The sequence below is a fragment of the Halosimplex litoreum genome (assembly GCF_016065055.1).
Taxonomy (GTDB): Archaea; Halobacteriota; Halobacteria; order Halobacteriales; family Haloarculaceae; genus Halosimplex; species Halosimplex litoreum.
Window position 1 is genome coordinate 2,792,824 of record NZ_CP065856.1, and the last position, 52,707, is coordinate 2,845,530.

At 69.2% G+C, this 52,707-nt stretch carries 66 protein-coding genes (1 of these 66 only partly in view); 29 read left to right on the forward strand and 37 right to left on the reverse strand.

Annotated features, from left to right (window positions below; translation table 11 throughout):
• Both I7X12_RS13800 and coxB read right to left on the reverse strand, forming a co-directional pair.
• Positions 1 to 885, reverse strand: the start of a protein-coding gene (locus I7X12_RS13800) for a cbb3-type cytochrome c oxidase subunit I (RefSeq protein WP_198060645.1). 1,725 nt of this gene lie to the left of the window's left edge; only the first 885 of its 2,610 coding nucleotides appear in the window; its start codon is at positions 883 to 885; its stop codon lies off the left edge, out of view.
• Positions 882 to 1,700: a cytochrome c oxidase subunit II gene (gene coxB / locus I7X12_RS13805; protein WP_232342850.1), complete on the reverse strand. Its 819-nt coding sequence runs from the start codon at positions 1,698 to 1,700 to the stop codon at positions 882 to 884. Before coxB ends, I7X12_RS13800 begins: the two co-directional genes overlap by 4 nt.
• 135 nt (positions 1,701 to 1,835) lie before the next feature.
• Between coxB and I7X12_RS13810 the strand changes: the two genes are divergently transcribed.
• From I7X12_RS13810 to I7X12_RS13820, 3 genes are all read left to right on the forward strand, one after another.
• On the forward strand, positions 1,836 to 2,369 hold the full coding sequence (locus tag I7X12_RS13810; RefSeq protein WP_198060646.1) for a DUF6789 family protein: 534 nt from the start codon (positions 1,836 to 1,838) through the stop codon (positions 2,367 to 2,369).
• A gap of 85 nt (positions 2,370 to 2,454) precedes the next feature.
• Positions 2,455 to 2,661: a hypothetical protein gene (locus I7X12_RS13815; protein WP_198060647.1), complete on the forward strand. Its 207-nt coding sequence runs from the start codon at positions 2,455 to 2,457 to the stop codon at positions 2,659 to 2,661.
• 426 nt (positions 2,662 to 3,087) lie between these two features.
• Positions 3,088 to 3,666, forward strand: coding sequence for a DUF7090 family protein (locus I7X12_RS13820; protein WP_198060648.1), 579 nt, complete (start codon positions 3,088 to 3,090; stop codon positions 3,664 to 3,666).
• 60 nt (positions 3,667 to 3,726) lie between these two features.
• Here the strand turns inward: I7X12_RS13820 and I7X12_RS13825 are convergent, their stop codons facing one another.
• A complete protein-coding gene (locus I7X12_RS13825) occupies positions 3,727 to 5,184 on the reverse strand; it encodes an arylsulfotransferase family protein (RefSeq protein ID WP_198060649.1) in 1,458 nt (485 codons plus the stop codon).
• A gap of 311 nt (positions 5,185 to 5,495) precedes the next feature.
• On the opposite strand from I7X12_RS13825, the gene I7X12_RS13830 reads away from it, so the two are divergent.
• The gene (locus I7X12_RS13830) at positions 5,496 to 5,654 is read left to right on the forward strand and encodes a DUF7563 family protein (protein WP_006883194.1); all 159 of its coding nucleotides are present in this window, start codon (positions 5,496 to 5,498) and stop codon (positions 5,652 to 5,654) included.
• Between the two features lie 136 nt (positions 5,655 to 5,790).
• Here the strand turns inward: I7X12_RS13830 and glmM are convergent, their stop codons facing one another.
• Complete coding sequence (glmM, locus tag I7X12_RS13835; protein WP_198060650.1) at positions 5,791 to 7,101, reverse strand: phosphoglucosamine mutase; 1,311 nt, start codon at positions 7,099 to 7,101, stop codon at positions 5,791 to 5,793.
• A 162-nt stretch (positions 7,102 to 7,263) separates the two neighbouring features.
• Positions 7,264 to 7,392: a hypothetical protein gene (locus I7X12_RS20710; protein ID WP_269750318.1), complete on the reverse strand. Its 129-nt coding sequence runs from the start codon at positions 7,390 to 7,392 to the stop codon at positions 7,264 to 7,266.
• 243 nt (positions 7,393 to 7,635) lie between these two features.
• On the opposite strand from I7X12_RS20710, the gene I7X12_RS13840 reads away from it, so the two are divergent.
• Positions 7,636 to 7,812, forward strand: a complete 177-nt coding sequence (locus tag I7X12_RS13840) for a DUF7501 family protein (protein ID WP_179909753.1) — start codon at positions 7,636 to 7,638, stop codon at positions 7,810 to 7,812.
• Between the two features lie 103 nt (positions 7,813 to 7,915).
• Positions 7,916 to 8,596, forward strand: a complete 681-nt coding sequence (gene rpiA, locus I7X12_RS13845) for a ribose-5-phosphate isomerase RpiA (protein ID WP_198060651.1) — start codon at positions 7,916 to 7,918, stop codon at positions 8,594 to 8,596.
• A gap of 36 nt (positions 8,597 to 8,632) precedes the next feature.
• Here rpiA and I7X12_RS13850 read toward each other — a convergent pair whose 3' ends face one another.
• Positions 8,633 to 8,800: a DUF1931 family protein gene (locus I7X12_RS13850; protein ID WP_198060652.1), complete on the reverse strand. Its 168-nt coding sequence runs from the start codon at positions 8,798 to 8,800 to the stop codon at positions 8,633 to 8,635.
• A gap of 319 nt (positions 8,801 to 9,119) precedes the next feature.
• On the opposite strand from I7X12_RS13850, the gene larB reads away from it, so the two are divergent.
• From larB to I7X12_RS13870, 4 genes are all read left to right on the forward strand, one after another.
• A complete protein-coding gene (larB, locus tag I7X12_RS13855; RefSeq protein ID WP_198060653.1) occupies positions 9,120 to 9,890 on the forward strand; it encodes a nickel pincer cofactor biosynthesis protein LarB in 771 nt (256 codons plus the stop codon).
• Between the two features lie 124 nt (positions 9,891 to 10,014).
• Positions 10,015 to 10,164 carry a DUF7563 family protein gene (locus I7X12_RS13860; RefSeq protein WP_006883201.1) on the forward strand — a complete coding sequence of 50 codons (150 nt, stop codon included), beginning with the start codon at positions 10,015 to 10,017 and terminating at the stop codon, positions 10,162 to 10,164.
• A 15-nt stretch (positions 10,165 to 10,179) separates the two neighbouring features.
• A complete protein-coding gene (locus I7X12_RS13865; RefSeq protein WP_198060654.1) occupies positions 10,180 to 10,503 on the forward strand; it encodes a GIY-YIG nuclease family protein in 324 nt (107 codons plus the stop codon).
• A gap of 96 nt (positions 10,504 to 10,599) precedes the next feature.
• Positions 10,600 to 12,036 carry a phosphoglucomutase/phosphomannomutase family protein gene (locus I7X12_RS13870; protein ID WP_198060655.1) on the forward strand — a complete coding sequence of 479 codons (1,437 nt, stop codon included), beginning with the start codon at positions 10,600 to 10,602 and terminating at the stop codon, positions 12,034 to 12,036.
• Positions 12,037 to 12,055: 19 nt separating this feature from the next.
• Here I7X12_RS13870 and I7X12_RS13875 read toward each other — a convergent pair whose 3' ends face one another.
• The 4 genes from I7X12_RS13875 to I7X12_RS13890 form a co-directional block, all read right to left on the reverse strand.
• Positions 12,056 to 12,739: a rhomboid family intramembrane serine protease gene (locus I7X12_RS13875; RefSeq protein ID WP_198060656.1), complete on the reverse strand. Its 684-nt coding sequence runs from the start codon at positions 12,737 to 12,739 to the stop codon at positions 12,056 to 12,058.
• Positions 12,736 to 13,305, reverse strand: coding sequence for a TetR/AcrR family transcriptional regulator (locus I7X12_RS13880; RefSeq protein ID WP_198060657.1), 570 nt, complete (start codon positions 13,303 to 13,305; stop codon positions 12,736 to 12,738). The genes I7X12_RS13875 and I7X12_RS13880 overlap by 4 nt, the downstream gene beginning before the upstream one ends.
• 61 nt (positions 13,306 to 13,366) lie before the next feature.
• Positions 13,367 to 13,801 (reverse strand): GNAT family N-acetyltransferase, encoded by a 435-nt coding sequence (locus I7X12_RS13885; protein ID WP_332309540.1) that lies wholly within the window; start codon positions 13,799 to 13,801, stop codon positions 13,367 to 13,369.
• 25 nt (positions 13,802 to 13,826) lie between these two features.
• A complete protein-coding gene (locus tag I7X12_RS13890; protein WP_198060658.1) occupies positions 13,827 to 14,321 on the reverse strand; it encodes a redoxin domain-containing protein in 495 nt (164 codons plus the stop codon).
• A 301-nt stretch (positions 14,322 to 14,622) separates the two neighbouring features.
• Here I7X12_RS13890 and I7X12_RS13895 point away from each other — a divergent pair, with 301 nt between their 5' ends.
• Positions 14,623 to 15,462, forward strand: coding sequence for a GIDE domain-containing protein (locus tag I7X12_RS13895; protein ID WP_198060659.1), 840 nt, complete (start codon positions 14,623 to 14,625; stop codon positions 15,460 to 15,462).
• A 78-nt stretch (positions 15,463 to 15,540) separates the two neighbouring features.
• Here I7X12_RS13895 and samp2 read toward each other — a convergent pair whose 3' ends face one another.
• Entirely contained in the window at positions 15,541 to 15,741 is a 201-nt protein-coding gene (samp2, locus tag I7X12_RS13900; protein WP_198060660.1) for a ubiquitin-like small modifier protein SAMP2, read from the reverse strand.
• Between the two features lie 79 nt (positions 15,742 to 15,820).
• A complete protein-coding gene (locus tag I7X12_RS13905) occupies positions 15,821 to 16,897 on the reverse strand; it encodes a bactofilin family protein (RefSeq protein ID WP_198060661.1) in 1,077 nt (358 codons plus the stop codon).
• A 124-nt stretch (positions 16,898 to 17,021) separates the two neighbouring features.
• On the opposite strand from I7X12_RS13905, the gene I7X12_RS13910 reads away from it, so the two are divergent.
• Positions 17,022 to 18,005 carry a replication factor C small subunit gene (locus I7X12_RS13910; protein WP_198060662.1) on the forward strand — a complete coding sequence of 328 codons (984 nt, stop codon included), beginning with the start codon at positions 17,022 to 17,024 and terminating at the stop codon, positions 18,003 to 18,005.
• A gap of 28 nt (positions 18,006 to 18,033) precedes the next feature.
• On the opposite strand, the gene I7X12_RS13915 is transcribed toward I7X12_RS13910, so the two are convergent.
• Positions 18,034 to 18,231: a heavy-metal-associated domain-containing protein gene (locus I7X12_RS13915; RefSeq protein ID WP_198060663.1), complete on the reverse strand. Its 198-nt coding sequence runs from the start codon at positions 18,229 to 18,231 to the stop codon at positions 18,034 to 18,036.
• Positions 18,232 to 18,458: 227 nt separating this feature from the next.
• On the opposite strand from I7X12_RS13915, the gene I7X12_RS13920 reads away from it, so the two are divergent.
• The 3 genes from I7X12_RS13920 to I7X12_RS13930 all read left to right on the forward strand — a co-directional run bounded on the left by I7X12_RS13920 (position 18,459) and on the right by I7X12_RS13930 (position 21,004).
• Positions 18,459 to 19,388, forward strand: a complete 930-nt coding sequence (locus I7X12_RS13920) for a hypothetical protein (protein ID WP_198060664.1) — start codon at positions 18,459 to 18,461, stop codon at positions 19,386 to 19,388.
• Between the two features lie 69 nt (positions 19,389 to 19,457).
• A complete protein-coding gene (locus I7X12_RS13925; RefSeq protein WP_198060665.1) occupies positions 19,458 to 20,129 on the forward strand; it encodes a potassium channel family protein in 672 nt (223 codons plus the stop codon).
• 404 nt (positions 20,130 to 20,533) lie between these two features.
• Positions 20,534 to 21,004: a DUF7384 family protein gene (locus I7X12_RS13930; protein WP_198060666.1), complete on the forward strand. Its 471-nt coding sequence runs from the start codon at positions 20,534 to 20,536 to the stop codon at positions 21,002 to 21,004.
• Between the two features lie 44 nt (positions 21,005 to 21,048).
• Here the strand turns inward: I7X12_RS13930 and I7X12_RS13935 are convergent, their stop codons facing one another.
• The 6 genes from I7X12_RS13935 to I7X12_RS13960 form a co-directional block, all read right to left on the reverse strand.
• Positions 21,049 to 21,723, reverse strand: coding sequence for a non-canonical purine NTP pyrophosphatase (locus I7X12_RS13935; protein WP_198060667.1), 675 nt, complete (start codon positions 21,721 to 21,723; stop codon positions 21,049 to 21,051).
• 90 nt (positions 21,724 to 21,813) lie between these two features.
• Positions 21,814 to 22,095, reverse strand: a complete 282-nt coding sequence (locus I7X12_RS13940) for a DUF5808 domain-containing protein (protein ID WP_198060668.1) — start codon at positions 22,093 to 22,095, stop codon at positions 21,814 to 21,816.
• A gap of 137 nt (positions 22,096 to 22,232) precedes the next feature.
• Entirely contained in the window at positions 22,233 to 23,804 is a 1,572-nt protein-coding gene (locus I7X12_RS13945) for a beta-alanine-activating enzyme beta-propeller domain-containing protein (protein WP_198060669.1), read from the reverse strand.
• Positions 23,805 to 23,865: 61 nt separating this feature from the next.
• On the reverse strand, positions 23,866 to 24,318 hold the full coding sequence (locus tag I7X12_RS13950; protein ID WP_198060670.1) for a universal stress protein: 453 nt from the start codon (positions 24,316 to 24,318) through the stop codon (positions 23,866 to 23,868).
• Between the two features lie 87 nt (positions 24,319 to 24,405).
• Positions 24,406 to 26,100, reverse strand: coding sequence for a bifunctional N(6)-L-threonylcarbamoyladenine synthase/serine/threonine protein kinase (locus tag I7X12_RS13955; protein WP_198060671.1), 1,695 nt, complete (start codon positions 26,098 to 26,100; stop codon positions 24,406 to 24,408).
• Positions 26,101 to 26,221: 121 nt separating this feature from the next.
• Positions 26,222 to 26,980, reverse strand: a complete 759-nt coding sequence (locus I7X12_RS13960; RefSeq protein WP_198060672.1) for a glucose 1-dehydrogenase — start codon at positions 26,978 to 26,980, stop codon at positions 26,222 to 26,224.
• Positions 26,981 to 27,125: 145 nt separating this feature from the next.
• Between I7X12_RS13960 and I7X12_RS13965 the strand changes: the two genes are divergently transcribed.
• Both I7X12_RS13965 and I7X12_RS13970 read left to right on the forward strand, forming a co-directional pair.
• Entirely contained in the window at positions 27,126 to 28,277 is a 1,152-nt protein-coding gene (locus I7X12_RS13965) for a Gfo/Idh/MocA family protein (RefSeq protein ID WP_198060673.1), read from the forward strand.
• The gene (locus I7X12_RS13970; RefSeq protein WP_198060674.1) at positions 28,274 to 29,140 is read left to right on the forward strand and encodes a sugar phosphate isomerase/epimerase family protein; all 867 of its coding nucleotides are present in this window, start codon (positions 28,274 to 28,276) and stop codon (positions 29,138 to 29,140) included. The genes I7X12_RS13965 and I7X12_RS13970 overlap by 4 nt, the downstream gene beginning before the upstream one ends.
• A 41-nt stretch (positions 29,141 to 29,181) precedes the next feature.
• Here the strand turns inward: I7X12_RS13970 and I7X12_RS13975 are convergent, their stop codons facing one another.
• From I7X12_RS13975 to I7X12_RS13985, 3 genes are all read right to left on the reverse strand, one after another.
• Positions 29,182 to 29,775: a twin-arginine translocase subunit TatC gene (locus tag I7X12_RS13975; protein WP_198060675.1), complete on the reverse strand. Its 594-nt coding sequence runs from the start codon at positions 29,773 to 29,775 to the stop codon at positions 29,182 to 29,184.
• Positions 29,776 to 29,884: 109 nt separating this feature from the next.
• The gene (locus I7X12_RS13980; protein WP_198060676.1) at positions 29,885 to 30,019 is read right to left on the reverse strand and encodes a 30S ribosomal protein S27ae; all 135 of its coding nucleotides are present in this window, start codon (positions 30,017 to 30,019) and stop codon (positions 29,885 to 29,887) included.
• On the reverse strand, positions 30,020 to 30,331 hold the full coding sequence (locus tag I7X12_RS13985; RefSeq protein ID WP_198060677.1) for a 30S ribosomal protein S24e: 312 nt from the start codon (positions 30,329 to 30,331) through the stop codon (positions 30,020 to 30,022).
• A gap of 127 nt (positions 30,332 to 30,458) precedes the next feature.
• On the opposite strand from I7X12_RS13985, the gene I7X12_RS13990 reads away from it, so the two are divergent.
• The 4 genes from I7X12_RS13990 to I7X12_RS14005 all read left to right on the forward strand — a co-directional run bounded on the left by I7X12_RS13990 (position 30,459) and on the right by I7X12_RS14005 (position 34,475).
• Positions 30,459 to 30,851, forward strand: a complete 393-nt coding sequence (locus I7X12_RS13990) for a hypothetical protein (RefSeq protein WP_198060678.1) — start codon at positions 30,459 to 30,461, stop codon at positions 30,849 to 30,851.
• An 83-nt stretch (positions 30,852 to 30,934) separates the two neighbouring features.
• Entirely contained in the window at positions 30,935 to 31,312 is a 378-nt protein-coding gene (locus I7X12_RS13995; RefSeq protein ID WP_198060679.1) for a hypothetical protein, read from the forward strand.
• A gap of 92 nt (positions 31,313 to 31,404) precedes the next feature.
• The gene (locus tag I7X12_RS14000; RefSeq protein WP_198060680.1) at positions 31,405 to 32,868 is read left to right on the forward strand and encodes an ATPase domain-containing protein; all 1,464 of its coding nucleotides are present in this window, start codon (positions 31,405 to 31,407) and stop codon (positions 32,866 to 32,868) included.
• Complete coding sequence (locus I7X12_RS14005; protein ID WP_198060681.1) at positions 32,868 to 34,475, forward strand: sensor histidine kinase; 1,608 nt, start codon at positions 32,868 to 32,870, stop codon at positions 34,473 to 34,475. Before I7X12_RS14000 ends, I7X12_RS14005 begins: the two co-directional genes overlap by 1 nt.
• Positions 34,476 to 34,512: 37 nt before the next feature.
• Here the strand turns inward: I7X12_RS14005 and I7X12_RS14010 are convergent, their stop codons facing one another.
• Positions 34,513 to 35,562, reverse strand: coding sequence for an AAA family ATPase (locus I7X12_RS14010; RefSeq protein ID WP_198060682.1), 1,050 nt, complete (start codon positions 35,560 to 35,562; stop codon positions 34,513 to 34,515).
• Positions 35,563 to 35,680: 118 nt separating this feature from the next.
• On the opposite strand from I7X12_RS14010, the gene I7X12_RS14015 reads away from it, so the two are divergent.
• Positions 35,681 to 35,917 carry a hypothetical protein gene (locus I7X12_RS14015; protein WP_198060683.1) on the forward strand — a complete coding sequence of 79 codons (237 nt, stop codon included), beginning with the start codon at positions 35,681 to 35,683 and terminating at the stop codon, positions 35,915 to 35,917.
• 50 nt (positions 35,918 to 35,967) lie between these two features.
• Here I7X12_RS14015 and I7X12_RS14020 read toward each other — a convergent pair whose 3' ends face one another.
• Together I7X12_RS14020 and I7X12_RS14025 are read right to left on the reverse strand one after the other, a co-directional pair.
• Positions 35,968 to 36,636, reverse strand: coding sequence for an RNA ligase partner protein (locus I7X12_RS14020; protein ID WP_198060684.1), 669 nt, complete (start codon positions 36,634 to 36,636; stop codon positions 35,968 to 35,970).
• Between the two features lie 562 nt (positions 36,637 to 37,198).
• Positions 37,199 to 37,375, reverse strand: a complete 177-nt coding sequence (locus I7X12_RS14025; protein ID WP_006883231.1) for an HVO_0416 family zinc finger protein — start codon at positions 37,373 to 37,375, stop codon at positions 37,199 to 37,201.
• Positions 37,376 to 37,540: 165 nt separating this feature from the next.
• Here I7X12_RS14025 and I7X12_RS14030 point away from each other — a divergent pair, with 165 nt between their 5' ends.
• Positions 37,541 to 38,851, forward strand: a complete 1,311-nt coding sequence (locus I7X12_RS14030) for an outer membrane protein assembly factor BamB family protein (protein WP_198060685.1) — start codon at positions 37,541 to 37,543, stop codon at positions 38,849 to 38,851.
• A 21-nt stretch (positions 38,852 to 38,872) separates the two neighbouring features.
• On the opposite strand, the gene crcB is transcribed toward I7X12_RS14030, so the two are convergent.
• The gene (gene crcB, locus I7X12_RS14035) at positions 38,873 to 39,229 is read right to left on the reverse strand and encodes a fluoride efflux transporter CrcB (RefSeq protein ID WP_198060686.1); all 357 of its coding nucleotides are present in this window, start codon (positions 39,227 to 39,229) and stop codon (positions 38,873 to 38,875) included.
• Positions 39,217 to 39,642, reverse strand: a complete 426-nt coding sequence (locus tag I7X12_RS14040) for a fluoride efflux transporter FluC (protein WP_198060687.1) — start codon at positions 39,640 to 39,642, stop codon at positions 39,217 to 39,219. The genes crcB and I7X12_RS14040 overlap by 13 nt, the downstream gene beginning before the upstream one ends.
• A 153-nt stretch (positions 39,643 to 39,795) precedes the next feature.
• Between I7X12_RS14040 and I7X12_RS14045 the strand changes: the two genes are divergently transcribed.
• Positions 39,796 to 40,245, forward strand: coding sequence for a DUF7382 domain-containing protein (locus I7X12_RS14045; protein WP_198060688.1), 450 nt, complete (start codon positions 39,796 to 39,798; stop codon positions 40,243 to 40,245).
• A 15-nt stretch (positions 40,246 to 40,260) separates the two neighbouring features.
• Here I7X12_RS14045 and I7X12_RS14050 read toward each other — a convergent pair whose 3' ends face one another.
• Positions 40,261 to 41,007 carry a protein-L-isoaspartate O-methyltransferase family protein gene (locus I7X12_RS14050; protein ID WP_198060689.1) on the reverse strand — a complete coding sequence of 249 codons (747 nt, stop codon included), beginning with the start codon at positions 41,005 to 41,007 and terminating at the stop codon, positions 40,261 to 40,263.
• A gap of 157 nt (positions 41,008 to 41,164) precedes the next feature.
• Positions 41,165 to 41,818, reverse strand: coding sequence for an HVO_0476 family zinc finger protein (locus I7X12_RS14055; RefSeq protein ID WP_198060690.1), 654 nt, complete (start codon positions 41,816 to 41,818; stop codon positions 41,165 to 41,167).
• Between the two features lie 165 nt (positions 41,819 to 41,983).
• On the opposite strand from I7X12_RS14055, the gene I7X12_RS14060 reads away from it, so the two are divergent.
• Complete coding sequence (locus I7X12_RS14060; RefSeq protein ID WP_198060691.1) at positions 41,984 to 42,985, forward strand: CPBP family intramembrane glutamic endopeptidase; 1,002 nt, start codon at positions 41,984 to 41,986, stop codon at positions 42,983 to 42,985.
• A gap of 6 nt (positions 42,986 to 42,991) precedes the next feature.
• Here I7X12_RS14060 and I7X12_RS14065 read toward each other — a convergent pair whose 3' ends face one another.
• The 4 genes from I7X12_RS14065 to I7X12_RS14080 form a co-directional block, all read right to left on the reverse strand.
• On the reverse strand, positions 42,992 to 43,948 hold the full coding sequence (locus I7X12_RS14065) for an aminopeptidase (RefSeq protein ID WP_198060692.1): 957 nt from the start codon (positions 43,946 to 43,948) through the stop codon (positions 42,992 to 42,994).
• Positions 43,949 to 44,225: 277 nt separating this feature from the next.
• On the reverse strand, positions 44,226 to 44,612 hold the full coding sequence (locus I7X12_RS14070) for a methylglyoxal synthase (RefSeq protein ID WP_198060693.1): 387 nt from the start codon (positions 44,610 to 44,612) through the stop codon (positions 44,226 to 44,228).
• 108 nt (positions 44,613 to 44,720) lie between these two features.
• Positions 44,721 to 45,005 (reverse strand): HalOD1 output domain-containing protein, encoded by a 285-nt coding sequence (locus I7X12_RS14075; RefSeq protein WP_198060694.1) that lies wholly within the window; start codon positions 45,003 to 45,005, stop codon positions 44,721 to 44,723.
• A gap of 484 nt (positions 45,006 to 45,489) precedes the next feature.
• Positions 45,490 to 45,978, reverse strand: coding sequence for a deoxyuridine 5'-triphosphate nucleotidohydrolase (locus tag I7X12_RS14080; protein WP_198060695.1), 489 nt, complete (start codon positions 45,976 to 45,978; stop codon positions 45,490 to 45,492).
• A 249-nt stretch (positions 45,979 to 46,227) separates the two neighbouring features.
• Here I7X12_RS14080 and I7X12_RS14085 point away from each other — a divergent pair, with 249 nt between their 5' ends.
• The 4 genes from I7X12_RS14085 to rimI all read left to right on the forward strand — a co-directional run bounded on the left by I7X12_RS14085 (position 46,228) and on the right by rimI (position 49,703).
• Positions 46,228 to 48,204, forward strand: coding sequence for an aconitate hydratase (locus tag I7X12_RS14085; protein ID WP_198060696.1), 1,977 nt, complete (start codon positions 46,228 to 46,230; stop codon positions 48,202 to 48,204).
• A gap of 97 nt (positions 48,205 to 48,301) precedes the next feature.
• Positions 48,302 to 48,583 carry a DUF433 domain-containing protein gene (locus I7X12_RS14090; protein WP_198060697.1) on the forward strand — a complete coding sequence of 94 codons (282 nt, stop codon included), beginning with the start codon at positions 48,302 to 48,304 and terminating at the stop codon, positions 48,581 to 48,583.
• The gene (locus I7X12_RS14095; RefSeq protein ID WP_198060698.1) at positions 48,583 to 48,924 is read left to right on the forward strand and encodes a DUF5615 family PIN-like protein; all 342 of its coding nucleotides are present in this window, start codon (positions 48,583 to 48,585) and stop codon (positions 48,922 to 48,924) included. The genes I7X12_RS14090 and I7X12_RS14095 overlap by 1 nt, the downstream gene beginning before the upstream one ends.
• A gap of 260 nt (positions 48,925 to 49,184) precedes the next feature.
• Positions 49,185 to 49,703, forward strand: coding sequence for a ribosomal protein S18-alanine N-acetyltransferase (gene rimI, locus I7X12_RS14100; RefSeq protein ID WP_198060699.1), 519 nt, complete (start codon positions 49,185 to 49,187; stop codon positions 49,701 to 49,703).
• Between the two features lie 24 nt (positions 49,704 to 49,727).
• On the opposite strand, the gene I7X12_RS14105 is transcribed toward rimI, so the two are convergent.
• The 4 genes from I7X12_RS14105 to I7X12_RS14120 form a co-directional block, all read right to left on the reverse strand.
• Complete coding sequence (locus tag I7X12_RS14105) at positions 49,728 to 50,012, reverse strand: hypothetical protein (RefSeq protein ID WP_198060700.1); 285 nt, start codon at positions 50,010 to 50,012, stop codon at positions 49,728 to 49,730.
• Between the two features lie 556 nt (positions 50,013 to 50,568).
• Positions 50,569 to 51,813 (reverse strand): MFS transporter, encoded by a 1,245-nt coding sequence (locus I7X12_RS14110; protein ID WP_198060701.1) that lies wholly within the window; start codon positions 51,811 to 51,813, stop codon positions 50,569 to 50,571.
• Positions 51,814 to 51,952: 139 nt separating this feature from the next.
• On the reverse strand, positions 51,953 to 52,369 hold the full coding sequence (locus I7X12_RS14115) for a hypothetical protein (protein WP_198060702.1): 417 nt from the start codon (positions 52,367 to 52,369) through the stop codon (positions 51,953 to 51,955).
• A gap of 87 nt (positions 52,370 to 52,456) precedes the next feature.
• A complete protein-coding gene (locus tag I7X12_RS14120; protein ID WP_198060703.1) occupies positions 52,457 to 52,687 on the reverse strand; it encodes a DUF5915 domain-containing protein in 231 nt (76 codons plus the stop codon).
• Between the last annotated feature and the right edge of the window lie 20 nt (positions 52,688 to 52,707).

Here is a 52,707-nt window from a genome sequence, read left to right on the forward strand (position 1 = left end):
GAAGCTCTGGAGCGCCACGAGCACCATCGCGAGGACGAACCACTTGCGACCGACGATGCGCTGGCCGGTGAACGTCTGGAAGCACTCGGCCATGATGCCCAGCGCCGGGAAGAAGACGATGTACACCTCCGGGTGGCCGAAGAACCAGAACAGGTGGGTCCACAGCAGGGTCCCGCCCTCCGCCGAGAAGTAGGTCACGCCGAACAGATGCTCGGCGGCGAGGATCATCAGCGCGGCCAGCAGGGCCGCGAAGGCGAAGAGCATCATCCACACCATCAGCAGGATCGACATCGAGAACATCGGGAGGTCGCGCATCCGCAGGCCCTCGGCGCGCATGCGGTACATCGTCGTCAGGAAGTTGACCGACCCCATCGTCACCGCGGCGATGAACATGATGAGCGCCAGCACGACCGTCGTGCCGCCGATGTTGGGCATGTAGGTCGGGAGATTCAGGGGGGCGTACATCGTCCAGCCGCCGTCGAACGTGCCGCCCTGGAAAAAGGAGGCGATAAACAGGAGTCCCGAAAAGAGGTACGCCCAGTAGCTCATCGCGTTGAGCCGCGGGAAGGCTAGATCGTCGGCGCCGATCTGCAGGGGGACGAGGTAGTTGGCGAACCCGAAGGCGAAGGGTGAGATGAACCAGAAGACCATCAGCAGACCGTGGGCGGAGACGGCCTGGTTGTACGCGCCGGCGCTGAGGACGCTCGCGCCGGGGCTCCACAGCTGGACGCGCATCAGCATCGCCAGCACGCCGCCGAGGACGAGGAAGAAGAGGGCGGTGATCGTGTAGAGGATCCCGATGTCCTTGTGGTTGGTCGTGACGAACCAGCGCTTGACGGAACTCGTCGGCGGGAAGTCGTGGCCGCCGGCTTCGCCGTGGCTCATCGCGCACCTCGCGCGCGTGCGGGAGTCAGCGCACCCATCGTCGCGGTACTCGCGGTTGCGTTGCTCGGGGCGGCGGTCCCGTTACTCGCCGCCGCGCTCGCGTTCGCCGGTTCGGTGGTCGCGTACCACTCTTCGAAAGCGGATTCGTTCATCGCGACCACGTCGGCGGTCATGCCGGAGTGGCCCTCGCCGCATATCTCGTAGCAGTTGGCCTGATAGGTCCCGGGCTCTTCGGCGACGAACCAGGCGTTGGTCGTCTGCCCGGGGATCGCGTCGGCCTTCGCGCGCAACTCGGGTATGCCGAAGTTGTGGAACACGTCCCGCGACGTCACCGAGAGGTCGATCACCGTGTCCGTCGGGACGCGGAGCGTGTCGGCCTGGGCGCCGTTGGGGTAGGTGAACTGCCAGCCGAAGCGGAACCCGTCGACCGCCACCGTCATCACGTCACCCCCGTTCTGCTGGACCTCCGTCGGTTTCCCCTCGACGTACAACAGCGACGCGTACGTCCAGATCACGAGCGAGAGGACGATGAACGCGCTGATCGCGAACGAGAGGAACAGCTTCTTGCCCTTGCCCCCGCCTTCGGGTAGTTCGCCGACTTCGGGACGGTCCACGTCGGGTGCCGGGTCCTCGTCCTCGCGATACCGGTACCTGTAGGCGTTGTACAGCGTGTACGAGATGACGACGACCCCGACCAGCGTCCCCAGTCCGAGGAAGGCGACGAAGATGCTGTTGAACACCTCCGCCGGCGCTCGGATCCCGCTGGTCCCCGCCAGGACGGTGTCGCCGACCACCGCGTCACCAACATCTTCCATATTCGATCACCAACGACTCACCCGCTCTTATTGTTTGGGGACTGTTGACACGCACCGTTTTCAGTCGAACGAACCGGTTCGGGAGCTGCCATCTCAGCCGGGAGCTTTTTGCCCGCGCCAGTGGTATGTGCTATCATGCCTGACACGCGTGAGCTGGACGAACAGGGGATCGAAGGGGAGGAGTTCGAGGACCCGACGGTGGTCGACGACGAGTTCGACCGGTTGTTCGGTATCGTCGCGGACGGCGTCGTCGGCGCGGCCGGGGGGCTCGTCGGAACGGCGCTGATGACGGTCGTCCTGCTCATCGGCGAGGGCTTCGGCGCGTTCACGCGGGCGTCGTTCGCGACCGTCACCGAGATGGTCGGTCTCGAAGGTCTGTTCCCGCCGGTGACGGCCGGCTACGTGCTGTTCGTCCTCGCGGGGATGTTCCCGTGGCCGCTGCTCTTCGCCTCGCTCAAGGACTACCTGCCGGGCGGTCGCGACCCCGTCCACGGGGTCTACTTCGGGACGGCGCTGTGGACCGGGTTCGTCTTCGCGTTCTACGACGGCTACGCCGGTCTCGCGCTCGTCGGCTACCTCGCCGTCACGCTCGTCGCTCACTGGGTCTACGGGATCGGCCTCGGCGCCGTCTTCGAGTACCTCTCGACCCGGCCCGACACGCTCGTTTGAGCTTTCGAGCGTGTGCGGTCGGGATCGATGCGGACGCGCCGGCCGCGAAACCGTCGCTTTTGTCCCCCGGGTCCGTAGTTCTCCCATGGACAGGGATCAGATCCTCGAACTCGTCGCGCACTACCTCGTCATCGTCGTCATCGTCACGGTCGTCCTCGGCGTCGTCCGTGCTGCCGTCGGCGAACTCGGGTTCTGGCTGGAGCTCGCCGTCGTCGTCGTCATCGTCGCGCTGTATCGCCCCGTGGTCAAGGCCATCGGCATGGAACCGAGCGCCTGGCAACGCGACGAGTGACCGAGTCGGTCTGTGCCGGGACCGCTCGCCGCACTCGCGTGGATAGTACCTGCTCAGACTACTGGACTGCGCGTGAGCGCGCATCGCCCGTTCAGTCCACCAGGCCACACCGCAACCGTACCGCCCCCCACAGTACCGCAACCGTACCGCCCCCCACAGTACCGCAACCGTACCGCCCCGCACGGCACCGTACCCGTACTACAACCGTACCGCAACAGCGCCCGTCGCGGACGACTCCGAGTGTCCCCGGTCGATCCGCTCGGTTTCGTCGTTAGCTCTCCGTTCCATCGTCGAAACACCGCTAACAGTGGTTGTACACCCGATTCCGCCTCGGCCACCAGGAAGTGCTTCGTGACGGGGTATCCAGGCGAGGACACGGTGGGGCGGAAGGCCACGCTTAAGACGATTCCAGCCGCTGCCCTGTACATGGATTACGAGCTCGCCATCGAGAACACGCCGGACACGGTACCCGGTGGGACGGGCATCCTCCTGCTGCATCCGAGCACGGGCGAGACGGACCGGATCGACACGGAGTTTCTCAGCACCGACACCGACGAGATGCTGGTCATCTCGACGCGGACGACCGCTCGCGAGGTGCGCCAGAAGCTCGAACACTACGAGGTCGACGAGGAGCGCGCGACGATCCTCGACGCGCTGTCGGTCGAGCGCGGTTACACGCGCCGCCAGTCCGAGAACGTCAAGTACGTCTCTTCGCCCGACGACCTGGACGGGATCGTCGAGGAGACGCGGGTGTTCCTCGACTCGACCGAGGGCAAACGACGGGTCAGCCTCGACTCGGTGACGGAGATGGTGTACTACTCCGACGCCGAGCGGGCCGCCGAGGCCGTCGACGCCATCCTCGACCTGCTCGAAGAACACGACGCGGTCGGGCTGTTCCATCTGGCCAAAGGTGTCCACGACGACGACGAACTGGCGGACTTCCGCGCGCGGTTCGACGGCGTGGTCGACCTCTCCGAGGACGGCTCGGTCGACACCGACTTCTGAGCGGCGACCACCGGCCGGTTGCAGTTCTCGAAAATCGTCCACCCGTAGAGCTACGGCTCGTCAGTCGTCCGAACGGGTCGACCCGCCGCCCGAGGGACGGACGCGGTCGTAGCCGGCGCGGAGGCGGCCGGCGATCCAGCGCCGGTGGTAGACCGCTTCGCCGCCCGCCCAGCCGAGCGTGACGACCGCGGCGCCGAGGAACGCGACGAACGCCCAGGGGTTCATCCAGACGGGACGCACCCAGGGGGCGACGTGCGCCCACCGCTCGGCGAACCAGTCGACCTGACTCGAGATGGGCGTGCCGGCGAACGTGCTGTGGAGCCACGACGCGAAGGTCGCCCGTTCGGTCGCGCCGGGGGTGAGCGCGGCGCTGCCGTTCAGGCCGTAGGCGCCGCTGGCGTTCTGGTCGGCGATCGTGGGGCCGCCGGGCTCGTCGCCCAGATTGACGCGCTCGGCCTCGTAGGTGCCCCACGGGGCGTAGTACTCCCAGACGACTTCGCCTTCGGGGGTGACCTCCATGACGCGGTGGTTGAGCGAGTCGGTGACGAGCGTGTTGCCGTTGGGGAGCCGGTCGGCGTCGCGGGGCCAGTTGAGGTTGCCGTCGGCGCCGAGGTTCCAGGTGCGCTCCCAGGTGGCGTTGCGGCCCTCGCCGCCCGTGTGCTCGTACTCGACGACGCGGTCGTTCTCGCTGTCGGCGACGAGGATCGTCGGGCTCCCGTCCTCGCTCTCGATGTAGTCGGGGTTGTGTTGCTCGTAGACGACGCTGTGGTTGCCGGGCGTGCCCAGCGACAGGTCGACCTCCTTCGTCGAGCGGTTGATGACGACGACCTCGTCCATGTTGCGGGGCGAGGCCATGTACCGGCCGTCGTCGAGTTTGTCGACGTCGTTGACGTGGGTCCAGTCGCCGGTGTAGCTGCCGCTGCCGCCGCTGGCGTCCCCGCGGTCGTAGATGCGCTCGAAGCGGTACTCCCAGACCGTCTCGTCGGTCGTCCGGTTGTAGACGAAGATGCGGTCGTCGTTGGTTCCGGTCGTCTCGTTGTAGTTGCGCATGTTGGCGACGAGCAACTCGTCGCCGTCGATCAGGTCCACGTCGTGGGTGTCGTCGGCGTCGAGGCGTTCGGTCCAGACGCGGCTGTTGGTCGCGGGGTCGTACTTGAACACCGTCGTCCCGTCGCGGGTGACGCCGGTGACCAGCAGGGTGCCGTCGTCGATGGGGTCCACGTCGTAGAACCACGTCACGTCGTCCTGGGGTTGGTAGTTCCACTCCAGGTCGCCCTCGGGACCGACGCCGACGAGCCGCGCGGGCTTCTTGGAGCTGTTCTGGCCGCGCCCCTTGAAGCCCTGGACGGCGATGACCGTGGTGCCGTTGGCGGGTTCGTCGATAGCGCCCCGCTGGAGCTCGACCGGTTCGTGCGTGAGCGCGGAGACGCCCGACGGGATCAGCAGTATCGCGACGAGAGCGACCACACAGAGACGGGCGACCAGCGGGCGCGTGAGTTCGGGTGTGTCCAGATCCATGCGACGACCCCCGGAGATGCCGTCCGGTTGTCGATTCTCACCCGTCTCTCGGTAATAACCGTACCGCTCTGGGACGGCCGAGGGAGCCGACCGCGGCCGGATCTCGATAGGTCCCGCGATGAACGACGTTCTCGATAGACGGAGCGTCGTTCTGTGATGTAGTACCACGTTCTGTGTGTCCGACACAGGGGGCGTACCAGACGCACTGCCGGGATCCGACTTCGACGCCGTCACGCCGGGATTCGTCGGGGTTTGCGTGCTACTACCAAATCACCAACCATTAAGGTCCAGTAATCGAAGGGATATACCGTATGCCGGAATGCCAGAACTGCGGTTCGTTCGTTACCGCAGACTACGCACGGGTGTTCACGCCCAACGGTGTCGAGTCGCCGCGCGTCTGTCCGCAGTGCGAGGACAAGATCCGCGACGGGGCCGACGTCCGCGAGGCGCGCTCGACTCGTCGCGGCTAGGGTCCTGCATCGTCGTGAATTATCGGGGGGAGGCGGCCTGGCGGGTTCGGGGGGACCCGCCCGGGCGCTGCCAGGACGCTTCTCCTGTCTCGGAGTTTCCGTCGAGCGACGGCCAGGAGCGCCCGCCGTGGGTCGGTCAGTCCTCGATGGCGTCGCCCAGCAGGGCCCGCGCCTCGGCGAAGACGGTCTCGGCACGGTCGGCGTCGCGGGCCTCGGCGGTGATCCGGACGAGCGGTTGCGTCCCGCTGGCGCGGAGGAGGAACCATGCGTCGTCCAGACCGACGCGGACGCCGTCCAGCGTGGTCACGTCGTCGTACTCGGCGAGGACGCGCTCGCTGACCCGCTCCATCGCGGCCGCCTTCTCGTCGGTCTCGACCGAATCACGGCGGATCGGGTAGGTCTCGACCGCCGCGAGTCGGTCGGCGAGGGGGCGCTCGGCCGCGAGGGCGGCGACCTTGCACGCCGCGAGCGGGCCGTCGGGACACAGCGTCTCCGCGGGCCAGATCCAGGCGCCGCTGGGTTCGCCGCCGAAGGCGACGCCGGTTTCGCTTGCCCGCTCGGCGACGTAGACGTCCCCTACCCGCGTGCGCTCGACGGACACGTCGATATCGGCGAGGTGGTCGTCGACCGCGAGGCTGGTGTCGACGGGGGCGGCGACGCGGTCGCCGGGGCTCGCGGCCTCGCGGGCCAACAAAGCGAGCGTCACGTCCCCCGAGAGGTAGGTGCCGTCCGCGGCGACACAGCGCATCCGGTCGGCGTCGCCGTCGTGGGCGATCCCCAGGTCCGCGTCGCTCTCGGCGACGAGCGCGGCCAGCGACTCGCAGTTCTCGGCGGTCGGCTCGCTGGGTCGGCCGGGAAACGAGCCGTCGGGCTGGGCGTTGAGCGTCTCGACGGCACAGCCCAGCCGCTGGAGCGCGTCGACGGTGACGCCGCCGGCGCCGTTGCCGAGGTCGACGACGACCGAGAGGGGGTCGTCGACCGCGACGGCGTCGACGAGCGCGTCGACGTGACGCTCGGCGCCGTCGCGGCGGACGCGGTCACCGAGGTCGTCCCACGGGCGGAGGTCGGTGACCTCCGCCCGGACGCGTTCGGTGATCGTGTCCTGGAGGGGGCCGTCGAACGCCTGGCCGGACGGCTGCCAGAGCTTGATGCCGTTGTCCGGCGCGGGGTTGTGCGAGGCGGTGACCGAGACGCCGACGTCGGCGTCTTCCGCGGCTGTGGTCCGGGCGACCGTCGGCGTCGCGGCGAGTCCCAGATCGACCACGTCGACGCCCGACTCCCGGAGGCCGGCGGCCAGCGCGTCCGTCAGGAGCCGGCCGCTCTCGCGGGCGTCCCGACCGACGACGACGCGATCGGCGTCGACCCCGACGGCCCGTCCCACGGAGAGGGCCAGTTCCGCGGTCACTTCGTCGCCGACGGGTCCCCGGATACCGCTCGTTCCGAACATACTCGACCGTCGCGGGGCCGGAGTAAAAAGATCGGCCGTCGGCGCGACCCGCCGGCTGCGGCTGTCACGTCGACGACGCGAAAATGGGGTGGATGCCTGACAGTATCCAGTGGTTCACCGCGCGAGCGGCGGACAGTGTCTCGCTGGTCGTCCCGGGCGGCGTCAGTCGGCGCCGTGACGCGGCGCGTGACCGCAGTCGCTGCACTCCCAGGACTGGTGTTCGAACGTGATCCGACCGTCGCAATCGGGACACCGATACACCCCGACGGCTGTGTGCTGCTGCGTTGCCATTACCGGGATACAGAGGATTCTCCGGTATAAACGTTCCTATTATTCTGAATTGAGAATATAAGGTCGTAGTACCGGTGTCCAGTGCCCCTCTATCACGTGTTCGAGAATCGATCGCGTAGGTAGGTAACTCGGATTCGAGATAATCGTTTCTTCTCGAAAAATAAGTGTGTGTATTATTTTCATACACACTACCTAGATTGTTTGTCGACAATCTTCATGTAGATCGTGTGGGTCGATCCGGACATGGCAGCGACAGACTCCTGGAACGACCCCGAGCGGTGTCCGTTCTGCGGTGAGGCGCTCGCGTCCCCGGGCGCGGGGTTCGTCGACCACACGGCCGAGAACCCGGACTGCGAGGCGAAGTTCGAGACCTGGCGCGACCGGATCGGTGGCGACGTACGCGGCGGCTGGAGCGGGTGAGCGCGGCCGTCGATTCGGCCACAGCGTGTCGCCGGGTACCGGCCGGCCGGCGGTCGACTCGCGGTCGGTAGCGTTTTTGCGGGCCACGGGCGATGGGTCGGGTATGAACCAGAGCGAGCGCGAGGCGGCCAAGCGTCGCGCGGGCGAGCGCGCGGTCGAAGCGGCCGAAGACGGGAGCGTCGTCGGTCTCGGGAGCGGCAGCACGGCGGCCCACGCCATCAGGGCGCTCGGTCGCGAGGTCGACGCGGGGCTCGACGTCGAAGGTGTCCCCACCTCCTTCCAGGCTCGAGAGATCGCCATCGACGTCGGGATCCCGTTGACGACGCTCGACGAGGCCGACGTGACCCTGGCGATCGACGGCGCCGACCAGATCGCCGGTCGCGACCTCCTCAAGGGCGGCGGCGGCGCCCACGCCCGCGAGAAGATCGTCGACGCCGCCGCCGATCGACTCCTCGTCGTCGCCGATCCCACCAAAGAGGTCGACGTACTCGACGGCCCCGTTCCGGTCGAAGTGCTGCCCGACGCGCGGACGCCCGTCGCCGACGCGATCCGTCGACTCGGCGGCCGACCGGAGCTCAGACGAGCCGACCGCAAGAGCGGTCCCGTCGTCTCCGACAACGGGAACCTGATCCTCGACTGTGAGTTCGGCGCGATGCCCGCCCCGACCGGACTGGCGGCGGACCTGTCGGCACTCCCCGGCGTCGTAGAGCACGGGCTGTTCGTCGACTTCGCCGACGAGGTGTGTCTCGGGACGGAGACTGACGTAACGGTCTTCGAGCCCTGACGCTACTTCCCTAAAAAATTCGATGTTCCGTCGACCTTACAGGTCGCGCGGCTGAACCGTCTTCCGGTCGTTGGCCTCGGCGCGTCGCTGCGCTTCGTCGAGGAGGTCCTCTACTTCCTCGTCGAGGGCGTCGTAAAAGTCGCGGGAGACGTTCATGTCTTCGAGCGCTTCCTTGACCGAGTTCTTGACAATGAGGTCTGCCATACAAGTCACGTGAACAAATGGATGGTTTATAAACCTTGTCAATTGTGCGCAGTCTCGCCGGCTTTGTCGGGGGTCTAAGCGCCGCTCCGGCCCGGTCGGGGCCTGCGAGCGACGGGAGTTTAAGTATCTTTTGGGAACGGTGATGGCCGACCGCGCGGAAATCGGCCCGTTCGGGGGTGTGGGCCCGCTCGCGCGCGCTCGGCCGTGGCTGAGAACGCGGTTTCGGCGACGCCCGCGGGGGGAGCGCGGGCACGGCCCAGGCGGGGTAGCCACGACCGAAAAGAGGGACGGTCAAGTGGGTCGAACGCACATGAGGGGTATGCGCGAACTACTCGAAGCGGTCGCGGCGGGCGAAACGTCGCCCGCCGAGGCCGAGGCGGAGCTCGCGGGGTACGCCACCGGCGACGCCGGGCGGTTCGACGCGGCTCGGGCGACCCGCAGCGGCGTCCCCGAGGCGGTGCTTGCGGCGGGCAAGACGCCGTCGGAGGTAGCTGCGCTGGCCTCGACGTCCGTCGAGACGACCGGGCGAGCGGTCGTGACGCGAGCCGACGACGCCGTCGAGGACGCCGTCCGAGACGTGCTGGCAGCAGACCACCCGGAGGCAACCGTCGACGCCGACGGTCGCTCGGGCGTCGTCGTCGCGACGACGCCCGGTTTCGAGCGACCGGACCTGGACGCGGCCGTCGGGGTCGTGACCGCGGGAACTTCCGACGCTGTCCCCGCCGGCGAGGCCGCCGCTATCGCCCGCGAGATGGGCGCGACCGTCGAACGGGTCGACGACGTGGGCGTCGCCTCGCTCGCGCGTGTGGTGGACTCGCTCGAAGTCCTGCGTGACCAAGACGTGCTCGTCGTCGCCGCCGGCCGCGAAGGCGCGCTCCCGACGGTGCTGGCGGGACTGGTCGACGTGCCGATCATCGGGCTCCCCGTCTCGACGGGGTACGGCCACGCGGGCGAGGGCGAAGCCGCGCTCTCGGGGATGATCCAGTCGTGCACCGCCCTCTCTGTCGTCAACGTCGACGCCGGCTTCACGGCGGGCGCGCAGGCCGGTCTGATCGCCCGACGGATCGACGCCGCACGGACCGACCGGTGAACCGAAGACGGCCGTTCTGGCGGCTCTCGACCGGTTACACCGACGACACCAAACAGCGTTGGTACACTCGTTATATCCGGGGCGCGCCAACGTGCTGGTACCGGTTGACAGCCGGGCCAAACGTATGCCAACGTGTAATCACTGCGGTGCGCACGTCTCCGACCAGTTCGCTCGCGTCTTCGCCGACGAGACCGGAGCGGTTCACGCCTGTCCGAGCTGCTCGGCGAACGCGGGCATCGCCGAGGTCGCGAGAGAGCGCGCCCCCGAAGCGTAATCCCCGCATAGCCCCATGACCGACCCGCGGACCATCGACTCCGACCACTTCGTATACCTGCTGCGCTGTGCCGACGATACTTTCTATACCGGCTACACGACCGACGTGGAGCGTCGCGTCCGCGAACACGACGAGGGCACGGGCGCGAAGTACACCCGTGGCCGGACGCCGGTCGAGCTCGTCCACGTCGAGGGGTTCGACTCGAAGTCCGCCGCGATGTCCCGCGAGTACGAGATCAAAGACGGATCGCGGGCCGCCAAAGAGCGGCTCGTCGCCGAGGGCGGCGTGCCCGATTTCGTCGCCCTACCGGTCGCGTTACTGGCCGACGACGCCCGGTGAGTGGCGCCGTCGACGGAGGGACCCACACCCACTGCGACACGCGTGGTAGCACGCCACGCACACACCTTTTTCCGCGAGGGAGCGGTGCCTACGGGCATGAACGCTGACGCAGACGCCGACGCCATCGAGTTCGGCACCGACGGCTGGCGCGCCACGCTCGACGAGTTCACCGAGCCGCGCGTCCGCATGGTCGGCCAGGCGGTCGCGACCTACCTGCGAGAAGAGTCCGACGACGGGGACGCCGAGGGGGGAGCCGGCACCGTCGCCGTCGGCTACGACGCCCGCGAGACCTCGCGGGGGTTCGCCGAGGAACTCGCCCGCGTCCTCGCCGCCAACGGCTTCGACGTGCTCGTCCCGCCGCGTGACCTGCCGACGCCGGCCGTCGCCTGGACCGTCCGCGAACGAAATCTGGCGGGCGGCCTGATGGTCACCGCCTCGCACAACCCGCCGGAGTACAACGGCGTGAAGTTCCTCCCCGCCGGCGGCGCGCCCGCCCTGCCCGAGGTCACCGACGCCCTCGCGGAGAATCTCGCCGAGCCCGACCCGCTGCCCGACGACGAGTGGGGGGCCGTCGAGGAGGTCGACCTCGTCGGGCCGTACACCGACCGCGTGCGCGCCGCCGTCGACGCGGACCTCTCCGACCTCACGGTCGTCTACGACGCGATGCACGGCAGCGGTCGCGGCGTCACCGACGACTTCCTCGAACGCGCGGGCGCCGACGTGGAGCGTATCCGCTGCGACCGCGACCCCGAGTTCGGTGGCGACTCCCCCGAACCGACGGCCGACCACCTCGGCGAGCTGGCCGACCGCGTCGCCGAGTCCGGCGCGGACCTGGGCGTCGCAAACGACGGCGACGCCGACCGGATCGCCGTCGTCACGCCCGACCGTGGGGTCCTCGACCCGAACCTCTTCTTCGCCGCGACCTACGAGGCGCTGCTCGACGGCGGCCTCTGGGCCAGCGACGAGGAGACGAGCGGCGACGTCGTCAGGACGGTCTCGACCAGCAGCATCGTCGACCGCGTCGCCGAGGACCACGGCCAGTCCGTCCACGAGACGGCGGTCGGGTTCAAGTGGGTCGCCCAGGCGATGGCCGACGGCGACGCGCTGCTGGGCGGCGAGGAGAGCGGCGGGTTCGGCATCACGACGCACGTCCGCAACAAGGACGGCGTCGCCGTCGCCGCCGTCGCCGCGGCCGCCGCCGCCGCCGAACCCTACGACGACCGCGTCGACGCCCTGCTCGACCGGCACGGCGATATCGTCCAGGACCGGGTCAGCGTCGACTGTCCCGACGACCGCAAGGAGCCGGTCCTCGCCGATCTGGAAGACGCCCTGCCCGACGAACTCGCCGGCTCGGCGGTCGAAGACGTGTCGACGGTGGACGGCTTCAAGATCTTCCTCGCCGACGGCACCTGGCTGCTCATGCGCCCGAGCGGGACCGAACCCAAGCTCCGGATCTACGCCGAGGGGAGTTCGCAGGAACGGGTCGACGAGCTGCTCGCCGCCGGTCGGGACCTGGTCGAGCCGCTGGTCTGAGCCGGCGGTCGGTCTCAGTTCACCGGACCGGGTCCGGCGTCCAGACGGACTCGAGCGCCGCTCCGACCAGCACGCCGACGAAGTGGTAGGCGTGCCCCACCGGGAAACCGACGGCCGCACGCAACGGGTCTATCGGCGTGTACATCCCGAGGAGGCTCACGACCAGTAGCGTCGCCGTAAACCACCAGAGGGGGACACTCGCCCGGCTCGACGGGAGGATGTAAAACGGAACCGACGGACGCCGTCGCGTCACGTAGCCTATCAGTCCCGCGAGCGCCATGCTCGACCCGCCGCCCGCGGCTCGACAGCCCGTCCCGGTCCGGAACGCCGCCAGCCCGCAGTCGTTGAGCCCGGCCAGAACCGTCCCGAGGACTGCGGTCACGACGCCTGTGACGAGGAACACGGTGACGAGTACGCGGCTCCCGTACGTGCGTTCGAGCCCACCGCCGAAGAGAAACAGAAAGACACCGTTCATCAGGAGGTGAACCGGTGGGCCGTGGATCAGCGTCGCCGTCAGCCACGTCGGGACGAGCCAGAGCCGGTCGGATCGGACCGCGAGCGAGCGGAACGCTACGATGTCGAACTGCGCCTCTGTCGCGACCAAGGCGACGTAGACGGCGAGAAACACGCCAAGTAACGCGACCGTCGCGGGCGTCTCCGACTCGCCGAGCGGACCGTCGGACTCCGTACCGTACCCGGTCATTCACGAATCTCCGAGAGGACGAACCGTTCCAGCGCCGCCTTCAGCGGCTCCACGTCGTCGTCGACGGTCTCACGGAGGAACGCCGACTCGTGGACGGCGAAGACCAGTCGCGTGACCGCCTCGGCGTCAACGTTCGGGTCGAAGACGCCCCCCGCCTGGCCGGCTTCGAGCGTCTCGCGGATCGACCGTCGAGCGACCGCGTCGTACTCGCGAAGTTCCCGTCGCAAGCCATCGTGGCGCTCGGCGGCGCCGTACATCTCCAGGATCGCCGCCATGTTTTCCCGACTCTCGTAGTAGTCGAGATCAACGAGCAGTCCTATCAGTTCCTCTATGCGCTGTTCCGGATCGTCTGACAGCGAGGCGACCCGATCCTCGAATCGTTCGCGTCCGAATTCGAGGTAGGCTTCGACGAGCGCCGCCTTCGTGTCGAAGTGGTAGTGCAGTAACGACTGGCTCCCGTCGAACTCCTCGCTTATCTTCGCCATCGACAGATCCGAATATCCGTGTTTCGCCAGCGCGCGGTTCGTCGCAGCGATGATCTCCGCTTTCGTATCGTCGCTCTCCATCGATGTTGACTGATCGATCGAACAGTCAATATATAATAATTTCGTCGGGCGTGATAGGGGCTCAGTGTTCGATCCACAGGCCGCGACACCGGCCGGCTTCGTCGGCGGCTTCGGTCTCGAACCCCAGCGACTCGTAGAACGGACGCACCCCGTGGTCGAACTCCGCGACGAGTCGACCGTAACGCCGTGCAGCCGCCGCGACCAGCTCCCGGCCGATCCCCTGGCCGCGGCGGCTCCGGCGGACAGCCACGCCATCGATACGCGCGGTCTCGAGGTCGTCGAACCCCTCGCCGGCGCCGACCAGCACGAGCGCGCCGAGGACCGTCCCACCGTCGGTCGACGCCCCGGTTTCACCTCGAACGGCGACGAACGCGTCGCCGCGGTCGACGCTCGCGCGGACGCGGTCGGCCTCGGTTTCGAGTGCACCGGCGTCGAGGACGCCGAGAACGCCGACCACGTCGTCGTCGGTCGCGGGGCGGACGGTCACGTCGCGCATCGCTCACCCTGACCCATCGCCGGTTTCACTCCCGAACGCTGTCCAGTCCTTCGAGGACGGTCGTCATCGAGGGGTGGTCCCACGTGGACCGACCGCGGTAGGTCCAGGCGATCTCGGGCTCGGCGCCGCGCGTGTCGACGACGACAACGGCGGGCAGGCGGCCGAATATCGGGAGTTCCGCGAACATCGGGAGGCGGACGGGCTGGTCGTAGTCGGCTCCGGCGGTCCCGTCGGGGTCGACCAGCAGCGGGTGGGGGAGGTCGAACCGGTCCTGCCAGTCTTCGGCGACCTCGCGGCCGGTCGGGAGGACGGAGACGGCGACGGCGTCGCGGGCGCGCAGGGCGGCGTATCGGTCGCCGGCCTTCTTCGCCTGGGCGCGGCAGTCGTGGCACTCGTCGTCGTGGTGAAAGAGGAGGACAACGAACGACTCGTTTGCCGCCAGCGTCGCCAGCGAACAGGGGTCCGGTCCCGGCCCGACGTTCGGGAGTTCGAACGCCGGCGCGGGCTTCCTGGCACTCATCGCTTCCCCCGTAGACGCTCGCCTGTCAAAATCCCCCCGGGTCCCGAGTCGGCGTTCGTGCTCGGTATCGGACGCGAACCCGCTGCGTCCGGTCGACCGTGCCTCGTGGCTCGCGGCCCGTCCGCGCTGGGAGGAGCGGAGGCGGTCCCCGACGCGCTCGCGTGCGCGCTCACCGTGTGTGACGGCGGGCGGCGGGCGGCGGTCGGTTCGGGTAGGGGATCCCACAGCACAGTGACCGCTCCGGGGTCCTCGTTTCCAGGTGTACCGACACTATTTACAGCCGGAGTCCGCTCGAACCGGTATGCGAATCGACGCCGAGGCCGTCGGGTCCGCGCTGCTCGTCGGACTCACGCTGACGCTGTCGTGTTCGTGGTTCCTCTACAGGGGGTGGCGATTCCGTCGTCGCGCCCGGCGCGTCCGGGAGACGCCGTCGGAGACGCTCGCGACGGCCCGTCCCGGTGACACCGTCGTCGTCACCGGGACCGCGAGCGGTCGCGACGGCGCCGTCACCGGTCCCCTCTCCGGCGAGCGCGGCGTGCTGGCCGCGTGGCTGGTCGAGGAGTGGCACAACGTGTTCTCGCGGTTCTGGTCGTCGAAAGCTCGCGGGATCCGAACCGCGAGCTTCGAGGTCGACGCCGGCGAGCGGACGGTCGCGGTCCGCGCGCGGACCGCGGACGGTCCGGCCGGTCTCTGGGACGGCGTGAACGGTGACGACGCGCTGGTCGGTCTCGCCACCGAGGACGTCCGCGTCGAAGTCGATTCGTTCGGGACGGACACCGAGATCGCGGCCGCGGCCGACCGCCCCGGACGTTTCCGCGACCTGGAACGTGAGGTCGGTCTCGACGACGCCGAGAACGAGGCGGTCTTCGACGTCGGACGGACCGACGGCACGCGTCGCTACCGGGAGTCGGTTCTCGAAACGGGCGAGGAGGTGACCGTCCGCGGCACGCTCGCCGCCCCGGACGACGCAGGCGACCCGCCGGTCGTGACGCCGCCCGACGACGGTCGCTTGCTCGTCTCGACGCTCTCGGCCGCCGCGCTCTCTCGTCGGTATCGACGGTCGTACTGGAAACTGTTCTACGGCCCGCTCGCTCTCGTGGCGAGCTGTACGCTTCTGGTCGGTCTCGTGATGTCCCTCTGAGCGCTCGCCGGCCGCTCGGTCGTCCAGTCGCGGTCGCACGGACGAACTCTCGCAGAGGGGCGCCGACGCGGCCGGTGGTTATCCGCCCTTCACGAGCCGCAGCACCTCCACCTCGTCGGTCTCGACGGGGGCGTCCTCGGGGACGGGCCGACCGTCGACGAGGACGGACACCTGGTGGGCGCTGTAGGGCAGCGGGGCGAGCAGGTCGGCGTACGTCGCGCCCGCCTCGACCTCGACCTCGCGGGTGTCTTCGCCGGCGACGGCGACGGTGACGCGCATACCGGCCGATCCGTCCGCGCGGGCTTGAGCGTGTCGTCCGGCGGACGCGTCGCGGCCGACCGATCACCCCGCCTGGGGGTCAGTCGGCCGGTTCGGCACCGGTGTCGTCGGCCTCGGGCGCGCGCGGTGCCCGCTCGCGTCGGTCGCGTCGGTCGCGGTAGCCGTCGACGAGGACGGCGACCAGCGCGCCGAATCCGAGCAGGAAGACGCCAAAGCGGGTGAGCGCGCCGACGACCGGGACGAGTCGGAGCAGCGCCACGGTGACCACACCGACGAGCAGCGCGGCCCAGCGGTTGTCGACGTCGGCCAGCGAGAGCAGCCACGTCCCGAGGACGAACCGACCGTAGATCGTGCCCAGCCAGACGAGCAGGCCGAACGCGAGGCTCCCCGCCAGCGCCAGCGGGATGCCGACGATGGTGATCGCGACGACCACGAGGACGATCGGGACGGCGACCGCCGTCAGGAGGCCGATCCCGCCGGTCCGGAGCGGATCGCCGGTGGCGCGGTCGGCGACCGCGGCGGCGGTCCCGGGGAACACGAGTAACAAGATCGCACCGACTAGCAGGGCGACGAACACGCCGTAGACGGTGAACACGATACCGGGGATCGCGAAGCCGTCGTTCGCGCCGACGTTCATCCCCTCGTTCTGGGTGACGGCCCCGTCGACGGCGGCACCGTCGGCGCGCGCGAGGTCGCCGTCGTAGACCAGGTCGCCGCCGATCCGCGCGTCGTCGCCGAGTCTGATGCTGTCGGCGCCGAGGCGCGCGTCGCCGCCGACCGTCCCGTCGACGGTGATGCTGCCGGCGCCGGCTTCGAGCGTCCCGTCGATCTGCGCACCCTCACTGATATCGACGGCGCCGCCCGAGGCGGTCACGTCGCCGCCGACGTCGCCCAGGATCTGGACGCTCCCGGCGGTCGCTTCCACGTCGCCGGTCACGGTGCCCTCGACGACCACGGAGCCACCGAACGCCTGCAGGTCGCCGTTCACCGTCCCGCGGACGACGACCGAGCCGCCGAACGCCTCGAGGTCCTCGTCGACGGTCTCGTCCGCCCCGACGACGACGGTCCCCCCCGTTCGCGTCGCGGCGGCCGCCACCCCCGGCAGCACCGACAGGACGACGATCAGTACCACGACTGCCGTTGCTATTCGTCTCATACTCGGAATCTACGCCCGACGAGACGATAAAGATGTCAGCCACGTAATTGCTGGACGGGTTCGCGCGGTCGCCGGTCGGGGGCCACTCGGTAGGTTTACGGGCGGCGGTCGCTACCCTCCGGGCATGAGCGAGGCCGACACGGACTCGGGGTCGCGGGCGGGACGCGAAGAGGTCTGGATCGAGAAGTACCGCCCCCAGACCCTCGACGAGATCGTCGGACAGGAGGACATCGTCGAGCGTCTCCAGAGCTACGTCGACCGCAACGATCTCAGCCATTTTATGTTTTCGGGGCCGGCCGGTATCGGGAAGACGACTAGCGCGACGGCCATCGCCCGCGAACTCTACGGCGACGACTGGGGAGAGAACTTCCTCGAACTCAACGCCTCCGACGAGCGCGGCATCGACGTAGTCCGCGACCGGATCAAGAACTTCGCCCGGACTTCCTTCGGCGGCTACGAGTACCGGATCATCTTCCTCGACGAGGCCGACGCGCTCACCTCCGACGCACAGGGAGCGCTCCGTCGGACGATGGAGCAGTTCTCGAACAACGTCCGATTCATCCTCTCGTGTAACTACTCCAGCCAGATCATCGACCCGATCCAGTCCCGCTGTGCGGTCTTCCGGTTCGCGCCGCTGTCCGAAGAGGCGGTCGCCGAGGAGATGCGCCACATCGCGAGCGAGGAGGGCATCGAGTTCACCGACGACGGCCTCGACGCCCTGGTCTACGCCGCCGACGGCGACATGCGCAAGGCGATCAACGCCCTGCAGGCCGCCTCGGTGACGGGCGACGTGGTCGACGAGGAGGCCGTCTACGCGCTGACCTCGACTGCCAAGCCCGAGGAGATCAAGGAGATGGTCGACCAGGCGCTGGCGGGCGATTTCACCGCCGCGCGCTCGACGCTCGACCGCCTGCTGACCGAGGAGGGCATCGCCGGCGGCGACGTGATCGACCAGCTCCACCGCTCGGTGTGGGAGTTCGACCTGGAGGACGAGGCCGCGGTCCGCCTGCTCGACCGCATCGGCGAGACCGAGTACCGCATCACGACCGGCGCCAACGAGCGCATCCAACTGGAAGCGCTGCTCGCGTCGGTCGCGCTCGACGACTGAGAACCGCAATTTCGCCGTTTCCGGTCCGTCAGGCCGACGCCTCGTAGCCGGCGGCCTCGACTGCGGCGACGAGGTCGTCCGGGTCCGCCTCCCCGTCGACGGTCGCCGACTCGGCCTCGCGGTCGGCCGTCGCCGACTCGACGCCCGCGACACCCTCCAGTGCGTCCTCGACGGACTGTTCGCAGCCGCCGCAGCTCATGCCGGTGACCGTGAGTTCCTGGGTCATACCCGACGGTTCGGCGCCGACGCGCTTGTGTGTCACGGCTTCGGCGGCCTGCCCGGTCGGTCCGCGGAGCGTACCGGTCCTGCGATCGTGACAATAATTTACACGTTCCGCGGTCGAACGGCCGGTGTGCGCCGCGCCGTTCGAACGGTCCTCCTCCCGGCCGTCCTGACAGTCCTCGCCGTCGCCGTCCAGTTCGTCCCCGCGGTCGCGCCCCGCCGCAGTCCCACGTGGCTCCCCGTCCCGGGTCGTCCACCGCCGGTGCCGTCCTCTGGGGGATGCTGGCTCCGTTCGGGACGTTGGCCGTGCTCGTCGGTGCCTGCGGGCTGGGCTATCGCGAGGCGCGCCACCGCGACGTGGGCCGGACGTACCTGCGGTACGTCGGGACGGTCGCCGGCGCCGGCGCGACCGTGATGCTCCTGGTCTTCGTCGGCGGCGTCGTCCTCGGCGGGTCGAGCGGTTCGGCCCCGTTCGTCGGGCTGCTCTCGCTGGTGACGCTGCTCGTCGGCCTCCCCGGGGTCCTCACGGTAGCCGCGCTGGCGGGCGTCTCGCTCGCGTCGACTCGCGGGGACGACGCCCCAGTTCGGTCGACGCGCGAGTTGCTGCCGGTCGCCGTCGGGACCGGCGCCGTCGCCGGCGTCGGATTCGTGCTGGAGTCCGTCGCGGACCTCGCCACGGCGGCGGGCGGCGGCGTCGGGGTCGCGGCGTCGCTCCCGCAGTTCGGCTCGGCCGGGCGGACCCTGGTCACGTACCTCCAGGCCGGCCGGCTCGCCGGCGATCTGACGCTGATCGGCGCCGGGATCGTCGTCGGCGTCCTGGCGGTCCGCCGGCGTGGCGTAGCGGCCCCGTCGCGGCGGTTCGTCGGCGTCGTTGGGGCCGGTGCCCTGACCGGGCTCCTGGTCGCGTGGGCCCCGGTGATGTACTACGTGACGAGCGCGAACGCCCCGACGACCGACTCCGTCGAGACAGCCGCGACCGCGCTCGCGAGTGCGGTCGTCTCGACGGCCGCCGTCGCGGCGTTCGCGGTCGTCGCGGGCGTCGGCGTCGCGCGGTTCGGCACCGACGAGGGCGACGCCGACGGGAGCGAGGACACCGACGGGCTCGATTTCGAGCCGGTGACGGAGACGCCAGCGAGCGAGCGGTCGCTACGCGACCACTGACGGTCGAACCGCCGGATCGACGCCCGGTACGGGAACACAGTTTTGTGGTCGGGCGTGGTATCGTGTCTCATGAAATTCGTCATCGTCGGCTTCGGTCGCGTCGGGATGCGGACGGCCCGTATCCTCCAGAGCGAGGGACACGACCTGGTGATCGTCGACAACGACCCGGACAAGGTCGGACGCGCCCGCGAGGAGGGGTTCACCGTCGTCGAGGGCGACGGCGCCGACGAGTCGACGCTGACGGAGGCCGGTATCGCCGACGCCGACGCCGTCGGGGGATTGACGGGCGACCTGAACACCAACTTCTCGGCGTGTATGCTCGGCAAACACCACGGGCTACGGACCGCGCTGCGCATCGACGAGGACTACCGCCAGGAGATCTACGAGAAGTACGCCGAAGACGTCGACGAGATCGTCTACCCCGAGCGCCTGGGCGCGGCCGGCGCCAAGACCGCGCTGCTCGGGGGTGATTTCAACGTCCTCGCGGACCTGACGGAGGAACTCTCGGTGGCCACGGTGACTATCCCCGAGGGGTCACCGCTGATCGGCCGCCGCGTCGTCGAGGTCGACCTGCAGGGCGACGCCCACATCTACGCCCACGGGCGGAGCGACGAGCCGATGGCGATCCCGCTGCCCCAGACGGCGATCGAGGCCGGAGATAACGTGGCGCTGATGGCCGCACCCGCCGACCTGCCCGAGATCCGGGCGTTCCTCCGCGGTGACGAGGCGGCCGCCGCCTGAGGGCGCGTCACTGACGGTCGTGACATCGATGCCGTCGCGGTCCGTCAGCGTCGCGGCTTCTCGTGGCAGAAACGATGCGACCGCGTGTCCGCGGTCGCCGGGCGTCTTGGAATGGATAGGCGGGCGCGCCGTGGGGAGGATGGGAAACGAGGCCGTCGCTGCGCGCCCGTGTGAGTGTCGGCCGCGACCGGACGTAAAGACCCGTCAGACGGGCGGCTGACGTCACTCTGTCTCGTCCGACCGACGGGGCCGCGGGGACGAGCCGCACGTTTTACGCCTGCGAATCTCGTCAGTTCGCGCATGACCTGGGGCGACCTCTTCGGCCGCGCAGCCGACCACGAGGTGACGAGCGAGTCGATACGGACTGCACTCCGCGAACGCCGGGCGGAATCGGGTGAGGGGTCGTGACCGAGGCGAGCCCTGCCCGGATCGTCGCCGACGCGGACGTACTCGCCGCCGACCTCCTCGTCGGCGGGTACGCCCGCGACGCGCTCGATCTCGTCCGCGCCCACTCGTGGGTGACCCTCGTCGCGAGCGACGCGCTGCTCGACGACGCCGAGTCGGTGATAACCGATCTGGCCGACCCCGAACTCGCAGTCGACTGGCGCGAGCGGATCGAGGGACTCCGGGAACCGGTCGACCATCCCGAGGGGGACCACCCGGCGCTGGCGTCGGCGCTGCACGGCGGCGCGATGCACGTCCTCAGCTTCGACGAATCCCTGGGGTCGGCCGCCGCGGGCGCGGCGATCCGCGGTCGCGTCGAGACCAGCGTTAGGTCCCCGCGAGCGTTCGCGACCGTCTTCGACGCCGAATCGCTGTACGAAGCGGTCGAAGGCGGCGAGTATCCCGGTCCCGACCGCGACCCGCGGGCGTAGGCCGTCGAGACGCTAGCGCGGTGCCGGACCGCCCGGCCGCCCGCTCACTCCGGCGTGTCGCGCTCGGCGAGCCAGTCGGCGAACTTCGCCAGCGCGCGGCCGCGGTGGGAGACGGCGTTTTTCTCGTCGGGATCCATCTCGGCGAAGGTGCGGTCGTCGTACTCGAAGATGGGGTCGTAGCCGAAGCCGCCCGACCCCCGTGGCGCGACGATCTCGCCGGGGACGACGCCGTAGAAGAGCTTGACGGGGAGCGCCTCGCCGTCGCCCTCGTCGGTGCGGACCTGCTCGTCGGTCGTCGCCGCGGCGCGCTCGGCGGCGGCCTGGTCCTGGCCGCGCCGCTCGTCCCTATCGACCGGTTCTGGCGTCGCCGCGAAGTCCTCTCCGTCGCAGTAGGCGACCACGCCGCGGAAGCTCGCGGCGCGGTCGTCCTCCTCGCTGGTCAGGCGCCAGACGCGCTCGACGCCGACGGTGTCGTGGACGTACGAGGAGTAGGGGCCGGGGAAGCCGTCGAAGGCGTCGACGAACAGCCCGGCGTCGTCGACGAACACCGGTTCACCCGCGTACTCGTAGGCCGCCCGGGCTTTGTGGGCGGCGATAGCACCCATGTCCGAACTCTGGATCTCCGGCGTGTCGAAGTCGAGCTGTTCGACCGGCTCGGCGAGGTACTCCCGAGCCTCGTCGACTTTCCCGGGATTCGTCGTGACGAAGGTAACGGTCATACCCGAGGGCTGCGCTCGGGCGGGCAAAGTCGCGTCGATCGGGACGCGACCGACCGTCGGTCGCGGCGGTGAACGAACCGCAGACGGGCGTCAGTCTTCGACGACGACTTCGACGGGTTCGTCCTCGTCCTCGTCGTCGAACTCGGCCTCGCCGGCGCTCTGGTTCTGCTGCCACCACAGCGCGCCGGCGACGGCGAGGACGACCCACGAGCGCCAGGAAGCGAGGTTGAGCGTGTAACCGACGCCGAACGGTTTCTCGACCAGCATCCCCTCGCCGGGCTGCCAGTACGTCGAGAGCATCCGCTTGAGACTCGGCTGCTCGAAGTTGTACGGAATGCCGAACAGCGACCCGGAAGTGGGCTTGTCGACCATGTGCCAGGATACGGGCGGCCCCGTTAAGTCGTTTTCCACCGCGAGCGACGGGACCGTGACGGGGTCACTGCCGGACCGACTCGGAACGTCGATCGATTCTGTCAGGTAGGGTCCGATCGCGACCGGCCGCCCCGCCGTCAGTCGTCCGCGCCCGATCCGGTCTCACCCGGTCCAGTGTCGTCCGGACTCCCGGCGCGCATCCGGTGCCAGGCGCCGAGGCCGAGCCCGGCTAGCGCGCCGACGGCGCCGAAGCCGGGGCCGTCACCGGCGGTCGTCTCGGCGGGGCCGTCGGAATCGGCCGTCCCGGACGGCGATCCGTCGGTCCCGCCGGGCGGCGTGGCGCTCACGGACTCCCCGCCGGTCGGGTCGCCGACGGCGTAGACGAAACTGTCGCTGCTGCCGACGAAGGCCGCGCCGGCGACCACCGCGGGCGAGGAGAGTATCTCGCCGTCGGTCTCGACGGCGAACCGCTCCCGCCCGCTCTCGCGGTCGATGGCGTAGAGGCTCGTGTCTTCGCTGCCGACGTAGACCGTGTCGCCGGTGATCGCGGGGGAACCGTAGACCCGGCCGTCGGTCGCGTACGACCACTCGATGTCGCCGTTGGCGGCGTCGAGCGCCCAGAGACTCTCGTCGAAGCTCCCGACGTAGACGGTGCCGTCGACCACGACCGGCGAGGCGAGCACCGGTCCACCGAGCTGGCGACCCCAGACGAGTTCGGCCGTGCCGGTGTCGATGGCGTAGATCACGCCGGTGTAGTCTCCGAAGTAGACGACGCCGTCGGTCACGGTCGGCGAGCAGGCGACCTCGGCGCGGGCCGCGTACGTTCGGACCTCCTCGCCGTCGGCGGCGTCGAGGGCGACGACGCTCCCGGTGCGGTCGTCGTTCCAGCGACCGACGTACACCGTGTCGTCGACGACCGCCGCCGTCGAGTCGACGCGGTCGGCGACCGACGCGCTCCAGACCTCCTCGCCGGCGGTGTCGACCGCGTACATCGTCCCGGCCTGGCTGCCGACGTACAGCGTCCCGTCGCGGTAGGTCGGCGAGGCGAAGACGGTGCCGTCGGTCGCGAAGGTCCACTGTTCGTCGCCGCTCTCGGCGTCGACAGCGTGGAGGGCGGCGTCGTGGCTGCCGACGTAGACGGTGCCGTCGACGACCGCCGGCGAGGACATCACCTCTTCCCGTGAGTCGGGGTCCGAACCGGTCCCGTAGGCCCACTCCTGCTCGCCGGAGGCGGCGTCGAGGGCGTAGAGGTGGCCGTCGTTGCTGCCGACGTAGACGGTGCCGTCGACGACCGCCGGCGAGGAGACGACGTTGTCGGTCGGGTCGTCGAGCGAGCCGTCGGTGGGAGTGGCCGTTCCCGGGACGGCGGCCGTCGCCCGACCGGTCGACCCGGTGTCGAACGTCCAGGCGGTCGACGCCTCGTCGGGGCCGAGCGCGTCGGTGAACCCGCTGTTTGCCGGATCCGCCTGGAACTGCGGCCACCGTGCCGGCCCCGCCGACACGGTCGACTGCAGGGCGAGCACGGCACCGGGGTCGGACTCGGCGCCTGCTGGGTCGCTCCCGTGGTCCGAGCGGTCGTCGGCCGCGTTACTCTGGGGGACCGTCGATGCGGCGCCGGGTCGGGCGGCGCCGAGCGTCGTCAGGGCGAACGCACTCGTCCCGGCGCGTCGGAGGAGGGTCCGCCGCCGCCAGGGCTGCTGGTCGTCCATCGTGTCCGGCCAGCGTGCCGGACGGAGTAAGTCTTCCGTTAGCCGCGCAAGCGCCCGTCGGTCAGGCCAGCAGGCTCGTCACCGGGCCGTCGAAGTTGAGGATGATCGACTGGACGCGGTCGCCGAAGACCGCTTTCCCGGTCGGCGAGCGCTTCTGACCGGTGATGAACACGTGGTCGATGTCGTTGTCGTCTGCGACCTCGAGGATGCGGTCGGCCTCGCTCTCGCTGTCGCCGATCCGTGCCCCGACGATGCGGTAGTCGACGTCGTCGTCGAACACGTCTTTGGCCGTCTCGCGGGCCTGCTTTTTCGCCGCGTCGATGACGACGCTGTCGTCGTAGGCGGTGTGTTCCTCCTGAGCGACCACGTCGAGCGCCTCGCGGGCTTCCCTGAACTCGTCCGCGGTCATCAGCGAGAGGACGATCAGCTGGGCGTCGACGCCGGCCGCGATCTCCCCCGCCTCTTCGAGCAGTTCCGTGTTCTCGTCGTCGTAGACCACCAGTGGTCGATCCATACCCGTATGTTCGCCGACGCGCATTTAAAACTGATTGGTAGCGGCCAGCCCGGCCGAAGCCCGTCGGCCCCCGCCCACCGTCGCGAACTACCGGTAGCGTCCCCGCCCCTCGACCGCCCGAAGCCGGTCGAGGACGGTCTCACCGCGCTGGCTGGTCGCGCGGTAGGCGTCTTCCGCGGCCGCCTGCAGTCGGTCGGCCTCGTCGGCCGTCCCGGTGAGGCTCTGGGCGAAGACGTGCAGGTCCATCGCGTGGTCCTCCTCGTGGCCCGTGTGGTACCCGAGTCCGAAGTCGATGAGGAAGACGCGGTTCGTGTTCCCCTCGCTCGACCCGACGCGGACGTTTCGCGTGGTCGGGTCGCCGTGGACGAACCCGGCGTCGTGGATCGTCGCGAGGTGTCGCCCGACCGCTCGTGCCCGCTCGGCGGTCAGCCCGGCGTCTAGGTCGCGGTCGCCGACGCGCTGGAAGACGATCGTCGACTCGGCGGTGTCCACGTCGAGCACGAGCGGCGTCGGCACGCCACAGCGGCGCGCCTCGCTGGTGAGTCGTGCTTCGATACGCGTCCGCTCGCGTCGCAGTCGCTCGTCGAGCGCGGGGTGGCGATAGGAGCGGGGAATCCGTCGCTTGACCACGCGGTCGCCCTCGACGGAGACCGTCGCCTCGGCACCTCGCTGTTCGGCCGTCTCGCCGGTCTCGACTCGCGTCGCGGCTGCAGGCGCCGGTTCCGGTTCTCCGGCTCGCCAGCTCACTGCCACCTCGTCGGGCCGGAAGTCCGAATCGACGGCCGAGTCCTCGATAGCGAGCGTGTCGCCCGCGGCGGCCATCTTCGCGCCCAGCACCGCGATCATCCCCGCGTTGTCCCGCAGAAAGCGATTCTCCGGGACGGACAGCTCGGCCCCGCGCTGGGCGCACATCTCACGGAGCATCCCCTGGAGGCGCTCGTTCTGCCCGACGCCGCCGCCGAGCACCAGCTCCTCGCGGCCGGTCAGCGACAGCGCCCGCTCGCTGACCTCCGTCAGCATCGCGAACACCGTCTCCTCCAGGCCGCGACAGACGTCCTCGACGGGGGTCCCCGAGTCGTACTCGTCTTTGGCGGCGCTCATGATCCCCGAGAAGGAGAAGTCCATCCCCTTGACGACGTAGGGCAGGTCGACGTATTCGCCCCGTTTCGCGTGGTCCTCGACCTTCGGGCCACCGGGGTGAGACCAGCCGACGTGGCGGGTGAACTTGTCCAGCGCGTTGCCGACGCCGGTGTCCATCGTCTCCCCGAGGACGCGATAGCGGCCGTTGCGGTAGGCGAGGACGTGCGCGTTGGCGCCGCTGGCGTTGAGACAGACCGGTCGGTCGAATCCCGAGTAGTGGCGGCCGACCTCGAGGTGGGCGACCATGTGGTTGACGCCGACGAGCGGCACGTCGAAGCGCTGGGCGACGGCGCGGGCCGCCGTCCCGACGATCCGCAGACAGGGGCCGAGTCCGGGACCGCGCGAAAAGGCGACCGCGTCGATCGGTGCGTCGTCGGGCCCGCGGTCCTCGTCGTCGGCCGCTCGGTCGCGGGCGGTTTCGAGCACCGTCTCGACGACGCTCGGGACGGCCTCGCTCATGTGTTCGGCGGCCTCGCGGGGGTGGATGCCGCCGCTCTCCGGTTGGTAGGGGTCGCTTTCGATGGTCACCTCGTCGGCGTCGACCTCGTAGACGGCGGCGCTGGCCGCCCAGGCGGTCCCCTCGATGCCCAGCACGCGCTGGATCCCTTCCGACTCGTCGACCGATGGCGTGAGCGGGGCCATTCGCTTGCTACCGCGTCGGCCGGCCAGCGAAAAGACGACTTCGGTCTGGGGCGGCGCCGACGGCCGCCACCGACCGGTTCGCGCGCGGCCGCCGCCGACGGTGGCCCGCTGCCGCGTCGACTTACTGACTCGTGTACCCGCCGTCGATCGTCATCGCCTCGCCGGTGACGAACGAGGCGTCCGCCGAGCAGAGCCAGACGGCCGCGTCGCCGATCTCCTCGGGCTCGCCGATCCGGCCGATCGGCGTCGCGGCGGCGGTCTGCTCCATCATCTCGGGGTCCTCCTCCTGCGAGCGCTGGACCATCGGTGTGTCGATGACGCCCGGACAGACCGCGTTGACCCGGACGCCCTCGCCGCTGTACTCCAGCGCCGCGGTCTTGGTCAGCCCGATCACGCCCCACTTGCTCGCGACGTAGGGGCTGATATCCGGGAAGCCCAGCCGGCCGGCGATAGAGGCGGTGTTGACGACCGCGCCGCCGCCCCCTTCGAGGATCTCGGGGATCTCGGCGCGCATCCCGAGGAACACGCCCTTCAGGTTGATGCCGATCACCCGCTCGAAGTTGTCGACCGGCTGGTCGCTCGTCGCCGCGCGCTCGCCCTCGATCCCGGCGTTGTTGAACGCGAAGTCCAGCCCGCCGTAGCTGTCGACGGCCACGTCGACCATCGCGCCCACGTCCGCGGGGTCGGTCACGTCCGTCTCGACGAACGTCGCCTCGCCGCCCGCGTCCTCGATGTCGGCGACGGTCGCCTCGCCCTCCTCGACTTTCACGTCGGCGACGACCACGGAGGCGCCCTCTGCGGCGAACCGTCTCGCCGCCGCCTCGCCGATGCCGCCGCTCGCTCCGGTCACGATCGCTGTCTTACCGTCGAAGTCTGGCATTGGGTGTCTCCCCCGTTCGGCGTTGGGGCGGCGGCGATATGAATCTGTCACTCAGTTCTACTGTCGGTCGAAGCGTGGGGCGTCGCGGTCGCGGACCGGGTTCCGCGACCGAAGACGCTTTGCGCGGTCGAGGGCTGGTACGTCCGTGCGTTCACAACGTCTCTATCTGATCGGTGCCGGCGTCGTCGCCCGCTACCACGCGAGCGCTGCGACCCACCTCCCTCGCGAGGTGACCGTCGCCGCTGCCGACCCAGATCCCGACGCCCGAGCGGCGTTCGCCGACGAGTTCCCGGACGCGGCGTTGTTCGACGACGCGGCGGCGATGCTCGACGAACCACCCCGTGAGGACGATATCGTCGTCGTCGCCGCTCCGCCCGTTATCCACCGCGACCTCGCCGTGCAGGCCCTGGAGAGCGGCCGTCACGTCCTCTGTGAGAAACCGCTGGCGATGGACAGGACCGAAGCGCGAGCGATGCTGTCGGCCGCGCGGGAGGCCGACCGACTGCTGGGCAGTTGCGCCTGTCGGTTCGCCGGGGCGCCGTCGACCGAGGCGGTGCGAGAGCGCCTCGACGCGGGCGCCCTCGGCGACGTGTATCGAGCGACGTGGAGCGACCGCCGCCCCCGTTCCCGGAGCGGCGTCGAATATCAACCCGGGAGCCGGTGGTTCCTCGACGCCTCGCGAAGCGGTGGCGGCGTCCTGATGGATTGGGGCCCCTACGACTTCCACACGGTCCACGACCTGCTGGAGCCCGTCGCGGCGACCGTCTCCGGCGCCTGGACCGCCCGGCCGGCGACCGCCGTCGACCCCACGGACGTCCCCAACGACGTCGAGCAACACGTCGGCGCGGCCATCTCCTACGACCTCGGAGACGGCCGGTCGGTCGCGGTCACGTACGAACGGGCCGCCTGCACCCACGGCCGCGCCGAGCGCACGTTCGAACTCGAAGGGACGACGGGCGCGGTGGCGTTCGACTGGATCGACGAGACCGACTCGCTCACCGTCGGCGGCGACGAGGGCGGCGAGGCGGTCTCCGAGAGGGTCGAGCCCGACCGCGAACCGCCCGCGGGCGCCGACGGCCCGCTCGGCGTCCACGACCGGCCGCTCGTGTTTTTCGACCGCGCGATCCGCGGGGCGGACTCGCCGGTCGCGACCGGTGCGGACGCGCTGTTCGACTTCGCGGTGTTGCGGGCAGTCTACGACTGCGCCGAGACCGGCGAGCCGGTGACCGTCGAGCGCGGGACGGTCGCGAACGGCCAGTCGAGTGACCGGAACGGCGACGGAGGCCGGTCGTCGTGAGCGACGTGCCGGACTGGGACACCTTCGCGATGGACACCGCGTTCCGGAACTCGCTGGGCGCCACCCCTCTGGCGGCGCGCTGCGAGATGCTCGCCGATATCGGATACGACGCGACCTACCTGACCCTGTTCCACGAGCGCGACCGGGCGGACGCCGACCGGGTCGCCGCTGTCGCCGCCGACCACGGCCTGGACGTGACGGCCGTCTACGACACGCTCGACGCGAGCGCGCCGCCCGACGATCCCGACACCGAACGACTACTCGACCTGGCCGACCGGACCGACTGCGACCTCGAACTCGCCGTCGATGCGAGCGACTTCGACGCCTCCGATCCCGCGGGCGACGACGACGCGGTCGAGCGGGTCGAGCGACTGCTGGACGCCGCCGGCGACGACGTGACAGTCTCGCTGTACCCGCATCTCGGCAACTGGTTGGAACGCGTCGGCGACGCCGTCCGCCTCTGCGAGCGCGTCGACCGCTCCACCCTCGGCGTCGTCTTCCCGGCGTATCACTGGTACGCGGTCCGTGGTCGGAACCGTGACGGACCGGGACTCCGGCCGACGCTCGACCGCGCGGCGCTCCACCTCACCTCGGTCAACCTCTGTGGGAGCCGCTGGCCGCCGGGCGCCGGCGCGCCGACGATCGAACCGCTCGACGCGGGCGAACTCGACAACTTCGCCGTTCTCGGCGCCCTCGCCGCCGTCGGCTACGATGGTCCGGTCGGGATCCAGGGCTACGGCGACGGCGGCGACGCCTACGCGAAACTCGCCCGCTCACGCGAGGCGCTGGCGGCGATGCGCGAGCGACTGGTGGCCCACCCCGAGTGGGCCGATCTGGACCGCGACCGCGCTATCGGTCCCTGAGCGGCGATCGAGCCGCACCGCCGCGGGCGGGTCGACTCCGGTCACGCACGGGCCCGTTCGCCGAGACGCACGACGACGCCGACGAACCCCAGCTGGGCCGCCAGGCCCGACACGAAGGAAATCACCGACGCGATCCGCGCCCACCGGACGATCGTCCACGCGGGGTCGGGACCCATCGCGACGTCGAGGACGGCCGGGACGAGATAGTCGTAGCCGAGGGCTGCCCCGGCCGGGAACAGCGCGACGCCGACGAGGGCGAGCCCGACGCGCACCGTCGCTGGGAGCGCGTCGCCGGGCCACCACCGACGGAGTTCGGGAGCGTGCCGAGCGCGGTAGACGACCGTCTCCAGCGCCAACAACAGCCCGACCGCGAGCGCGACCTGTGCCTGGAGAAAGATCACGTCGAAGGGCGCGACGGCGATGATTTCGGTCTCGATCCCCACGATCGCGTTCACGTCGCGTTTCAGCACTGGCCAGACGGCTCGGCGCATCGTCAGAAACGTCGCCAGCGTGCCGGTCAGGAACGCGAGGGCGGCCGCCAGGAGCGTCAGCAGGTCGTTGCGCGCTTCGCCGAGGACGCTCCGAACTGCCGACCCGCCGCCCGCCGACCGCTGCCGCGTGGAGGGACTGGTCATTCGAACGGAACGTCTGTCCTCGCAGGTATCAATCTTCTGTCGAGCGAGCGGCGACGAGGCCGGCGGACCGGTCGCTACGAAGTCGCGAAAACGGTGGAGAAACGGCGCCTTACTCCCACTCGGTGTAGCCGCACTTGCCACAGTGCTGGCGGTCGCCGTGGTCGGCGAGGAAGGTGTCGCCACAGCGGGGGCACTGCTCGCGGTCGGTGGTGCCGTCCTCGTCGTAGAACTCGTGGCGGGACATCTAGGCCTCCTCGGCCTCTTCGGCCTCGCCGTCGGCGACGATCTTGTTGCGTTCGAGCATGTGGTCCTGCTCGACGTCGCGGGCGTACTCGGCGTCGTCGTAGACCTTCGCGTAGCCGACGGTCTTGCGCATGCCGAACTTGGTGTCCAGCTCGTGGACGACGACTTCCTCGGCGTCCTTGTTGAGCTTGGCCGCAAGGGAGTCGCGCACGGAGAGCCGCGAGGGCGTCGCCTCGTCGTGGGTCATCTCGAAGCGCACGTCCGTCCGATGCAACATCGGGTTCTCGTCTTCCGCGATGATGTCGATGTCCATGGTTCGTTGCCCAATACTCCCCCCGAAGCGCGTAAAAGGATTTCGAAGCGGCCAACGGCCTCGAACGGACCCGCGCGGACGCTTCCGAAAGATACGTCATTCGTGTCGGCAGAACGATCTGATAGCCGTGAGTGACCGTCGACATCTGGCGCTCGGGGCGGTGACCGGCGGCTTCCTCGTCGTCGGACTCGGCCTCCGCTGGCTCGGCGAGGGAGTCGGGACCCTGTGGCTCGCTCAGTGGGGGCTGCTCTCGGTCGGCGGGTTCGCCGCGTACGCGTCCGAACGCGTCCGCGTCGCGGGCGCCAGGGTGGCAAACGCGCGACCGGTACAGGCCACGATCCTGACGCTGTCGCTGGGGGTGACCGGGTACTGCTGGTTCGTCGTGTACCTGACCGTCACCGGACGCGACCTCGACCCGGGCTCGGTCTTCGGCGTCGCGTTCTACGGAACCCTCGGGACGTTCGGCCTCTGGATCGCCGTCGCGACCGGTCGGGGCCTGCTGTCGGGACGCGCCGACTGACCACCGACTGCAAAACTGACAGCAGTTTATGGTGTCTGGGTGAGTGATCGGCCGTGCCCGAGCGACGACACTCGCGACCGATCGTGGGACTGCTAGCGGCGTTCGTCGCCGCGCTCGGCACCTACGACACCGTCGCGCTCGGCGGCGTCACCGGCTCCGGGGGCTGGCCCACGGTCGCCCTCTACGGCGCCACGGCGCTCCTGCTCCTGATCCCATACGGCTCGGATCGGGCCCGATCGCTTTGCCACCGAGTCGTCCGGACGGGGCCCGTCCGAGCGGGGCTGGCGCTGTTCGGGCTGGGGGCGCTCACGCTCACGGCGGTGCTGGTCGTCGACTTCGCTCGCGCGCCGCCGGGCGAGTTCGAGGCCGCCATCGCGGTCGCGTTCTGGGTCCTGATACTCGGCGGCTCCGGCGTGAGCGTCGTCACGGCCGCGATCCGTGGCGAGCGCGACAGTCCGTGAGTCCATCGGACCCCGCGGCGGTCCGGGCTACCGGTATCAGGATTCGAAATGCCCGCGGTAGACCTATATTTCGTCCGCCGAATACGCTCTTAATGACCTCCAACGACGATTCACTCGTGCGGGTGACGACCGGTGTCTCGGGTCTCGACGAGGTGCTCGAGGGCGGGCTGATCGACGGACGGAGCTACCTCGTCCGGGGCCAGCCCGGGTCGGGCAAGACCGTCCTCGGCCTGCACTTCGTGACCGCGGGCGCCGCGGCCGGCGAGCGAAGCCTGTTCATCAACCTCGAAGAGGACGAGGCCGACGTGCGGGCAAACGCCACGTCGCTCGGGTTCGACCTCGACGGCGTCGACGTGCTCGACCTGTCGCCCTCTTCGGACTTTTTCGCCGAGGACCGGTCCTACAGCGTCTTCGGCGCCGACGAGGTCGAAGGCGACGACCTCACCGAGCGCATCGCCGAGCGCGTCGCCGACCGCGACCCCGACCGGGTGTTCGTCGACCCCGTCACGCAGTTCCGCTACCTGACCGGCGACGAGTACCAGTTCCGCAAGCAGATCATCTCCTTTACGCGCTTTCTCGAAGAGCACGACGCGACGGTCCTGTTTACGTCCCAGACGACCACCGAGTCGCCCGACGACGACCTGCAGTTCCTGAGCGACGGGATCCTCGAACTCGCCTACGAGAACGACCGACGACGGCTGACCGTACCGAAGTTCCGCGGCTCGGACAAGCGGGCCGGTCCCCACGGGATGGCCATCCGCGGCGACGGCATCCACGTCTACCCCCAACTGGTCCCGTCGGCCCACGGCGTCGGTTTCGACACCGAACCCATCCCCTCCGGTATCCCCGCCTTCGACGAGTTGCTCGGCGGCGGCATCGAGCGGGGGACGATCACCGTCGTCAGCGGCCCGACCGGCGTCGGCAAGACCACGACGGGGACGCAGTTCCTCTGCGAGGCGGCCGAGCGCGGCGAGCGGTCGACGGTCTTCCTCCTGGAAGAGTCGGTCGACACGTTCGAACACCGCTCGGAGGCCGTCGGCATGCCGGTGTCGTCCATGCGTGAGGAGGGAGTCCTCGCCGTCGAAGGAGTCGAGCCGGTGACGACCTCGCCCCAGGAGTTCGCCCAGCGCGTCCGCCGCGAGGTCGAACAGCGCGACACACGCGTCGTCATGATCGACGGCGCTCGCGGATACAAGCTCTCGATGCAGGGCGACGACGACGACCTCGTTCGGGAACTCCACGCGCTGGGCCGCTACCTGAAGAACATGGGTGTGACGGTGATCCTGATCGACGAGATCGACACCATCACCGGCGAGTTCCAGGCGACCAACTCCGGGATCAGTTACCTCGCCGACAACGTCGTCTTCCTCTCGTATCTGGAGATGGACGGCGAGCTCCGGAAGGTCGCCGGCGTCCTGAAAAAACGGGTCGGCGACTTCGAACGCGCCCTCAGGGAGTTTCGGATCACCAACGATGGGATCGCCGTCGGCGACCCGCTGACCGATCTGCGGGGCGTCCTCCGCGGGGAGCCCGAGTTCGTCGACGCGGGTGAGTGATGCGGGAGCGCAACGACGACCCACCCGCCCGCGTTCGCGTGCTCGTGGCCCACGACCGCAACCGAGAGCTGCTGACGGAGTGGCTCGGCGACACCTACGAGGTCGTGACCGGTATCGACGAGGGCGTCGCTGGTGAGGACGGCGGCGACGGGCCGTTCGCCGACACGGACTTCTGTCTGGTCGACCCGGAGGGGTTCGCCGCCCACCGCGAGCGACTGCGGACGTGGAAAGACGAGGCCGACCCGGTGTTCGCGCCGGTCGTGCTCGTGACCGAGGAGCCCCTGAGCGAGGGGCTCGACCCCGAGAGCTGGGAGAGCATCGACGGGCTGTACGTCGTCGACGACGTGGTCCAGATCCCCGTCGAGAAGGCCGTTCTCTTCCGGCGGCTGGAGAACCTCCTCTCGCGGCGGTCGCTGTCGACGGATCTCGCCCGCTCGTACGAGCGGGCGGAGGAGCGGTTCGCCTCGCTCTTTCACGCGACGCCGGACCCAGCGCTGGTGCTCTCGGAGGGGCACGTCATCTACGTCAACGACGCCTTCTGCGAGGAGTTCGCCGTCGACCGCGACGACATCCACTGGCGCCATATCGCCGAACTCGACGCGCTGCCGCCGTCGACCAGAGACGGGATCGAGTCCCAGATCGAGCGGGTGCTCGCCGCCGAGGCCGGGGCGGCCGAGGCGACCGGCGACGACGGCGCCTCGCCGGAGGACCTCCGGGAGGCGGCGGTCGACGACGGCACGGACGACACGGTCTCGACTGGGTCGGACACGGACCTCGACGACGCGCCGACGGACCAAGCGCCGGACGACCGGACGGAGACGGTCGTCGTCGAGCGGCCGGACGGGGAAGAGCGCTACGTCGAGACGAACGTCAAACCGATGATCCTCGACGACCGGCGAAACGTCGCGGTGGTGATGCGCGACGTGACCGACCGCCGCCGCCGCAAGCGCGAGCTCGAACGGAAAAACGAACGGCTCGAGGAGTTCGCGAGTCTCGTCAGCCACGACCTGCGCAACCCGATTCAGGTGCTCGACGGGCGACTGAGCCACCTCGAAGCGGTCGATACCGGCGGGGAGCCGTTCGCCGGCGACGAGTCGCTGGCCGACCAGGTCGAGCCGATGCGGCGGTCGGTCGACCGCATGTCCGACCTCGTCGAAGACATGCTGACGCTGGCACGACAGGGTACCGCCGTCGACGAGACCGAAGTCGTCGACCTCGCCGCGGTCGTCGAGGAGGCGTGGACGACGACGGACGTGCCCGAGGCGACGCTCGCCGTCGATACCGACCGCTCGCTGGCCGCCGACCCCTCGCGGCTCCGCCAGCTGTTCGAAAACTGCTTTCGCAACGCCGTCGACCACGGTCCCGACGACGTGACCGTCCGTATCGGCGACCTCCCGGACCGAACGGGCTTTTTCCTCGAGGACGACGGTCCCGGCATCCCCGAGTCCGAGCGCGACGCGGTCTTCGCGCTCGGACACACCACGAGCGACGACGGGACGGGCCTCGGTCTCGGTATCGTCTCGGAGATCGTCGACGCCCACGGCTGGTCGATCTCGGCGACCGAGAGCGCGGACGGCGGGGCGCGCTTCGAGATCGTGACCGAGTGAGAACGGCCGCTCGCCGATGGGGCGGGCGGCTCGCCGCTCAGGTGTGCATCTCGCCGAGTTCGGCGAGCAGGTGCGAGACGTGGATGCGGTCGCTGGTACCTTCGTGGAGGTCCACGTCGATCTCGCCGGCCAACCGGTGGACTCGCGCCAGGTCGGCCCCGGAGTACCGCGACCGGGCGACCGTGAGCACGTCCTCCAGCACCTCTTCGCCGCTGTGGCCCTCCTCGACCAACAGGTCGTCGAGCGCCTTGCGGGCGTCGGTGAACTCGCCGGCCTCGGCGGCGGTCACCATCTCCTGCACCCGCTCGTCGGCGCCCAGCGACCCCAGCACCTCGTATGCGGTGTTCATCGTGATCTCGCCTTCCTGTTCGTGGGTGGTCTGGGCGGCCAGGATCGCCTCCCGGAGATCGCCGTCGGCGTAGCCCGCGACGTACTCGATGCCTTCGTCGTCGTAGTCGGCGCCTTCCGCGTCGACGATGTCCTCCAGCACGGCGACGGTCTCGTCGTGGGTCGGCTTGCGGACGGCGACGGGGAAACACCGCGAGCGGATCGGCGGGATCAGCGCCGAGGGCTGGCGCGTCGCGATGACGAACTGCGTCGCCTCATAATACTGCTCCATCACCCGACGGAGCGCCTGCTGGAAGTCCTCGCGGACGCCCTCGGCGTTGTCCAGCAGGACCGTCTTGTAGTTGCCCGAAACCGGCTGGTAGCTCGCCGACTCCTTGAGGACGTGGTTGATCAGGTCCGCCTTCGAGGACTCCCGGCGGCGCTTGCTGTCGATGAACTGCGCGAACCGGTCGTCCTCGCTGACCTCTTTTTTGGTCATGTCGAAGAAGTCGGCGACGTTGATCTCCACCAGATCGGCGTCGGGGTTGTCGTGGAGCTCGTCGGCCAGCGCGCGGACCGCGGCGGTCTTGCCGGCGCCCTTCGGCCCGTGGACCAGCAGGTTCATCGGCTCGGTGACGACGCTCTTCAGGTGGTCGCGGACCTCCGGCTGAGGCAGGTCGGAAAGCGCCGGCGCGTGGGTCTCCGTCCACAGCGGCCCCTCGACCGCCGCCCGTCCGTCCTCGCCGTCCTCGTCGGCCATTGCCCGCCGATAGGTCACCCCCGCGTATCAATCCACCTCTCTCGGACCGGAGCGCACGACCGGTCGGTCGTCCCTCCGACGCAGAAGACTTATCGTTCCGCCGTCACGTCGTGGGCGCATGGACGGCGCTGGCGGCGAAGACGTCGGCGACAGCGGGACCGGATCGAAGGCCAGCGGTGCGAGCGCCCCGGACGCGGTGGCAAAGAGCGAAGCGGCCAGCCGGAGCGAGGACGCGGAGGCGGTTTCGGGGTTCACGGGGTCGTCGGTCGTCAGGACCGTCGTCGCCTTTCTCGCCGGTCTCGGCGCGTTCTTCGCGCTGCTGTACGCTCTCTCGATCGTCTTGAACTCGTACTGAGCGGACCGGTCCCGCGACGGTCGGGACTGCGCGGGGGTCGTGGCTGGCAGTCAGTTCACGTAGTCCTCGTGCCCGCTGGCGACGAGGTACTCGCGCAACAGCGCCGGGAAGTTCCGACCCTCGAGATATCGCAGACCGAAGTCGTCGGCCCAGCCGACGATGCCCTGGTCTTCGGTGACGACGCCGGCTTCCAGCTCGCGCGCCAGGATGAGGAGGTCGAAGTCCTCCCGGGAGTCGAGCACGCCCTGTCGGAGCGCGCGGCGGTACTCGTCGCGCAGGTCCGAGATGACCCTGTCGACCTCGGTCATGTGGTCGTGGTCGTCGACGGTGTCGGTCGAGGACTGTTCGGCCTCGCGGACGGCCTTCTCGGCGACGCGAAGACCGCGGTTGACCCGGTCGGACATCTCGTCGACGAACTGGTAGACGATGTGGGCCGGCACCCGCACCTCGTAGCGGGCCGGCGCCTTCGTGATGACCCAGGTGTCGAGCTTGGCGAACACCTCGTCGCTCACGTCGCGGTCGCGCAGCATCTGAGTCAGCTCCTCGTCGATCGTCGGCGGCATGTAACAGGAGATGTTCAGCGCGAGCTTCGCGTCGGCGACGAGTTCGAGCAGTTCGAGACAGGCCCCCTCGAGGTCCTGGCCGTCGTCGCGGATCGCCTCGGTGATGAACACCGACGTATCGAGTACGAACCGCTGTTTGAGTGGCGAATCCGCCATTATCGGCTGCTACGCGTCGAGCCGTCAAGAAGTGCGCGGCCGGTGTGGCGCGATGCTCGGTTCGTATTGTGAGTGTATCGGTCGATTCGGGTGAGCGAGTCGCGGAGCGCAGTCAAACGACAACGACCGCAGTCGACGGCAAGCGATGAACGCCCTCGGCACGCTCGCGGCCGCTGTGCGACATATCTTCGCTCCCTGCGGTCGCTCAGATAGCGGTCCCGCACCGGCCGCGACCGCGCCTCACGGGTCGCTTCGCTCCCCGTTCGGCCGACCGTGGCGTTCGCTTCGCTCACGCCACGCGCGCCTCGCCCGTTCAGTCCGCCAGGGTCACCCGACCCACGCAGCACTACACCGTGCCACACACCTCCCCAGCCGACTCGCTCGCTCCGCTCGCTCATCCCTCGCACAATTCCGTCTCGCGGCCTCACGTTCGTTCGGCACGCTCGACAGCTCGCGCCACCGAAAGTGACCACTCAGTGATCTGTACTGAACGAAACCGATACGTGACGCGTCGCTCACGGATCGGTTCCGAGGACGAAAACGCGGAGACAGTCGGACGACGTTACGCCGGAGACCAGCCGCATACCGAGCAGTCTGTGGCGGCCGAGTCGTGGAGTCCCCCGCAGTCGGGGCACTGCTTCTTGTTGTAGTTCTCTTCCCAGCCCGCCTCCTCGACGTCGTGTCCGCGGTCGGTTAGGAACTCGTCGAACATGTCGTCGGTGCTCGGTGCGGACGCCATACATGCTACGCTATACCACACCAGCATATAGGTCTATTGGTATGCGAAACCTTTGCACACGAAATCGGGCCGTCGCGGGTCGGCCCGGCGGAGCGGCTCGGTGACCGTGTGTCGTCGATCGGTCGGATCCAAGGACATATGCCGTAGTTGTCCGATACACCCGCTATGGCACGGAAACGGGCGAGTCGTCGTCGGTTCCTGGCGGCCGTGCTGGGCGCGTCGACGGTCGGACTGAGTGGGTGTGGATCCGACGGTGACGCGACGACGACACCGGGGGACGCGGGCACAGCGACGCCGAGGGATACGCCGACGGATACGCCGACCGCCTCGGCGACGCCGACCGATACGGCGGAGCCGACCGATACGGCGGAGCCGACCGATACGGCGGAACAGACGGCGACCGCGACGCCGGACGCGTCGTCGTTCGCGTCGTGGCCGACGTTCATGCGAAACGACGAACGCTGGGGACACCATCCCGACGCGACGGGCCCCCAGGAGGAAGTCTCCGCCGACTGGACGAAGCAGTTCGACCAGGACGCGGTGAACGCGACGCCCGTTCTGGCCGACGGAACGCTGTATATCGGCGCGGGCGGCGCCGGCGACGACGACGGGTCGTTCCACGCGCTGAATCCCGTGACCGGCGAAACGAAGTGGTCGAAAGACGTCGCCGCACCGGTCACCAGCGCGGCGGCGATCGACCGCGGGTTCGCCTACTTCGGGACGACCGACGGCGTGTTCTACGCGCTGAACACCGACGACGGCTCGGTGTTCTGGGAGTGGGACCTGGGGTCGACGGAGGACTTCACGGCGCCCGCCGTCGTCGACCGGGGCGTCTACGTCGGGTCGAGCGGCAGCCCCATCTACAAGTTCGACGCCCTCGACGGCGGCCTGGAGTGGAACCAGAGCACCTACGGCTCGATCACCGCCCCGCCCGTCTACGCCGACGGCACGGTCTACGCCACGAGTGCCGACCAGGAACTCTACGCCGTCTCCGATTCGGGGGACCTCCAGTGGACGGTAGACCTCGGCGGCAGCGCCAACGGCGTCGCCCACCGCGACCGGCGCCTGTTCGTCACCAGCGAGAACAACAGGCTGACGCAGGTCAACGTCCGTGGCAGCACCGGCTGGCAGATCTCCCGGAGAGACGCGTTCGCGGCGACGCCAGCCGTGACCGCCCAGCGCGTGTTCGCCGGTACCCGCGGCGGGACGCTGTTCGCCTTCGACGTCGGCGACGGCCGGGAGCTGTGGCGAGTCACCGAACCCAGCGGCGGCGTCACCGCTGCGCCGGTCGTCGCCGACGGCACCGTCTACGTCGGCGCCCGCGACGGCAGCGTCTACGCCGTCACTGCCGAGACCGGCGACCTGAAGTGGTCGTTCGCTACGAGCAACAACATCGAAGCGGCCGCGCCCGTCGTCGCCGGCGGCCGCGTCTACATCGGTAGTCAGGACGGGACGCTCTACGCGCTCGGCGAGTGACCGTCCGACGATTTCAGCCGGTCACCACAGCGTCGCCGCGAGCGTCGACCCCAGCCAGACGGCCGCGAGCGCGCCGAGCAGGTTCACGGCGGCCTTGCCCAGCGCTCGCCGGCGTTCGCCCGTCTCGAACAGCCGCACCGTCTCGAAAGCGAACGTCGAGAACGTCGTGAACGCGCCGCAGAAGCCGGTCCCGAGCGCGAGCACCGCGGCGTCCCCCACCGGCGCCACCAGGGTCGCCCCGAGCGCGAAACTGCCGAGGACGTTCACCGCCAGCGTGTCGCCGGTGCGGGCGTCGATGCGCTCGCCGAGCAGGTGCCGAGCGAGCGCGCCCGCGACGCCGCCGACGCCGACGAGGACCACCGGGTTCACGACAGCCACCTCGCGAGCCAGCGACCGCAGAGGACGCCCACGAGGCCCACTGCGTAGTTGCCGACGACGTTGGCCGCCGCCAGCGTCGGCCCGACCGAGCCGACCAGGCCCAGCCCCGTCGAGCCCGTCGACCCCGCCAGCTGGGTCGTCTCGACGGCGAACGTGCTGTAGGTGGTAAACGAGGAGAGGAAACCGGTGCCGACGACCAGCCGCGTCTCCGCGCTGAGGGCGTCGGCGAAGTGGCGTTCGTACAGGACGACGCCGAGCGCGAAGCTCCCGAGGCCGTTCGCGGCCAGCGTCCCCCACGGAAACGCGCCGGGTAACGTGAGCGCGAGCGCATACCGCAGTGCCGCGCCGGCGAACCCGCCCAGGGCGACGAGCGCGAGCGGTTCCAGCCGGACCAGTGCGTGATCGTCGGCCATTCGCCCGAACGCACCCGCCGCTCCCACACGTGTGTTTCCCTTCGACGCGCGCGGTCGCGCCCCCGGTCGACCGCTGACCGTGGAGCTCGTCGCCCGCTCCGTGGAAAACTTTCGGACGAGCGTTTATGACCGGAGACGGGACCAGCCCCCTCCATGCAGCCACGAGCGCTCGCGGGAGACGAACGCGCCATCGAGGGACTGCCTATCAGACTCGTCATCGCTCTGGTCGTCGGAGTCGCCAGTCTGAGCGTGATGATGAACACGCTCGGGGGGATCCAGACGCTGGGCGTCACCGAACTCGACGTGAAGCCGACGCCCGAAGTGATCGACGAGGCAAGCACCGACGTCGAAGTCGAAGTGGTCGGCCCGCAGGGCGACCGCGTCGCCAACGCGACCGTCGTCGCATCCGGCGGCACGGCAACGCTCGGCGCCGTCACGACGGCGCGGACGGACGCCAACGGGACCGCGACGCTGTCGCTCTCGCCGTCGCTCGGGCCGAATCAGGACGAGGGGACGATACAGTTCGACGTGAAGCCGCCCGCCGGCGGACAGTACGCCGACGAGCGCGGGAACACGGAGGTACTGGTCGTGGCAGGGTCATAGGGTCACCGGACAGGCTCAGCGCCGGACGGCGTCGTCCCAGTCGATCCACTCCTGTTCCCAGCCGGTGCGGCCCTCGGCGTTGCGGCGGGCGAACTCGCGGTCCTCGCGGCGGGTGCGGTTGCGCTCGACCGTGTCGGCCTGTTCGCCCTCGACGAGCATCGGCTGGAAAGCGACGCCGCCGAGCCGTTCGGTGACCTCGCCGCCCTCGACGACGGCGATATGCTGCTCGCCGGCGCCGTGGGGCATGACCAGCCGGCCGTCTTCGGCGAGCTGGTCGACCAGCGCCGCGGGCGGGCTGACCGCCGCGGCCTCCAGCAGGATGCGGTCGAACGGCGCGTACTCGGGGAGCCCGTCGGCGCCGTCGCGGCGGTCGACGAGCACGCCGCCGTAGCCCGCTTCGGCGAGGTTCCCCCTCGCTTCGATCACCAACCGGCGCGTGATATCGATGGCGTGGACGTGTTCGGCGCCGGCGAGTTCCGCGACGACCGCGGCGGTGTACCCGACGCCAGCGCCGACGACGAGGGTCGAATCGCCCTCGCGCACCTCGAGCGCTTCGAGGAGTCGCGCGACGGTGCTCGGCGCGAGGACGCGGGTACCGAGGCGCTCGAACGGTCGGTCGGCGTAGGCGCCGCGGTCCTCGGCGACGAACGCCTCGCGGGGCACCTCGCGCATCGCGACGGAGAGGGCCTCGCTCCGGAGACAGCCTTTGCTCTCGTGTTCGAGGCTGTCGACCATGTCGTCGCGCAGTACCGCGGGATCCATGCCGATAGGTCGGGTCTCGACAGTTATGAATCACGCGGACCGGCCGCTCCGTCCGGGCGCCCGCGTGACGGCGGTCTCACGGACGTGGTCGTCGTCGATCCGACTGCGTTCGTCGAGGCGGTCGATCAGTCGCTGGCGGGCGGCCGCGACGTCCGCGCTACCACGCCGACCAGGCCGAGGAGGATTCGTCGCGAGCGTACAACCGGTTGATGTCCTTGGCGATGGCGCCGTCGCCGTCGAAGTCGAGCTTGTCGTAGTCGTAGCCGACGGCGTCGTCGCGGATGTGGATCCCCTCGATCGTGAACTCCTCGCCGCCGAGTTCGTCGGTCTCGCCGACGACGAACTCGTAGTCACCGGGGACCTGAACGGTCAACGACTCCGTCTCGTCGTGGGTGCCGTCCTTTGGGTGTAGCGTCAGGTCGACGCTCACGTTGCCGACCGCACGGGTCCAGATGGTCCGCACGTCCTCGGCGCTGGCCTCCTCGACGCGCTGCTCGCCGTCGAGTTCGAGGCTGGTGATCCGGGCGGTCACGATGGCTTCCTCCGTGTCGAGGAGGAACTCCTCACCGACGGCGAGCCGTTCGCCCTCGGGTACGTCGGCGGTGGCGGTGAACGATTCGCCGTCCTGGGAGACCACCACGTCGCGCTCGTACTCGGTGGTCGATTCCAGCTGCTGCTTGTGAGTGTGGCCACAGTCGGTACAGCGGATCGTGGCGTGGCCGCCGCCGGTCGTGAGCACCTCGTGAACGGTCTCCAGCGAGGGCGAACACGACGGGCAGGCGACGGCGACCCGTTCTGCGGACTCGGTCATACCCCGTCGTTGCCCCCCAGCGCGTAAAAGTCCGCTGAGTCGCTTCGCGAGGTGTCGCGAGGCCGAATCACCTCGTCGGACCGGGCGACGAAGGGACCGTCTTCGCCCACTGCGATCCCGGTACGAGGCGAATATTCACGATGTCTCGCGCCGAACGAATTCGATATGCAAACCGGAACGGAGCGTCGGCGCACCGAGTGGGGGAGCGGACTCGGGGACGGGGAACGGTTGCAGCGACGTCGGATCGCCGTCTTCCTCGGCGTCACGTTCGGCGCCTCGTGGGCGACCGCCGGCGTCATCTACGCGCTGGGGGGTATCGGCGCCGGGCCGACGCTGGCGCTGGGGATCCCGCTGTGGCTGGTGTTGCTCGCCGGTCCGTACATGTGGGGCCCCGCCGTCGGCCACGTCGCGGCGCGGTGGCTCACCGACGAGGGGTTCGACCGCGGCGAGCTGTTGCTGCGCGTGCGGACGCGTCCGTTCCCGTGGATTCTGGGGTGGATCGGACCGCTGGTGTTGATCCTCGCCGGTGCGGCTCTCTACTTTCTGGTCTTCCCCGGGCGATTCGGCGGGATGGCCGCGGTCGTAGACCTGCTCGCGACGGTGGAGGCCCAGACTGGCCAGGAGATCCCCCTCTCACCGTCGGCGTTTCTCGCGGTGCAGATCGTCCAGGCGCTCGTGGCCGCGCCGCTTCTGAACAGCGTCGCCACCTTCGGCGAGGAGTTCGGCTGGCGAGCCTACCTGCTGCCGAAACTCGCGCCGCTGGGCTGGCGGCGGGCGCTGGTCGTCCACGGTGTCGTCTGGGGCGTCTGGCACTGGCCGGTCATCGCGATGGGGTACAACTACGGCCTGGCCTACACCGCCGCGCCGTGGCTCGGGCTGGTCGCGATGACCGTCGCGACCGTGGGACTGGGGATATTTCTCGGCTGGATCACTCTTCGGAGCGGGAGTGTCTTCCCCGCGGTCGTCGGCCACGCGATGATCAACGGGAGCGCGGGTCTCGCGACGCTGTTCGCCACTGCCGTCCCCAACCCCGTCTTCGGGCCGACGCCCGTGGGCCTGATCGGCGTCGTCCCCTGGCTCGTCGTCGCCGCCGTCCTCTTCGTTCGGACCGACTGGCTCTATCCCAGCGAGACGGGACGGGCGAAATACGGGACCGAGAACGTCTGAGCCGACTCACTCCGCGCTCGGCAGTTCGATCGCCTCGCCGTCCGCGTAGACGGTGGGACCCGTGATGATCCCGTCGAGGTGGATCGGGGCCGTCGTGTCGCCGCCGATGCCGTGGTCGTCGCCGATGGCGATGTGGACGGTCCCTGCGGCCTTCTCGTCCAGCAGCACGGACCCGACCAGGTCTTCGACGGCGAGGTTCGAGCCGATCCCGAGTTCGGCGAGGTTGTAGGCGTCCCGGCCGACCTCTTCGGCGGCTTCCTCCACGTCCGCCCGCACGGCGTCGTCGGAGATGTCGGTCACGTAGCCGTCTTCGACCTCGAACTCCAGGGTCTGTCCCTCGTCGAGCTTGCCGTGGGGCATCATCGTCCCGTCGACGACGAACCGGCCGTTTGCGTCCTCTGGGCTCGTGAAGATCTCGCCGGCCGGGAGGTTCGACATCTGGCCCGGGTCGTGGACGATCCCGGTGTCGAGCTGCCACGCTCGGTCGCCCAGGTCGAAGGTGATGTCCGTGCCGAGCTCGGTCGTCACACGGACTTCCTCGGCACCGGCCACCTGGTCGAGCAGGCGCTCGGACTCGGCGGCGATCGATTCGTAGTCGGCGTCAAGTCCCATCAGGAAGACGCCGTCGGTGATCCCCGGGAGCGTGGCGACCCGGGCGCCGGCCTCGGTGGCGTCGGTGCGCGCCTCGGTGTGTGTGAGACTCTTCGTGGTCGGTGCGAGCACCACGTCGGCGCCGGCCATCGCGGCAGCGACGGGTTCGGGCGGCTCCTCACCGTGCTGGTCGCCCGGCGGGTAGCGGGCGATCACGGCGTCGTCGGTGACCTCGCTCGCGACGGCGTACAGCGCCTCGCCGATGGCCTGTCGCTTGTCGTCGGTGATCACCGCGCAGGACTCCCCGGATCCGAGGTCCATGCACTGTTTCACGGCGGTCTCGGCCGGCGCTCGCAGCGACGAATCGCTCATACGCGACTCGAAGCGCGGCCGGCTGTTAGGTCTTGTCCTCGCGGGAACCGCCGTCGGGCGAGGGTCCGCGCCGACCGCGTCGGTAGGTACAACGGCTGTTTGAGTCTCGCGAAGGGGTTTATATAGGGGGTGCGTAGCAGGGAGTGCCTTCCGAACCCACCCCTGCCCGCTGTCGGCCCTCCACCTTCGCCCCGTCCCCGCTCTGTTCGGTTCCCGTTCCGGTTTCCGTACCGTCCTCGGTCGCGGCCAACCCATCCGGTCGCGACCTCGTTCGCTCTCAGTCCATCGTCTCCGTGTCGGCGGCCAGTCCGTCGAGGAGGTACTCCGCTGTGGTTCGGGTCGTCGCCAGCGGCGTGTCGTGGACGTCGCAGATCCGCAACAGGGCGCTGATGTCCGGTTCGTGGGGCTGGGCAGTCAGCGGGTCCCGGAGGAAGATGATCCCGTCGAGGCGGTCCTCGGCGACCTCGGCGGCGATCTGGGCGTCGCCACCGATCGGCCCCGACTCCTTCCGTTCGACGGCCAACCCCGTGGCTTCGGCCACTCGCTTGCCCGTCGTGCCGGTCCCGACCAGGTCGAACGTCGAGAGCAGCGACTCGTAGGTCTCGGCGAGGTCGATCATCTCGGACTTCTCGTCGTCGTGGGCGATCAGCGCCAGGCGCGTCATACCGGCGAGTTCGCGCCCCGTCGGGTTAGGCTTGTCCCGGCGATTCGAACTCGTCGCGCCGCTATCGACACGGTCGCTCCGGATGCCGGTCGGCTCGCCGCTCGCGGCTCACTCGGCGTCGACGGTAACGTGGCCCCCGCCGTCGACGGTGACGTCGTGGTCCTCGACCGCGAACGTCAGCGAGTCGCCCTCGCCGTCGCCGTCGAGCACGGCCGCGATCTCGTCGAGGTCGACGTACGACTCGGCGTCGTCTATCTCGTCCGGGTCGATGTCTGTCGCGCCCGCGACGGCCGCGCGCACGGCCTCGTCGATCGGTCGTGGACTGACCCACCCGTCGCTCTCGCTCTCGCCCTCCCCTGGGGCGAGTACGTACAGGTCCTCGCTGGCTGGCATACCCGTACGTCTCCGGAACGGTATATAGTACTGCGACCGCGGTTTCACGCTCTGAAAGAACTGCTCCGGGCCGTCCCCCGGCTCGGAGCGACGACGGCACCGCCGAAGCGGGCGTCTTCGACGGCCCGGCCGGCGGACTCGCCGCTATCCGGAGGACTACACGACCTCGTCGGACGAACGGGTTACGGGCGAGTCGACGAGTCCGAGAGAAATCGGGGAACGCCCCGATACACCGGTGTTGGAGGCGTCGTCCGGAGGTTGGATGTCAGAGGCACGTTCCGGGTAGCTCCCCCCCAACACCGTTTGTATCATTCTCTACACCTTCGATTAACCTTTCGGCCTGGTTGAACAAGCTTTCTTAAATGAAGGGCGGCGCCGCCGAGCTCGGTCGACGTGCCCGTGGCCGCAGAAAGCGCCTGACTGCGGGCGGGTCCAGTCCGAGAGGTAGCTTCGTCCCGAACCGTGTCGTCGAGGACTACCGGAGTCACTCGATGCCCTCGCGGTGATAGCTGCCGTCGTAGGTGGCGGCGTGGTTCGCCTCCGCGAGGACGAGCTGCGCGATCCTGGCACCGGCTTCGAGTTCGACGGGGTGGTACACCTCCAGCAAGCCCTCGCCACGGCCCTCGTAGCCGGCGTCCCAGACCGCGGTATCGAGCATGCAGGAGTTGCGCAGCAGCGACGACCGGGGGTAGAGGAAGCCCACGTGGCCCTCCGGGATCCGGACGGTGTCGGCGTAGCCGACGACGTAGCCCCCGGCGTCCAGGTGGTAGACCGCCGTCGCCTCGGGATCGTCCGCCCCTTCGTCGGGGTCGAGTTCGCGGCGTTCGCCGACGGTCTTGCCGTCGGTCCCGACCCGACCGGGGTCGACTTGCTCGTAGACGGCGCCGAGTCGCAGGTCGACACCGTTTGGCTGCACCTGTTCGTCGTCCACGTCGCCGAGGGCGTCGGCGACGAACCGCCCGCTCCTGAACATACCGGCCGTGGACCCCTCGCGCGCATAGCCGTTTCGCTCCGGCTGTGGCCGCCCACGGGCGCCGAGAGACGGCCCCCACGACCGACAGGCGACCAGCATCGTTCAGCGAAGCCGAACGCCTGACGGCGACGTTAGTCGTGACTGCGAACGACGATGGTCGAAATCGCAGGACGGCGAAGCCGTGACATCTGACAACACTCGCGTCGACTCGCGGGTTTTATATCCGCTCGTGTGCCATTGTGGGACGTTATGGGACAGACACTCACCGAAAAGATCCTCGACGACCACCTCGTCGAGGGCGAACTCGAGCCCGGCGAAGAGATCGGGATCGAGGTCGACCAGGTCCTCACCCAGGACACGACCGGAACGCTCGTCTGGCTACAGTTCGAGGCGCTCGAACTCGACGACGTCCAGACCGAAGTCGCGGCGCAGTACTGCGACCACCAGACCTACCAGTTCGACTTCAAGAACACGGACGACCACCGCTTCCTGCGGTCGGCGGCGGGCAAGTTCGGCGCGCACTTCTCGCGGCCGGGCAACGGTATCTGTCACAACGTCCACAAGGAGAACTTCGCCGCGCCGGGCAAGACGATGCTCGGTTCGGACTCCCACACGCCGACGCCCGGTGGCATGGGCGAACTCGCCATCGGCGCCGGCGGCCTCGACGTCGCCGTCGCGATGGGCGGGGGCGCCTACTACATCGACATGCCGGAGGTCGTCAACGTCCGCCTCGAAGGTGAGCTCCCCGAGTGGGCCACCGCCAAGGACGTCATCCTCGAGCTGCTCCGTCGCCTCTCAGTGAAGGGCGGCGTCGGCAAGATCTTCGAGTACACCGGTCCCGGCGTCGAGAGCCTCTCGGTGCCCGAGCGGACGACCATCACCAACATGGGCACCGAACTCGGTGCCACCTCCTCGATCTTCCCGACCGACGAGCGCACTGAAGAATACCTCGAAGCGGTCGGCCGCGGCGAGGACTACGAGGAGGTCGCGCCCGACGAGGACGCCGAGTACCACGACGAGATCGTCGTCGACCTGTCGGATCTGGAACCGCTCATCGCCGAGCCGTCGATGCCCGACAACGTCGTGCCCGTCAGCGAGGTCGCCGGCACCGACGTCGACCAGGTCATGATCGGCTCCTGTACGAACGGTGCCTACGAGGACATCCTCCCGGCCGCGAAGATGCTGGAGGGTCGCGAGATCAACAAGACGACCGAGATGATCGTCGCGCCCGGCTCCAAGCAGGCCTCCGAGATGCTCGCCCGCGAGGGCTGGACCGCGGAGATGATGGCCGCCGGCGTCAACTTCTCCGAGGCGACCTGCGGCGCGTGTATCGGCAACGGTCACGTGCCCGCCTCCGATTCGGTCTCGCTGCGCACCTTCAACCGCAACTTCGAGGGTCGCTCCGGCATCGAGGACGACTCCGTCTACCTCTGCTCGCCCGAGGTCGCGACCGCCGCGGCGCTCAAAGGCGAGATCGTCGACCCGCGCGAGTTGGCCGACGAGATGGGCGACCTGGAGGACCCGGGCTTCGAACTCGGCGACAACTACGTCGGCGTGAGCAACTCCGACCTCATCGCGCCCGACGAGGCCGTCGACGACGAGCTCATCAAGGGCCCCAACATCGGCGACGTGCCGCTGAAGGACCCGCTCCCGGCCGATCTTTCGGGCGACGTGCTGCTGAAGATGCCCGACAACATCACGACCGACCACATCAGCCCCGCAAACGCGGACGTGCTGATGTACCGGTCGAACATCCCGAAACTGTCGGAGTTCACGCTCACCCGCGTGGACGACACGTTCCCCGAGCGCGCCCTGGAGGCCGACGGCGGCCTCCTGCTCGCCGGTGAGAACTACGGCCAGGGTTCCTCGCGCGAGCACGCGGCCCTGTGCCCGATGTACCTCGGCATCGACGCCGTCCTCGCACAGAGCTTCGCCCGCATCCACAAGGCGAACCTCTTCAACTTCGGCATCGTCCCACTGACGATCGACGAGGACACCTACGAGGACATCGACCAGGGCGACTCCGTCGAGATCGTCGACGACGTCGCCGAGGCCGTCCGCTCCGGCGCCGAGGAGATCACCATCCGCGTCGACGACGACTGGGAGGCGACCGCCAACCTCGACGCCTCCGAACGCGAACGGGAGATCCTCGCCGACGGCGGCAAGCTGACCCACGTCAAACAGCAGTACGAGTCCGGCGACGGCGCGGCCCACGCCGACGACTGATCGTCTCGACGCACCTTCGGATTTTTTCGCGGGCTGTCCGGTCAGCGTCCGCAACGGTGAGCCTGAGGTTCAAGTACGGTGACGAGCAAGTGAGCGTATGAGCCAAGTCGCGAGGCGTATCGTCCGCGAACTCCACGACGAGCCCCATCTCGAAGGGCGACGGACGACAGTCCGGTTCGTCAAGACGCAGGTCGAGGATCGCGGACTCGACCCACGGACAGTCGCGGACCGCCACGACCTCGACGTGGCGGACGTGTACAGGGCGCTCACGTATTACCACGACAACCCGGCGGAGATGCGAACGGTAGAGCGCGAGCGCGAGGCAGCCGTCGAGGACCACCGACACCTGACGACGAACCCGGACGACGTTCGCGACTGATGACGTATCGCCTGCTCGCCGACGAAAACGTCGAGAAGGCCGCGATCCGATATCTCCGAAAACTCGGCCACGACGTCGAGTGGATCGGTGATGTGCCGGAGCTGGGCCTGGGAGCGACAGACGACGATATCGCGACGTACGCCAGTGAGACGAACCGCCTCGTGCTGACCCAGGACGACGATTTCTTCACTGCGATCGATCTCGACCGGATCCCAGGTGTTCTCTTCCAGCGCGATCAGACGCTTTCGAGCAGCGAAGTCGGCGACGCCGTCCACGAGATGGCCGAGTATCTCGACCAGTCGGACGTGACGCTGGAGTACGTGAGTTGGAACTGGCTCTGACGGTCTGAACTGCCGGTCGAACCACGGAAACGGAAAGAGAGTGGGTGGGGTGGGGAGGGTGGGGTGGCACCCGAAACGGGTGCGTTCCGTGCTCGGTGGGTCGCCGTTAAGAATTTTCCGGTCGTCGAGGTGTCGTGTGGTTTTTGATGATGGATCGGCCGAGCCGGTGCCGGTCGCGCCCGTTCGCGTCGTCGCCGTCTCCGTCGGGGATTCGCGCGCCGGCAGTAAGCATTTGTAGGCCCACCACATACCCCGCGACAGTGACGACCGTCCCAACCGAGGAGGAGTCGGGTTCGGGCGTACGCGTTCGGGAGGCCGAGCGCGCGGACCTGCTCGCCGTCTTCCACATCGAACAGGAGGCGTTCCCCCAGCCGTGGCCCTTCTCGGCGTTCGAGCGCTTCCTCGACGAGCCGGGCTTCCTGGTCGCGCAGGTCCGCGACGACGCGGACTCCCGCGAGACGGCCACGGTCGGCGACGACGGCCGCGTCGTCGGTTACGTCGTCGCCGACGTGGTCCCCAACCACGGTGAATCCCTGGGTCACATCAAGGACATCGCCGTCGCCGAGGCGTGTCGCGGCCAGGGGGTCGGCCGCCGCCTGCTCCAGCAGGCGCTGACCGTCCTCGCGACCGAGAACGTCGCGTCGGTGAAACTCGAAGTCCGGGAGTCGAACGAGACGGCAAAGCGGCTGTATCGCGGGTTCGGTTTCGAGCACCACGGCCGGCTCCCCCGCTACTACTCCAACGGCGAGGACGCCCTCGTGATGGTCCAGGAGTTCTGAGCGACTGCGACCGCCGGGGCGGTCCTACTCTCCGTCGTCGTCCCTGAGCGCCTCCGCGATCGCCTGCAGATCCCCCTTTCTGAAGCTATCGCCACTGTCCTCCGAACTGCCGTCGAGTCCGTCGACGGCCGATCGGATCGCCGTTCGCATCTCCGGCTTCGACGGGCGACCGTCCGTGTCGATATCGGCGCCGACGGCGTCACAGATCGCCGAGAGCGCTTCCTTGGTGAACGAACTCGACACCTCGCGCTCGAAGCGGCCGACCGAGACGCGGATCTCGTTGCGCAGCGCGTGGACCGTCGGTGACATGCGTCGTCAGTGGTCGGGGTCCGCCGTGTACGTTGCGGTCGATGGGTTGGAGCAGTCGTCAAAGTGAACGCGGACGACGGCGAATCCGCGACCGCGACACCCGTCTGAACCGCGGACGGCGTGAAAACCGCTCGAACAGTCGCCGCTACCGCGACCGCGCTCGTGATCGGAACCGCGAACAGCGTGAAAGCCCCCGCGTGCTCCGGTCGCGCGCCTCGCTGCGCGCTTCACTCGCTCCGCTCGTTGCAGTGCTTGCGTCGTCGTGCTTCCCGGAGCACGCGGCCCCTTTCATTCCCACCCGTGTCGGCTGGTCGGACAGTCTATGCGGGCGGGAATGAAAGGGGCCGCCGTCTCGACGAACCCGGCCGACGTAAGCACCACAGGGCAGAGGCCTCGCGAGCGAAGTGAGCGAGGACGGCGCCCGAGGAGCGCAACGAGGCCCGGGAGTCGAGACGGCGGGGGCTTTCACGCTGTCCGCGGTTCCGGTTTAGTCGGCAGTCGCGGTCCGGTCGGCGGTCGCGGTAGCGGAACCAGCGAGACTATCGATTCACACAGATCACCACGCAGCGAGCGCGTCGCGACCGTGCGTGTACGAGAGGATCCCCAGAAACGCGAACACCCCGGTGAAGGCGAAGGCGCCGCCGAGGAAGAACACGTAATCGATGCCGACGTTGCTCGTCATCCAGCCGCCGGCCAGCGGCGCGAGGACGGAGCCGGGCCGCCAGACGAGGTCGCGGACGCCGAAACTGGAGGCGACGCCCTGGCCCTTGCCCTCGTCGGCGAACAGCGCCATGCTCGCGGGCTCGCGGATGGAGTCGGCGACGCCGAGCAGGGCGTTCAGCGCGACGAGCGGGATGAACGCCGCCGAGAGCGTCCCCAGGAACGGGAAGGTGGTGGGGAGTGCGAGCGCCTCGCCGACGGCGGGGGTGAACGGGACGACGACGGCGACGGTGCCGTAGAACAGCCCGCCGATGAAGACGAACCGGGCGCGGCCGAAGCGGTCGGAGAGGCCGCCGGTGTAGGGCTGACAGAGCATGTTGGTGAACTTCTCGGCGGCGATGACGACCGAGATCGCGGTCGCGGCCTCGAAGCCGAGGCCGCCGCGGGCGGCCTCCAACCCCGCGTAGATGGGGACCCACGTCCGGACGAGCGTCACCGCGACGGCGTACTGCGCGCGAAAGCTCGTCATCGTGAGGATGCGCTTGTTGAGGGCCAGATCGGTGAAGGGGAAGCCGTGGATCCGGGTGTCGTCGGGCTCGACCCAGAGCCAGACGACGACGAACGCCGCGGCGGCCATGAGCATCAACAGCGTGAAGACGGCGTCGAAGCCGAAGCTATCGTAGAGGATCCCGGCGGAGAAAGTACCGCCGATGGCCGCCGCGAACCGCCAGGAGTTCGACGTTCCGATGGTCGTCGCCCGCTCGGACTCCCGCGCGAGGTCGCCGACGAGCGCCAGCGCGATCAGTCCCGCCGCGGTGGCGGCGATGCCCTGGACGGCACGGACGGCGATGAACTGCCAGCTCGTGCCGACGAACGCGAACCCGAGGTAGACGAACACCGACATCCCGAGCCCGCCGAGCAGGATCGTCCGTTTGTCGTATCGGTCCGCCGCCCACGAGATGGGGACGATTCCGACCGCCTGTGCGAAGGTGAGCCCGGTCGCGAACAGTCCCAGGATAACCCCCTCCGCACCGAGCACTTCGATGAACTCCGAGAGCAGCGTCAGCAGCGTGATGAGCCCGAACGAACTCGCGAAGCGCGTGAAGTAGAGCGCGCGCAACTGCTTTCCGGTGTCTGTCACTGTCCGAGCGGTTGCGATTCGTGTTAAAAGCGGTTGCGATAGTCGAAGAATTCGCTTCGATCCGTGGCCGGTGAGTTGCGGGACCGGCGGCCGACGGGCGCGCTCGTCGACTCGGCACCGGCCTCACCCGGCCGACGAGTCAGTTCGGCCAGCCCGCATCGAGACCGAGTCGGACGCGGACCGACCGCGGTGCGACTGCGGCAATCGCGGCGCCCGTCACGCACGTCACGAGCCCGAGTCCGAAGAGCAGGAGCCGCCAGTCGGGTTCGTCGACGGTCGCGGCGGTGGGCAGGAACGTCCCGCTCGCGAGACAGGCGATGCACCCGGTGCGTGCGATGGTCTCGTCGACGTCACCGTGGCTGGCCACTCGCTGGCGAACCACGAGCCCGCTCGCGACCGCCGCGACGGCGTTCGCAGCGCCGAGGCCGACGTAGGCGCCGCGTTCGAGTCCCGTCGGGTCGGTCGCGACGAGCGCCCAACCGGCGAGACCGACGAGCAGCGCCGTACAGACTGTCATCACGACGGCGCCCCAGAACTGGATACGGTCGGCGTTCACGGCGACGACTTCGGACGGGGATCGCATCAACGTGACGACTAACCCACACGAGTGGGGATGGAGAACGGAACGTCGGGCGCGATCCGGTCAGTCCGACGCTTCGGCAGTCGCTAGCGAGCCGATCGCGATCTCGACCTCGATCCCTTCGACCTCCCAGGTCTTGCGGTGGCCGTCCGACACCGCACCGACCTCTTCGGCGCGGACCTCGTCGGCGATCAGGTCGGCGTGGTCGGCCACCAGATCGGCCACGCGCTCGTCGCGGACCTCGTACTCCAGGCGGATCGATTCCTCCATGTCCAGCTCCAGTTCCTTGCGCATCTGGCAACCACTTTTTCCTC

Coding starts and splice junctions, on each gene's coding strand:
- I7X12_RS13975 (WP_198060675.1), bottom strand. CDS start 29,775: ATGACCAGTCCCTCCACGCGGCAGCGGTCGGCGGGCGGCGGGTCGGCA.
- I7X12_RS13815 (WP_198060647.1), top strand. CDS start 2,455: ATGGACAGGGATCAGATCCTCGAACTCGTCGCGCACTACCTCGTCATC.
- coxB (WP_232342850.1), bottom strand. CDS start 1,700: ATGGAAGATGTTGGTGACGCGGTGGTCGGCGACACCGTCCTGGCGGGG.
- I7X12_RS14030 (WP_198060685.1), top strand. CDS start 37,541: ATGGCACGGAAACGGGCGAGTCGTCGTCGGTTCCTGGCGGCCGTGCTG.
- I7X12_RS13875 (WP_198060656.1), bottom strand. CDS start 12,739: ATGACCGGGTACGGTACGGAGTCCGACGGTCCGCTCGGCGAGTCGGAG.
- I7X12_RS14090 (WP_198060697.1), top strand. CDS start 48,302: ATGAGCCAAGTCGCGAGGCGTATCGTCCGCGAACTCCACGACGAGCCC.
- I7X12_RS14055 (WP_198060690.1), bottom strand. CDS start 41,818: ATGACCGAGTCCGCAGAACGGGTCGCCGTCGCCTGCCCGTCGTGTTCG.
- I7X12_RS13925 (WP_198060665.1), top strand. CDS start 19,458: ATGAAATTCGTCATCGTCGGCTTCGGTCGCGTCGGGATGCGGACGGCC.
- I7X12_RS13915 (WP_198060663.1), bottom strand. CDS start 18,231: ATGACCCAGGAACTCACGGTCACCGGCATGAGCTGCGGCGGCTGCGAA.
- I7X12_RS13945 (WP_198060669.1), bottom strand. CDS start 23,804: ATGGACGACCAGCAGCCCTGGCGGCGGCGGACCCTCCTCCGACGCGCC.
- rpiA (WP_198060651.1), top strand. CDS start 7,916: ATGAACCAGAGCGAGCGCGAGGCGGCCAAGCGTCGCGCGGGCGAGCGC.
- I7X12_RS13820 (WP_198060648.1), top strand. CDS start 3,088: ATGGATTACGAGCTCGCCATCGAGAACACGCCGGACACGGTACCCGGT.
- I7X12_RS13890 (WP_198060658.1), bottom strand. CDS start 14,321: ATGAGTGCCAGGAAGCCCGCGCCGGCGTTCGAACTCCCGAACGTCGGG.
- I7X12_RS13935 (WP_198060667.1), bottom strand. CDS start 21,723: ATGACCGTTACCTTCGTCACGACGAATCCCGGGAAAGTCGACGAGGCT.
- I7X12_RS14120 (WP_198060703.1), bottom strand. CDS start 52,687: ATGCGCAAGGAACTGGAGCTGGACATGGAGGAATCGATCCGCCTGGAG.
- I7X12_RS14010 (WP_198060682.1), bottom strand. CDS start 35,562: ATGGCCGACGAGGACGGCGAGGACGGACGGGCGGCGGTCGAGGGGCCG.
- I7X12_RS14025 (WP_006883231.1), bottom strand. CDS start 37,375: ATGGCGTCCGCACCGAGCACCGACGACATGTTCGACGAGTTCCTAACC.
- I7X12_RS20710 (WP_269750318.1), bottom strand. CDS start 7,392: ATGGCAACGCAGCAGCACACAGCCGTCGGGGTGTATCGGTGTCCCGAT.
- I7X12_RS13840 (WP_179909753.1), top strand. CDS start 7,636: ATGGCAGCGACAGACTCCTGGAACGACCCCGAGCGGTGTCCGTTCTGC.
- I7X12_RS14040 (WP_198060687.1), bottom strand. CDS start 39,642: ATGGCCGACGATCACGCACTGGTCCGGCTGGAACCGCTCGCGCTCGTC.
- I7X12_RS13950 (WP_198060670.1), bottom strand. CDS start 24,318: ATGGATCGACCACTGGTGGTCTACGACGACGAGAACACGGAACTGCTC.
- I7X12_RS13865 (WP_198060654.1), top strand. CDS start 10,180: ATGACCGACCCGCGGACCATCGACTCCGACCACTTCGTATACCTGCTG.
- I7X12_RS14015 (WP_198060683.1), top strand. CDS start 35,681: ATGGACGGCGCTGGCGGCGAAGACGTCGGCGACAGCGGGACCGGATCG.
- I7X12_RS13870 (WP_198060655.1), top strand. CDS start 10,600: ATGAACGCTGACGCAGACGCCGACGCCATCGAGTTCGGCACCGACGGC.
- I7X12_RS14070 (WP_198060693.1), bottom strand. CDS start 44,612: ATGACGCGCCTGGCGCTGATCGCCCACGACGACGAGAAGTCCGAGATG.
- I7X12_RS14045 (WP_198060688.1), top strand. CDS start 39,796: ATGCAGCCACGAGCGCTCGCGGGAGACGAACGCGCCATCGAGGGACTG.
- I7X12_RS13955 (WP_198060671.1), bottom strand. CDS start 26,100: ATGGCCCCGCTCACGCCATCGGTCGACGAGTCGGAAGGGATCCAGCGC.
- I7X12_RS13885 (WP_332309540.1), bottom strand. CDS start 13,801: ATGCGCGACGTGACCGTCCGCCCCGCGACCGACGACGACGTGGTCGGC.
- I7X12_RS13880 (WP_198060657.1), bottom strand. CDS start 13,305: ATGGAGAGCGACGATACGAAAGCGGAGATCATCGCTGCGACGAACCGC.
- I7X12_RS13895 (WP_198060659.1), top strand. CDS start 14,623: ATGCGAATCGACGCCGAGGCCGTCGGGTCCGCGCTGCTCGTCGGACTC.
- I7X12_RS14000 (WP_198060680.1), top strand. CDS start 31,405: ATGACCTCCAACGACGATTCACTCGTGCGGGTGACGACCGGTGTCTCG.
- I7X12_RS13825 (WP_198060649.1), bottom strand. CDS start 5,184: ATGGATCTGGACACACCCGAACTCACGCGCCCGCTGGTCGCCCGTCTC.
- I7X12_RS14065 (WP_198060692.1), bottom strand. CDS start 43,948: ATGAGCGATTCGTCGCTGCGAGCGCCGGCCGAGACCGCCGTGAAACAG.
- I7X12_RS13940 (WP_198060668.1), bottom strand. CDS start 22,095: ATGGTCGACAAGCCCACTTCCGGGTCGCTGTTCGGCATTCCGTACAAC.
- I7X12_RS13960 (WP_198060672.1), bottom strand. CDS start 26,980: ATGCCAGACTTCGACGGTAAGACAGCGATCGTGACCGGAGCGAGCGGC.
- I7X12_RS13810 (WP_198060646.1), top strand. CDS start 1,836: ATGCCTGACACGCGTGAGCTGGACGAACAGGGGATCGAAGGGGAGGAG.
- I7X12_RS13830 (WP_006883194.1), top strand. CDS start 5,496: ATGCCGGAATGCCAGAACTGCGGTTCGTTCGTTACCGCAGACTACGCA.
- I7X12_RS14105 (WP_198060700.1), bottom strand. CDS start 50,012: ATGTCACCGACGGTCCACGCGCTGCGCAACGAGATCCGCGTCTCGGTC.
- I7X12_RS13905 (WP_198060661.1), bottom strand. CDS start 16,897: ATGAGACGAATAGCAACGGCAGTCGTGGTACTGATCGTCGTCCTGTCG.
- I7X12_RS13980 (WP_198060676.1), bottom strand. CDS start 30,019: ATGTCCCGCCACGAGTTCTACGACGAGGACGGCACCACCGACCGCGAG.
- I7X12_RS14020 (WP_198060684.1), bottom strand. CDS start 36,636: ATGGCGGATTCGCCACTCAAACAGCGGTTCGTACTCGATACGTCGGTG.
- samp2 (WP_198060660.1), bottom strand. CDS start 15,741: ATGCGCGTCACCGTCGCCGTCGCCGGCGAAGACACCCGCGAGGTCGAG.
- I7X12_RS14080 (WP_198060695.1), bottom strand. CDS start 45,978: ATGTTCAGGAGCGGGCGGTTCGTCGCCGACGCCCTCGGCGACGTGGAC.
- I7X12_RS14050 (WP_198060689.1), bottom strand. CDS start 41,007: ATGGATCCCGCGGTACTGCGCGACGACATGGTCGACAGCCTCGAACAC.
- I7X12_RS14075 (WP_198060694.1), bottom strand. CDS start 45,005: ATGCCAGCCAGCGAGGACCTGTACGTACTCGCCCCAGGGGAGGGCGAG.
- I7X12_RS14005 (WP_198060681.1), top strand. CDS start 32,868: ATGCGGGAGCGCAACGACGACCCACCCGCCCGCGTTCGCGTGCTCGTG.
- I7X12_RS13860 (WP_006883201.1), top strand. CDS start 10,015: ATGCCAACGTGTAATCACTGCGGTGCGCACGTCTCCGACCAGTTCGCT.
- I7X12_RS14085 (WP_198060696.1), top strand. CDS start 46,228: ATGGGACAGACACTCACCGAAAAGATCCTCGACGACCACCTCGTCGAG.
- I7X12_RS14060 (WP_198060691.1), top strand. CDS start 41,984: ATGCAAACCGGAACGGAGCGTCGGCGCACCGAGTGGGGGAGCGGACTC.
- I7X12_RS13985 (WP_198060677.1), bottom strand. CDS start 30,331: ATGGACATCGACATCATCGCGGAAGACGAGAACCCGATGTTGCATCGG.
- I7X12_RS13850 (WP_198060652.1), bottom strand. CDS start 8,800: ATGGCAGACCTCATTGTCAAGAACTCGGTCAAGGAAGCGCTCGAAGAC.
- larB (WP_198060653.1), top strand. CDS start 9,120: ATGCGCGAACTACTCGAAGCGGTCGCGGCGGGCGAAACGTCGCCCGCC.
- glmM (WP_198060650.1), bottom strand. CDS start 7,101: ATGTTCGGAACGAGCGGTATCCGGGGACCCGTCGGCGACGAAGTGACC.
- I7X12_RS14095 (WP_198060698.1), top strand. CDS start 48,583: ATGACGTATCGCCTGCTCGCCGACGAAAACGTCGAGAAGGCCGCGATC.
- I7X12_RS13910 (WP_198060662.1), top strand. CDS start 17,022: ATGAGCGAGGCCGACACGGACTCGGGGTCGCGGGCGGGACGCGAAGAG.